Source organism: Serratia sp. CY43202, from assembly GCF_052168755.1.
Taxonomy (GTDB): domain Bacteria; phylum Pseudomonadota; class Gammaproteobacteria; order Enterobacterales; family Enterobacteriaceae; genus Serratia; species Serratia bockelmannii.
Window position 1 is genome coordinate 115,344 of record NZ_JBJNMB010000002.1, and the last position, 54,587, is coordinate 169,930.

At 60.1% G+C, this 54,587-nt stretch carries 57 protein-coding genes and 3 pseudogenes (2 of these 60 cut by a window edge); 25 read left to right on the forward strand and 35 right to left on the reverse strand.

Translation table 11 applies throughout. The features are described 5' to 3' along the window. Positions 1–295, reverse strand: partial view of an NADP-dependent succinate-semialdehyde dehydrogenase gene (gabD, locus tag ACJ8J5_RS02430; protein ID WP_025303379.1) — the 5' portion only. 1,181 nt of this gene lie to the left of the window's left edge; only the first 295 of its 1,476 coding nucleotides appear in the window; it begins with the start codon at positions 293–295; its stop codon lies beyond the left edge, outside the window. A 214-nt stretch (positions 296–509) separates the two neighbouring features. On the opposite strand from gabD, the gene ACJ8J5_RS02435 reads away from it, so the two are divergent. Next, positions 510–725 carry a glycogen synthase gene (locus ACJ8J5_RS02435; protein WP_004935234.1) on the forward strand — a complete coding sequence of 72 codons (216 nt, stop codon included), beginning with the start codon at positions 510–512 and terminating at the stop codon, positions 723–725. 37 nt (positions 726–762) lie between these two features. Here ACJ8J5_RS02435 and ACJ8J5_RS02440 read toward each other — a convergent pair whose 3' ends face one another. Together ACJ8J5_RS02440 and ACJ8J5_RS02445 are read right to left on the reverse strand one after the other, a co-directional pair. Beyond that, positions 763–1,677 (reverse strand): pyridoxamine 5'-phosphate oxidase family protein, encoded by a 915-nt coding sequence (locus ACJ8J5_RS02440; protein ID WP_414104387.1) that lies wholly within the window; start codon positions 1,675–1,677, stop codon positions 763–765. A 4-nt stretch (positions 1,678–1,681) separates the two neighbouring features. Continuing rightward, positions 1,682–2,299, reverse strand: coding sequence for a glutathione S-transferase family protein (locus ACJ8J5_RS02445; RefSeq protein ID WP_406903562.1), 618 nt, complete (start codon positions 2,297–2,299; stop codon positions 1,682–1,684). A 97-nt stretch (positions 2,300–2,396) separates the two neighbouring features. Between ACJ8J5_RS02445 and ACJ8J5_RS02450 the strand changes: the two genes are divergently transcribed. The 5 genes from ACJ8J5_RS02450 (at position 2,397) to ACJ8J5_RS02470 (ending at position 7,290) form a co-directional block, all read left to right on the forward strand. Then, positions 2,397–3,308: a LysR family transcriptional regulator gene (locus ACJ8J5_RS02450; protein WP_414104388.1), complete on the forward strand. Its 912-nt coding sequence runs from the start codon at positions 2,397–2,399 to the stop codon at positions 3,306–3,308. Positions 3,309–3,455: 147 nt separating this feature from the next. Beyond that, positions 3,456–4,253, forward strand: coding sequence for an alpha/beta hydrolase (locus tag ACJ8J5_RS02455; protein ID WP_414104389.1), 798 nt, complete (start codon positions 3,456–3,458; stop codon positions 4,251–4,253). A 1-nt stretch (position 4,254) separates the two neighbouring features. After that, entirely contained in the window at positions 4,255–4,626 is a 372-nt protein-coding gene (locus ACJ8J5_RS02460; RefSeq protein WP_049203975.1) for a RidA family protein, read from the forward strand. Positions 4,627–4,684: 58 nt separating this feature from the next. Then, positions 4,685–5,872: an amino acid aminotransferase gene (locus ACJ8J5_RS02465; protein ID WP_414104390.1), complete on the forward strand. Its 1,188-nt coding sequence runs from the start codon at positions 4,685–4,687 to the stop codon at positions 5,870–5,872. A gap of 20 nt (positions 5,873–5,892) precedes the next feature. Continuing rightward, positions 5,893–7,290 (forward strand): amino acid permease, encoded by a 1,398-nt coding sequence (locus ACJ8J5_RS02470; protein WP_049203973.1) that lies wholly within the window; start codon positions 5,893–5,895, stop codon positions 7,288–7,290. A gap of 37 nt (positions 7,291–7,327) precedes the next feature. Here the strand turns inward: ACJ8J5_RS02470 and paaY are convergent, their stop codons facing one another. From paaY to paaA, 13 genes are all read right to left on the reverse strand, one after another. Then, on the reverse strand, positions 7,328–7,924 hold the full coding sequence (gene paaY / locus ACJ8J5_RS02475; protein WP_021505794.1) for a phenylacetic acid degradation protein PaaY: 597 nt from the start codon (positions 7,922–7,924) through the stop codon (positions 7,328–7,330). A gap of 12 nt (positions 7,925–7,936) precedes the next feature. Beyond that, the gene (gene paaX / locus ACJ8J5_RS02480; RefSeq protein WP_414104391.1) at positions 7,937–8,875 is read right to left on the reverse strand and encodes a phenylacetic acid degradation operon negative regulatory protein PaaX; all 939 of its coding nucleotides are present in this window, start codon (positions 8,873–8,875) and stop codon (positions 7,937–7,939) included. 79 nt (positions 8,876–8,954) lie between these two features. Next, on the reverse strand, positions 8,955–10,262 hold the full coding sequence (gene paaK / locus ACJ8J5_RS02485; RefSeq protein WP_016927188.1) for a phenylacetate--CoA ligase PaaK: 1,308 nt from the start codon (positions 10,260–10,262) through the stop codon (positions 8,955–8,957). 15 nt (positions 10,263–10,277) lie between these two features. After that, positions 10,278–11,483 carry a 3-oxoadipyl-CoA thiolase gene (pcaF, locus tag ACJ8J5_RS02490; protein WP_414104392.1) on the reverse strand — a complete coding sequence of 402 codons (1,206 nt, stop codon included), beginning with the start codon at positions 11,481–11,483 and terminating at the stop codon, positions 10,278–10,280. Continuing rightward, a complete protein-coding gene (gene paaI, locus ACJ8J5_RS02495; RefSeq protein ID WP_016927190.1) occupies positions 11,480–11,920 on the reverse strand; it encodes a hydroxyphenylacetyl-CoA thioesterase PaaI in 441 nt (146 codons plus the stop codon). The genes pcaF and paaI overlap by 4 nt, the downstream gene beginning before the upstream one ends. Beyond that, positions 11,917–13,446, reverse strand: coding sequence for a 3-hydroxyacyl-CoA dehydrogenase (locus ACJ8J5_RS02500; protein WP_414104393.1), 1,530 nt, complete (start codon positions 13,444–13,446; stop codon positions 11,917–11,919). The genes paaI and ACJ8J5_RS02500 overlap by 4 nt, the downstream gene beginning before the upstream one ends. Positions 13,447–13,448: 2 nt before the next feature. Next, positions 13,449–14,240, reverse strand: a complete 792-nt coding sequence (paaG, locus tag ACJ8J5_RS02505; RefSeq protein ID WP_197835039.1) for a 2-(1,2-epoxy-1,2-dihydrophenyl)acetyl-CoA isomerase PaaG — start codon at positions 14,238–14,240, stop codon at positions 13,449–13,451. 3 nt (positions 14,241–14,243) lie between these two features. Continuing rightward, a complete protein-coding gene (paaF, locus tag ACJ8J5_RS02510) occupies positions 14,244–15,017 on the reverse strand; it encodes a 2,3-dehydroadipyl-CoA hydratase PaaF (protein WP_414104394.1) in 774 nt (257 codons plus the stop codon). Positions 15,018–15,025: 8 nt separating this feature from the next. After that, entirely contained in the window at positions 15,026–16,084 is a 1,059-nt protein-coding gene (gene paaE, locus ACJ8J5_RS02515) for a 1,2-phenylacetyl-CoA epoxidase subunit PaaE (protein WP_049295906.1), read from the reverse strand. A 13-nt stretch (positions 16,085–16,097) separates the two neighbouring features. Further along, complete coding sequence (gene paaD / locus ACJ8J5_RS02520) at positions 16,098–16,595, reverse strand: 1,2-phenylacetyl-CoA epoxidase subunit PaaD (RefSeq protein WP_025303365.1); 498 nt, start codon at positions 16,593–16,595, stop codon at positions 16,098–16,100. A 9-nt stretch (positions 16,596–16,604) separates the two neighbouring features. Beyond that, on the reverse strand, positions 16,605–17,363 hold the full coding sequence (gene paaC, locus ACJ8J5_RS02525) for a 1,2-phenylacetyl-CoA epoxidase subunit PaaC (RefSeq protein WP_308370046.1): 759 nt from the start codon (positions 17,361–17,363) through the stop codon (positions 16,605–16,607). Positions 17,364–17,371: 8 nt separating this feature from the next. Then, positions 17,372–17,659, reverse strand: a complete 288-nt coding sequence (paaB, locus tag ACJ8J5_RS02530) for a 1,2-phenylacetyl-CoA epoxidase subunit PaaB (protein WP_004935173.1) — start codon at positions 17,657–17,659, stop codon at positions 17,372–17,374. 21 nt (positions 17,660–17,680) lie between these two features. Then, complete coding sequence (gene paaA / locus ACJ8J5_RS02535; protein ID WP_414104395.1) at positions 17,681–18,619, reverse strand: 1,2-phenylacetyl-CoA epoxidase subunit PaaA; 939 nt, start codon at positions 18,617–18,619, stop codon at positions 17,681–17,683. A 317-nt stretch (positions 18,620–18,936) separates the two neighbouring features. Here paaA and paaZ point away from each other — a divergent pair, with 317 nt between their 5' ends. Next, entirely contained in the window at positions 18,937–21,003 is a 2,067-nt protein-coding gene (gene paaZ, locus ACJ8J5_RS02540; protein ID WP_049295901.1) for a phenylacetic acid degradation bifunctional protein PaaZ, read from the forward strand. Between the two features lie 43 nt (positions 21,004–21,046). Here paaZ and ACJ8J5_RS02545 read toward each other — a convergent pair whose 3' ends face one another. Beyond that, a complete protein-coding gene (locus ACJ8J5_RS02545) occupies positions 21,047–21,940 on the reverse strand; it encodes a Kdo hydroxylase family protein (protein ID WP_025303361.1) in 894 nt (297 codons plus the stop codon). A gap of 479 nt (positions 21,941–22,419) precedes the next feature. Next, on the reverse strand, positions 22,420–23,973 hold the full coding sequence (locus ACJ8J5_RS02550; protein WP_025303360.1) for a sensor domain-containing diguanylate cyclase: 1,554 nt from the start codon (positions 23,971–23,973) through the stop codon (positions 22,420–22,422). 160 nt (positions 23,974–24,133) lie between these two features. Here ACJ8J5_RS02550 and ACJ8J5_RS02555 point away from each other — a divergent pair, with 160 nt between their 5' ends. Then, entirely contained in the window at positions 24,134–24,328 is a 195-nt protein-coding gene (locus tag ACJ8J5_RS02555; RefSeq protein WP_043140533.1) for a hypothetical protein, read from the forward strand. A 15-nt stretch (positions 24,329–24,343) separates the two neighbouring features. Here ACJ8J5_RS02555 and yjdN read toward each other — a convergent pair whose 3' ends face one another. Together yjdN and ACJ8J5_RS02565 are read right to left on the reverse strand one after the other, a co-directional pair. Continuing rightward, positions 24,344–24,763, reverse strand: coding sequence for a VOC family metalloprotein YjdN (gene yjdN, locus ACJ8J5_RS02560; protein ID WP_025303359.1), 420 nt, complete (start codon positions 24,761–24,763; stop codon positions 24,344–24,346). A gap of 176 nt (positions 24,764–24,939) precedes the next feature. Beyond that, positions 24,940–25,860: a Kdo(2)-lipid IV(A) acyltransferase gene (locus tag ACJ8J5_RS02565; protein WP_060447860.1), complete on the reverse strand. Its 921-nt coding sequence runs from the start codon at positions 25,858–25,860 to the stop codon at positions 24,940–24,942. Between the two features lie 628 nt (positions 25,861–26,488). Here ACJ8J5_RS02565 and ACJ8J5_RS02570 point away from each other — a divergent pair. The 3 genes from ACJ8J5_RS02570 (at position 26,489) to ACJ8J5_RS02580 (ending at position 27,434) form a co-directional block, all read left to right on the forward strand. Next, entirely contained in the window at positions 26,489–26,686 is a 198-nt protein-coding gene (locus ACJ8J5_RS02570) for a glycine zipper domain-containing protein (protein WP_025303357.1), read from the forward strand. Positions 26,687–26,700: 14 nt separating this feature from the next. Further along, positions 26,701–26,949 (forward strand): GlsB/YeaQ/YmgE family stress response membrane protein, encoded by a 249-nt coding sequence (locus ACJ8J5_RS02575; protein ID WP_004935146.1) that lies wholly within the window; start codon positions 26,701–26,703, stop codon positions 26,947–26,949. Positions 26,950–27,044: 95 nt separating this feature from the next. Continuing rightward, on the forward strand, positions 27,045–27,434 hold the full coding sequence (locus tag ACJ8J5_RS02580; RefSeq protein WP_025303356.1) for a YidB family protein: 390 nt from the start codon (positions 27,045–27,047) through the stop codon (positions 27,432–27,434). A 3-nt stretch (positions 27,435–27,437) separates the two neighbouring features. On the opposite strand, the gene ACJ8J5_RS02585 is transcribed toward ACJ8J5_RS02580, so the two are convergent. Beyond that, positions 27,438–28,370 (reverse strand): LysR family transcriptional regulator, encoded by a 933-nt coding sequence (locus ACJ8J5_RS02585; RefSeq protein ID WP_173889924.1) that lies wholly within the window; start codon positions 28,368–28,370, stop codon positions 27,438–27,440. Between the two features lie 110 nt (positions 28,371–28,480). Between ACJ8J5_RS02585 and ACJ8J5_RS02590 the strand changes: the two genes are divergently transcribed. Continuing rightward, positions 28,481–29,533 (forward strand): SDR family oxidoreductase, encoded by a 1,053-nt coding sequence (locus ACJ8J5_RS02590; RefSeq protein ID WP_414104396.1) that lies wholly within the window; start codon positions 28,481–28,483, stop codon positions 29,531–29,533. Positions 29,534–29,577: 44 nt separating this feature from the next. Here the strand turns inward: ACJ8J5_RS02590 and ACJ8J5_RS02595 are convergent, their stop codons facing one another. The 3 genes from ACJ8J5_RS02595 to ACJ8J5_RS02605 all read right to left on the reverse strand — a co-directional run bounded on the left by ACJ8J5_RS02595 (position 29,578) and on the right by ACJ8J5_RS02605 (position 31,836). After that, entirely contained in the window at positions 29,578–30,585 is a 1,008-nt protein-coding gene (locus ACJ8J5_RS02595) for an NAD(P)H-quinone oxidoreductase (RefSeq protein WP_043140545.1), read from the reverse strand. A 153-nt stretch (positions 30,586–30,738) separates the two neighbouring features. Continuing rightward, positions 30,739–30,948: a hypothetical protein gene (locus tag ACJ8J5_RS02600; protein WP_004935132.1), complete on the reverse strand. Its 210-nt coding sequence runs from the start codon at positions 30,946–30,948 to the stop codon at positions 30,739–30,741. A gap of 510 nt (positions 30,949–31,458) precedes the next feature. Further along, the gene (locus ACJ8J5_RS02605) at positions 31,459–31,836 is read right to left on the reverse strand and encodes a hypothetical protein (RefSeq protein WP_025303352.1); all 378 of its coding nucleotides are present in this window, start codon (positions 31,834–31,836) and stop codon (positions 31,459–31,461) included. A gap of 375 nt (positions 31,837–32,211) precedes the next feature. On the opposite strand from ACJ8J5_RS02605, the gene cspE reads away from it, so the two are divergent. Next, positions 32,212–32,424 (forward strand): transcription antiterminator/RNA stability regulator CspE, encoded by a 213-nt coding sequence (gene cspE, locus ACJ8J5_RS02610; RefSeq protein ID WP_004935122.1) that lies wholly within the window; start codon positions 32,212–32,214, stop codon positions 32,422–32,424. Positions 32,425–32,740: 316 nt separating this feature from the next. Next, a complete protein-coding gene (dsrB, locus tag ACJ8J5_RS02615) occupies positions 32,741–32,941 on the forward strand; it encodes a protein DsrB (RefSeq protein WP_004935117.1) in 201 nt (66 codons plus the stop codon). Positions 32,942–33,158: 217 nt separating this feature from the next. Here the strand turns inward: dsrB and rcsA are convergent, their stop codons facing one another. After that, positions 33,159–33,788: a transcriptional regulator RcsA gene (rcsA, locus tag ACJ8J5_RS02620; protein ID WP_025303351.1), complete on the reverse strand. Its 630-nt coding sequence runs from the start codon at positions 33,786–33,788 to the stop codon at positions 33,159–33,161. 794 nt (positions 33,789–34,582) lie between these two features. Between rcsA and ACJ8J5_RS02625 the strand changes: the two genes are divergently transcribed. Then, positions 34,583–35,224, forward strand: coding sequence for a GNAT family N-acetyltransferase (locus ACJ8J5_RS02625; protein ID WP_080352506.1), 642 nt, complete (start codon positions 34,583–34,585; stop codon positions 35,222–35,224). Positions 35,225–35,236: 12 nt separating this feature from the next. On the opposite strand, the gene ACJ8J5_RS02630 is transcribed toward ACJ8J5_RS02625, so the two are convergent. Next, a complete protein-coding gene (locus ACJ8J5_RS02630) occupies positions 35,237–36,652 on the reverse strand; it encodes a pyridoxal phosphate-dependent decarboxylase family protein (RefSeq protein WP_049296076.1) in 1,416 nt (471 codons plus the stop codon). A 101-nt stretch (positions 36,653–36,753) separates the two neighbouring features. Between ACJ8J5_RS02630 and ACJ8J5_RS02635 the strand changes: the two genes are divergently transcribed. Beyond that, entirely contained in the window at positions 36,754–37,629 is an 876-nt protein-coding gene (locus tag ACJ8J5_RS02635) for a LysR substrate-binding domain-containing protein (protein ID WP_197835032.1), read from the forward strand. Here the strand turns inward: ACJ8J5_RS02635 and ACJ8J5_RS02640 are convergent. Together ACJ8J5_RS02640 and ACJ8J5_RS02645 are read right to left on the reverse strand one after the other, a co-directional pair. Continuing rightward, positions 37,626–39,011 carry a CoA transferase gene (locus tag ACJ8J5_RS02640; RefSeq protein ID WP_414104397.1) on the reverse strand — a complete coding sequence of 462 codons (1,386 nt, stop codon included), beginning with the start codon at positions 39,009–39,011 and terminating at the stop codon, positions 37,626–37,628. The genes ACJ8J5_RS02635 and ACJ8J5_RS02640 overlap by 4 nt on opposite strands. A gap of 33 nt (positions 39,012–39,044) precedes the next feature. Next, positions 39,045–39,302: a glycoside hydrolase gene (locus ACJ8J5_RS02645; RefSeq protein WP_333538247.1), complete on the reverse strand. Its 258-nt coding sequence runs from the start codon at positions 39,300–39,302 to the stop codon at positions 39,045–39,047. A gap of 433 nt (positions 39,303–39,735) precedes the next feature. On the opposite strand from ACJ8J5_RS02645, the gene ACJ8J5_RS02650 reads away from it, so the two are divergent. Together ACJ8J5_RS02650 and mgtA are read left to right on the forward strand one after the other, a co-directional pair. Next, positions 39,736–40,434, forward strand: a complete 699-nt coding sequence (locus ACJ8J5_RS02650) for an MgtC family protein (protein ID WP_025303346.1) — start codon at positions 39,736–39,738, stop codon at positions 40,432–40,434. Between the two features lie 241 nt (positions 40,435–40,675). Further along, complete coding sequence (gene mgtA / locus ACJ8J5_RS02655; protein WP_197835030.1) at positions 40,676–43,375, forward strand: magnesium-translocating P-type ATPase; 2,700 nt, start codon at positions 40,676–40,678, stop codon at positions 43,373–43,375. A gap of 48 nt (positions 43,376–43,423) precedes the next feature. Here mgtA and ACJ8J5_RS02660 read toward each other — a convergent pair whose 3' ends face one another. From ACJ8J5_RS02660 to fdhD, 7 genes are all read right to left on the reverse strand, one after another. Beyond that, positions 43,424–44,197, reverse strand: a complete 774-nt coding sequence (locus tag ACJ8J5_RS02660) for a DUF3307 domain-containing protein (protein ID WP_025303344.1) — start codon at positions 44,195–44,197, stop codon at positions 43,424–43,426. Between the two features lie 2 nt (positions 44,198–44,199). Beyond that, positions 44,200–44,796 carry a hypothetical protein gene (locus ACJ8J5_RS02665; protein WP_025303343.1) on the reverse strand — a complete coding sequence of 199 codons (597 nt, stop codon included), beginning with the start codon at positions 44,794–44,796 and terminating at the stop codon, positions 44,200–44,202. A 212-nt stretch (positions 44,797–45,008) separates the two neighbouring features. Beyond that, positions 45,009–45,188, reverse strand: a complete 180-nt coding sequence (locus ACJ8J5_RS02670; protein ID WP_019453520.1) for a hypothetical protein — start codon at positions 45,186–45,188, stop codon at positions 45,009–45,011. Between the two features lie 95 nt (positions 45,189–45,283). Beyond that, entirely contained in the window at positions 45,284–46,393 is a 1,110-nt protein-coding gene (locus ACJ8J5_RS02675) for a YbdK family carboxylate-amine ligase (RefSeq protein WP_197769104.1), read from the reverse strand. 72 nt (positions 46,394–46,465) lie between these two features. After that, entirely contained in the window at positions 46,466–47,428 is a 963-nt protein-coding gene (locus tag ACJ8J5_RS02680) for a Dyp-type peroxidase (RefSeq protein WP_025303338.1), read from the reverse strand. 34 nt (positions 47,429–47,462) lie between these two features. Continuing rightward, positions 47,463–48,380, reverse strand: coding sequence for a bestrophin family protein (locus ACJ8J5_RS02685; protein ID WP_025303337.1), 918 nt, complete (start codon positions 48,378–48,380; stop codon positions 47,463–47,465). 58 nt (positions 48,381–48,438) lie between these two features. Then, complete coding sequence (gene fdhD / locus ACJ8J5_RS02690; RefSeq protein WP_025303336.1) at positions 48,439–49,281, reverse strand: formate dehydrogenase accessory sulfurtransferase FdhD; 843 nt, start codon at positions 49,279–49,281, stop codon at positions 48,439–48,441. A gap of 301 nt (positions 49,282–49,582) precedes the next feature. Between fdhD and ACJ8J5_RS02695 the strand changes: the two are divergent. From ACJ8J5_RS02695 to ACJ8J5_RS02725, 7 genes and pseudogenes are all read left to right on the forward strand, one after another. Then, positions 49,583–49,768: pseudogene (locus ACJ8J5_RS02695) on the forward strand (DNA polymerase V); the annotation flags it as partial. A gap of 14 nt (positions 49,769–49,782) precedes the next feature. Next, positions 49,783–50,028, forward strand: coding sequence for a hypothetical protein (locus ACJ8J5_RS02700; protein ID WP_049295892.1), 246 nt, complete (start codon positions 49,783–49,785; stop codon positions 50,026–50,028). An 84-nt stretch (positions 50,029–50,112) separates the two neighbouring features. Then, positions 50,113–50,568, forward strand: a pseudogene (locus ACJ8J5_RS02705) (resolvase); the annotation flags it as partial. Positions 50,569–50,643: 75 nt separating this feature from the next. After that, positions 50,644–51,015 (forward strand): hypothetical protein, encoded by a 372-nt coding sequence (locus ACJ8J5_RS02710; protein WP_404758717.1) that lies wholly within the window; start codon positions 50,644–50,646, stop codon positions 51,013–51,015. 313 nt (positions 51,016–51,328) lie between these two features. After that, a pseudogene (locus ACJ8J5_RS02715) lies at positions 51,329–51,508 on the forward strand (SOS response-associated peptidase family protein); the annotation flags it as partial. 188 nt (positions 51,509–51,696) lie between these two features. Continuing rightward, positions 51,697–52,131, forward strand: coding sequence for a translesion error-prone DNA polymerase V autoproteolytic subunit (umuD, locus tag ACJ8J5_RS02720; RefSeq protein ID WP_414104398.1), 435 nt, complete (start codon positions 51,697–51,699; stop codon positions 52,129–52,131). 95 nt (positions 52,132–52,226) lie between these two features. Beyond that, positions 52,227–54,587 carry the 5' portion of a TonB-dependent receptor gene (locus ACJ8J5_RS02725; protein ID WP_414104399.1) on the forward strand. 177 nt of this gene lie beyond the right edge of the window, so 2,361 of the gene's 2,538 nt are visible here — the first part of the coding sequence; the start codon lies at positions 52,227–52,229; its stop codon lies off the right edge, out of view.

Here is a 54,587-nt window from a genome sequence, read left to right on the forward strand (position 1 = left end):
TGCGCGCCAGATCTTCCTGATTTTCCATCATCAATTCAAACAGCCGCCGCAGCTTGCCGGCGCGCTCTTTGGCGGTCAGCGCGCGCCAGGCGGGCAGCGCTTTTCTGGCGGCGGCGATGGCGCGAGCGGTTTCTTCGGCGCCGAAGGCCGGTACGTGGCCGACCCGTTCTCCGTTGGCGGGGTTATGAATGGCGATCGAACGGCCTTCCTGGGCCGGCAACCATTGCCCGTCGATGTAGTTGGCCTCGCGGAACAGCGTGGGATCCTTGAGGGTAGCGCAGATGCTGGTGCTCATGAGTCTCTTCCTTCTTTCCTGAGTTCAACAGAGTGGTCTATCCCATACGGCTACCCTTTACCCTAGCAAATTTTGCCGCCGCCGTTTGCCCGCACGGCAACAAGATGGTCGTTTTCTTTATGCGCACCTTCTGTACAAAAAATATCCTCCGTCGGGCCGATACTGAAAGAGCAGGCATATGACCCTTTTCGATGTAATTAAAAGGAGTGTGCGAATGATGAAATCAGTGGACAGACATCTCGCGGCCTACGGCAGCGAAATGGATTTTTTGGCGTCGAGCATCGCTCTGATGGAATGGCAAGGGCGGCAGATTGACGCCGGGCAGGTGGCCGGCAATATGTCGGAGCAGCAAAGCCGCCTGTTCTTTGCGCGGTTGAATTATTTTCGTCAGCTTTATCAGGCCGCATCGGCGGCCGAACACAGCCTGTAATTTCCGATCCAGCCCTGCCGCAGCGGGGCTTTTCATTTCAGCGGTGCCACACCCCGGTCGCCAGCGTTGCCGGCGAATACTCCAGATTTCGTCCCCGCCACGGCAGCGCTGCCGCAAAACGCCAGGCGCGGTGAACGTCAAACCGCCAATAACGTTCCGCCCCTTCAACGCCGGGATTCCCTTCCGCCTGCCAGAGGATCTGCGTTTTTCCTAGCAGATGCAGTACGTCACCGCGCTCGAAATCGATGAACAGCAGCGCCGCCCGCGGTTCGGCCAGCAGGTTGCCCAACGTATTCATATAGCGGTTGCCGCGAAAGTCCGGCATCCACAGCGTGTCGCCTTCCAGATGGATAAAGCCGGGGCGGCCGCCGCGATGGGAAATATCCACGCCGCCCTGCGCCAGTGCCAGGTGCGCGCCGCTGGCGACGAAGCAGGTGTCCGCGGCGCGGATCAGCGCCTGCGCCGCCGCATCCAGCGAGGCTAAATGCTCAACCGGCTGCGGCCGGCTGTCCACCGGGTAGAGTTCGCGGCGCTGAATGTACTGCGGGCAGTTGCCGAAGCTTTGCTGAACGAGGATTTCCACCCGGTTTTTGTCGGTGCGGCTGACGGCGCCGTTGGCGCGGTTGCGCCGCCGGTTGCTGAAATCCAGCCCCAGCGCGCCGACCGGCTTGCCGGGCAGCAACAGTGCCTGGGCGGGATCGTCGCTGCGGCGCGGCGCGCTGATGCGTAAATGCGTGTCGTCCGGCGTGCGTAAAAATCCGGGCGGGCCGGTAAACAGGGTGGCGATGGGCCAGCCTTGTTCATCCAGCGTGGCGACGAACAGGTAGGGCAGCGCGGCGAAAAACGCGCGGTGCTGATCCGGCATCGCGGGGTAGATGCCGCCGCCTACGCCGCCAAACCCGGCCAGCGTCTGTGCGCGCAGCTCATCCGGATGGAACAGTTGCGGGATCATGGCGTCAGCTCGCCGCCGGTTCCGGCAGGGCCGGCATGGCAAAGAAGCCGGGCAGTGCAACGATGCGCGCCGCCCAGCGCCGTATCGCAGGGTAAGGCGCCAACGAAATGCCGCCTTCGGCCGCGACCGCTACGTAGCTGTGGCAGGCCAGATCGGCGATGGTGGGCTGTTCGGTGGCCAGGTAGTCCCGCTCGCTCAGATGCTGTTCCATCTGCGGCAGAAAACGATCGCTGACCGCCCGCGCCGCCTGGTAATCCTCCGGCACCGCGAACTGGGCGATCAATCGGCAGGAGGCCGGGCCGTAGCGGACTTCGCCGGCGGCTTTGGAAAGCCAGGCCTGCACCCGCGCCGCCGCCACCGGCTGTTCCGGCAGCCAGTGGCTGTCCGGCGCGTAGCGTTTCACCAGATAGACCAGAATGGCGTTGCTGTCGGCCAGCGTCAGATCGCCGTCCTGCAAGACCGGGATCTGGCCGAACGGGTTGAGCCGGCGAAAGGCCGCGCTCTGCCGCACGTCTGCCGAGGCCTCTACCCATTCATAGGGCAGCGCCAGCATGCGCAGCAGCAAGGCCACGCGGTGAACGTGGCCGGAAAGCGGGGTGCCGTAGAGGGTGATGGTGGACATGGCGTTTCTCCTCAGTGTTTTTTTCAGGATACTCTTGCGGTGAATGAGCGGAATCCGGCAATGTGGAAATTGATAATTTCACTTATCGGAAGAGTCTATGGATCGGTTAGACGAGTTGGCCATCTTCGTGGCGGTGGTGCAGCAGGGCAGCCTGGCTGCCGCCGGGCGCAAACTGCGGCGTTCGGCGCCGGCGATCACCCGGGCGATCGCCGCGCTGGAACAGCGTTTCGGCACCCGGCTGGTGGAACGTACCACCCGGCGGCTGGCGCCTACCGAGGCGGGCGTGCGGCTGCTGGAGCGCGCGCAACAGCTGCTGCAGGATTATCAGGCGGTGGTGCAGGATACCGCCGAAGCGCAGCTGAGCGGCTTGCTGCGCGTCACTTCGCCGGTGCAGTTCGGTCGCCGCTACGTGGCGCCGGTGGTGATGGCGTTTCTCGATGACTACCCGCAGATGCAGATCGAAATGGTGTTGAACGATCGCAATCTCGATCTGATTGACGAAGGATTGGATATCGCGGTGCGCATCGGTCATCTGCAGGACTCTTCGCGCGTGGCGCGGCGGTTGGGGCAGGTCAGCCGGGTGACGGTCGCCAGCCCGGATTATCTGGCGCGTTGGGGGGAACCGCGCTCACCGGCGCAGCTGGCGGAACACGCCACTATCGTCGGCACCCAGCGGCCGTCGCTGCGCGAATGGCGCTTCGGCCCGCAGGAAAACGGCGAGCGGGTGCGATTGGCCCCCCGGCTGTTGCTCAACGACGTGGAAGCGCAACTGCTGGCGGTGCGCGCCGGCAAAGGCATCGCCCGCCTACTCTCGTATCAGGTGGCGGACGATTTGGCCGCCGGTACGCTGGTGCGGCTGCTGGTGGATCATGAGCCGTTGCCGATGCCGGTACAGCTGGTGGCGCAGCAGGCGCAGCGCATGCCGCTGAAGGTGCGCGCCTTCTGGGATTATGCGTTTGAACGGCTCAGCGCATTGCCGCAAATTCAGCCGGATGGACGGGGAAAATAAGCGCAAAAAGTTTCATGGGCTAAACTTTTTCGCCGCCGGCGTTATTTTATTTTACCGGGCGCGCATTGCTGATGCGCCCGTCTTGACAATAATGTCACCGGTGCTAATAGTTAATTCATATCTTAAATAATAAACGAAGTTTAATATATGAAACAACTTGCGGGGAGTTATGATAATGGCGCTGCGGTGGATAATGAAGACGCTATTTTGGCTTCATTCCAAACCCGCAGTGCGGCTATTTATTATCAGGCAAAACATGAAAAGAATATTGCGTATGGCGAAAGTGAACGCGAAACATTGGATTGGCTCTATTCTGCAAAGCAGCACCAGGGGACGTTAATTTTTATTCACGGCGGCTATTGGCAATTTTGCGATAAGGCGGATTTCGCCTTTATCGCCGCCGGGCCGTTGGCGTTGGGTTTTGACGTGGTGCTGGTGGAATATGCGCTGGCACCGGCGGTTAATCTTGACGCTATTTGCCGCCAGGTGGGGGCGGCGCTTGATGCCATTCAGCGCCGTCTGCCGCTGCACTATGCCCATCCGGTGCATCTGTGTGGCCATTCCGCCGGCGGCCATCTGGCGGCATTTTGGCAGCAGCATGCGCTGGTGGATGCGGTCTTTCCCATCAGCGGCCTGTTCGAACTGGCGCCGCTGCAAGAAAGCTATGTCAATCGGGCGCTGCAGCTGACCGCGCGGCAAATTGAAACGCTAAGCCCGGCGCGCCGGCCCCCGGTGCGCGGCAAGCCGCTCACGCTGTATTACGGCGCATTGGAGCTGCCGGAGCTGATCGGCCAGTCGCAACACTATCACGCGGCGCTCCGCCAACGCGGATTGTCTGCAGAACTGGTCGCGGTGCCCGACGCCAATCATTTCACCATTCTGGATGCGTTGTTCGCCGCCGACGGCGCGCTGCTTCGCCAACTTGACCACCACGGAAACCACTGACATGCGCGAGATCGTAGAGACCGGGCTGCCGGAGATCGGCCAGCCTTTTTCCTGGGCCACCCGGGGCGGCGGTATGCTGTTTACCGCCCACGGCCCGGTGCGGGCGGACGGCAGCATCGAGACCGGCGCGCCGGAGCGACAGATTGCGTTAACCTTCGATAACCTGGCGCAGACGTTGAAGGCGGCGGGCAGCCACAGCGATAAGGTGCTGCAGGTGATCGTGTATCTTACCGACGTCAACGACGTTAAATGTCTCGATGAGATTTACCGGAAATACTTTAATTATCCTTATCCCAACCGCTCCACGGTTATTGTCGAAAAATTGGTGGTGCCGGGAATGAAAATAGAAATTACCGTCAGCGCCATCGCCTGATTTAATTTCTTCTTAAGTTCGTCTTTATATTAATTCAATAACGAGTTAAGGATGCGTCATGTTTAAACAGATTGCACCTTCCGCGGCCGATCCTATTATGTCGCTGATGGAAGCTTATTTGCAGGACCCCAATCCGCAGAAAGTGAATTTAGGTATCGGTCTGTATTACGACCGGCAGGGAAATATTCCGCTGATGCAGGCGGTCGAGGCCGCCGAGCAGCGGTTGCTGGCGCTGCGTCGCCCGCACGGTTATCCGCCGATCGAAGGTTCGCCGCAGTTCGCTCGCCAAGTGCAGGCGCTGCTGTTCGGCGAGCAACAGGCGGCCGAGATCGCCACGGTGCAGACCGTCGGCGGCTCCGGCGCGCTGAAGCTGGCGGCGGATTTTTTGCGCCACTTCCTGGCGCGCGGTGACATTTGGGTGTCCGATCCCACCTGGGCCAATCACTGGGCGATTTTCGAAGGCGCCGGGCTGCGGGTGAATACCTATCCCTACTTTGACGAAACGGCGGGCGGCCTGCGTTTCGCCGCCATGCTCGACGCGCTGGACAGCCTGCCGCCCGGCAGCGTGGTCCTGTTGCATCCTTGTTGCCATAACCCGACCGGCACCGACCTGACGCCGGAGCAGTGGCGCGCCACGCTCGCCGTGCTGCAGCGACGCAACCTGCTGCCGCTGTTCGATATCGCCTATCAGGGCTTCGGCGACGGGCTGGAGGAGGACTGCTTTGCGTTGCGTGAAGCGCTGAAAACCGATCTGCCGTTTTTGGTCTGCAACTCGTTTTCCAAAAACGTCGCGCTGTACGGCCAGCGGCTGGGCGCGCTGTCGGTACGCTGCGCCGATGCGCAAAACGCCGCCAACGTCAAAGGCGCGTTAAAAACGCTGATCCGCCGCAGCTACTCCTGCCCGCCGACGCACGGCAGCCAGATCGTGGAAACCCTGCTCGGCGACGCCGAACTGGGTGAACGTTGGCGCAATGAGCTGGCGGAAATGCGCTCGCGCATCAAGCAAATGCGTGAACAGCTGGCCGCCGGGCTGGCGCAGGGTGGCTCTTCGCTGGATCACCGGCGTATTCGCGATCAGCGCGGCATGTTCAGCTATACCGGCCTGAACGAAGCGCAGCTGCAGACCCTGCGGCAGCGCTATGCCATCTATCTGGTCTCGCCCGGCCGCATGTGCCTGCCGGGGCTCAATCCCGGCAACATTGACTATGTGACCGCCGCCATTCTCGACGTCACCCGTACCGCCTAACTCCGCTCGGGAACCCAGCCATGCCACAGATGAATGATTTTGAGCATATCGCCCGCCGTCAGGGCGGGTTGAACAAGCATCTTACCGCCGGGCAGATGTCGATGCTGGCGATCGGCGGCGCCATCGGCACCGGGCTGTTTCTCGGCAGCGCCTACGCCATTCAGATGGCGGGGCCGTCGGTATTGTTGAGCTACCTGATCGGCGGCGTCATTGCGCTGCTGCTGATGGGCAGCCTGGCGGAGATGACCTCCGAACACCCGACGCCCGGCTCGTTCGGCGACTACGCTGAATTCTATCTCGGCCCGCTGTTCGGTTTTCTGGTGCGTTATTCTTACTGGTCCTGTGTGGTGCTGGCGGTGGGTACCGAAGTCACCGCCATCGGCATGTACATGCAGTTCTGGTTCCCGGCGACGCCGACCTGGCCGTGGGTGCTGCTGTTCTCGGCGGCGGTGATCGTCGTCAACGTGATCGGGGTGAAGTCGTTCGGCCAGGTGGAATACGCGCTGTCCACCGTCAAAGTGACGGCGATCGTGGCGTTTATTCTGATCGGCATCGGCATTCTGGCATTCTCGGGCAACCCGGCCTACGGCCTGCGCAACCTGACCGCCGGCGGCTTCATGCCGTTTGGCGTCAAGGGCATGTGGTTCGCGGTGATCGTGTCCATCTTCAGCTACCTGAGCATTGAAATGATTGCGGTGGCCGCCGGCGAGGCGAAAAATCCGGTGATTGCGGTGAAGGCGGCGTTCAAGGGCACCATCGTGCGGCTGTTCATCTTCTACATGCTGTCGATCGCCCTGATGCTGGCCATCGTGCCCTGGCGCCAGTCCGGCACCGGCGAAAGCCCGTTCCTGATGGCGATGAACGTGATCCATTTGCCCGCCGCCGCCGGTATTTTCAACTTTATCGTGCTGGTGGCAGCGCTGTCGGCAATGAACAGCCAGCTGTACATCACCACCCGCATGATGTTCTCGTTGTCGCGTGCCGGGCAGGCGCCGGCGGCATTGGGGCGCGTCAGCCGGCGCGGCATTCCGGTCAATGCGTTGGCGATGTCGTGCATCGGTATCGTGGTGTCCATCGTGCTGAGCCTGGTGGCGCCGGAAACCTCGTTCGCCGCCATGATGTCTATCTCGGTGTATGGCGCCTGCTTTACCTGGCTGATGATTTTCGTCACCCACCTGTTCTTCCGCCGCCGGCATCGGCAGACCCACCTGAAGTTCCGCATGTGGGGCTTTCCCTATACCACCTTGCTCGGCGCCGGGCTGATGGCGGCGCTGATGATCTCGACGGCGTTTACCGAATTCTTCCGCATGACGCTGTGGTTCGGTATTCCGTTCACCTTGCTGCTGGTGGTGGCTTATCACTTCCAGAGCCGCCACGCGGCTACACCGTCGCCGTTCAAGGCGCCGGAGGTGGAGTAATAAGGGGAGGGGCTGAGGCGTGCCTCAGCCCCGGGGATTAAAGCTGGCTTTTCGGGATCAGGTGGTCGCCGAAGCTCAGGCGTTGGCGGCCCGGTTCGATTTCGGTCAGCGGCGCCACTTCGTGCAGCGAGGATTTGCAGCGCTGTACCAGATCCTGATACTCGCGGGTGCCGGCGATCTTCCAGGCCAGCTCCTGTTCGGTCAGATCGCGCAGCACGCGCGCCGGGCTGCCGACCACCAGCTTGTTGGCTTCGATCACCGCCGCGGCTTTGACGAACGCCATCGCGCCGACGATGGTGTTCTCGCCGATCTCCGCGCCGTCCATCACTACCGCGTTCATGCCCACCATCGCATTGCGGCGAATGCGGCAGCCGTGCAGGATGGCGCCGTGGCCGATATGGCCGTCTTCTTCCACCACCGTGTCCTGCTGCGGGAAGCCGTGCATCACGCAGTTGTCCTGAATGTTGGCGCCGTCGCAGATCACCAGGCGGCCAAAATCGCCGCGCAGGCTGGCATTCGGGCCGATGTACACGTGCTTGCCGACGATCACGTCGCCGATCAGCACCGCCGTCGGGTGCACGTAACTGCTGGGGTCGACGACCGGCGTCAGGCCGTCAATCTGATACACAGGCATAGCGTGAGTTCCTTAAAATGTAGGGTCGCGCGGCAGGCCGCCGAAGCGCCGATAATAGCCGGCGGCCGGCGCGGGCAGGGCGCCGATGGTGGTTTCCGCCAGCGCGCTGACGTACTCCGTCGCGGCGCGATCGACCTGCTGATAAAGATTGATGCACAGGTTGCGGGCGATCTGGCCCTCCCACTGCGCGGGCAGCAGCGCGTCCGGCAGCAGCGGATCTTTCAACACCACGCGACGGAAGAAGTGAATCAATAATAGCTTAATCTGGAAACCGCGCAGCGGCGTCAGCGCCGCCGGGTCGACTTCGCGCAGCAGCGCCATCAGCGGCCGGAAGGAGACGATAAACTCGTGATAGCCGGCCGCCACATCGCTGAGCGACCAGCAGTCGGCCACCAGTTTCTGCAGCGTTTGCTCGGAGCGGTTGTAGGGGTAATCGGCGCGAAAGTAGATCACCTGCTCACTGGCGTTCAATTCGCCGAGCAGCGCCGTCACGTCGGTTTGCGCATGGGTGGGGGCGGCCATCAGATTGTTGGCGATCTGCCCGAACCCGAGCCAGCCCAGCTCTTTTTTCAGCCGTGCGCGCGCGTTTTTTTCGGCGCATTCCAGCAGCAACAGCTCCCACTTGCCGTCCCAGGCGGGCTGCTCGCGCAGATAGATTTTCGATTCGGCGTGGCGGAACTGGCGCATTCCCTGCTCGGTCACGCGGTAGAAGCTGCGGCGGCCGATTTTCTCCACCGCCAGCCAACCCTCTTTCTGCAGGCGGAACACCGAGGTGCGCACGAAGCGATCGCCGAAACCGAAGGCCTCCAGCAGCGCGCTCAGGCTGCCGAGCCACACTTCGCCGCCGCGGTGGCTGAGCGCGTCGCCGTACAGCGAAATGATCAGCGAGGTGCCGCTGATCGACTGCGCGTCGACGGCATGGCGAATGAACTCATCCAGTTTATGTTCCATATTTTTCCATGGGTTAGCTTTCGATGAGCCATAACATTACGCCTAATTTGGGGCGGCGTCATCCGTGACGCCGTGCACCTCAGCGCGGCCGCAGATCGACCACGCGCTGCGCCTTGCCTTCCGAGCGCGGAATATCGCCGCAGTTGGCGATGCTGACGTCGGTGCTGACGCCCACGATCGATTTGATGTGGTGGCGCAGCTGGTGGCAGATATCGCAACGCTGCTGGTGGCTGAGGCTGAGCGCCGATTCTTTCAGCTCGACGCGCACCGCCAGCGTGTCCAGATGCCCGCTGCGGCTGACCTGCAGCTGGTAGTGCGGCGACAGCTGCTCGAACTGCATGATCTGCTCTTCCACCTGCGACGGAAAGACGTTGACACCGCGAATGATCAGCATGTCGTCGGAGCGGCCGGTGATCTTGCCCATGCGGCGCATCTGGCGCGCGTCGCCCGGCAGCAGCCGAGTAAGATCGCGGGTGCGGTAGCGGATCACCGGCAGCGCCTCTTTGGTCAGGGTGGTGAACACCAGTTCGCCGTGTTCGCCGTCCGGCAGGGCAATGCCGGTTTCCGGGCAGATGATCTCCGGCAGGAAGTGGTCTTCCCAAATGGTCGGGCCACCGCCGCTCTCCAGACACTCCATCGCTACGCCCGGCCCCATCACTTCCGACAGGCCGTAAATATCCAGCGCCTTGATGCCCATGCGGGTTTCGATCTCGTGGCGCAGGGCTTCGGTCCAGGGTTCGGCGCCGAACACGCCGAGCCGCAGCGAGCAGCCGCGCGCATCGCCGCCCATTTTGCGCTCCAGTTCGTCGATCAGCGTCAGGCAATAGGACGGCGTCACCATGATGATGTCGGGCTTGAAGTCGAGGATCAGCTGCGCCTGGCGCTCCGTCTGGCCGCCGGACATCGGGATCACCGTCGCGCCGAGCCGCTCTGCGCCGTAGTGCGCGCCGAGGCCGCCGGTGAACAGGCCGTAGCCGTAGGCGACGTGCACCTTGTCTTTGGCGGTGGCGCCGCCGGCGCGCAGGCAGCGGGCGACGATATCGGCCCAATTATCGATGTCGCGCTGGGTGTAACCGACCACCGTCGGGCGGCCGGTGGTGCCCGAGGAGGCGTGGATGCGCACCACCTGTTCCATCGGCACCGCGAAGGTGTCGAACGGGTAGTTGTCGCGCAGATCCTGCTTGGTGGTGTAGGGGAAGCGCGCCAGATCGCTCAGCTGTTTGAGATCGTCGGGGTGTACGCCGGCCTGGTCGAATTTGCGTTTGTACATCGGCACATTGTCGTAGGCGTGGTGCAGCGTCCACTTCAGACGCGCCAACTGCAACGCTTCAATCTCATCGCGCGAGGCGAATTCGATCGTTTCGAGGGGCTGTGGATTTATTGTCATGGTTAGCCTCAGGGGTCAGACACGCTCAATGATCATGGCGATGCCTTGGCCTACGCCGATGCACATGGTGCACAGGGCGTAGCGGCCGGCTCGCCGTTCCAGTTCAAACAGGGCGGCTAGCGCCAGGCGCGTGCCGCTCATGCCCAACGGATGCCCCAGAGCGATCGCGCCGCCGTTGGGGTTAACCTGTGGGGCATCGTCCGGCAGGCCAAGCTGGCGCATCACCGCCAACGCCTGGGCGGCGAACGCTTCGTTCAATTCGATGACGTCCATCTGCGCCAGGCTCAGCCCGGCGATCTCCAGCACCTTGCGGGTGGCCGGCAGCGGGCCGATGCCCATCAGCCGCGGCTCTACGCCGCAGGTGGCGGTGGCGACGATGCGCGCCCGCGGCGTCAGCCCCTGGCGCGCCGCCATCGCTTCAGAGGCGACGATCAGCGCCGCCGCGCCGTCGTTCAGGCCCGAGGCGTTGCCGGCGGTGACGCTGCCGGGCTGACGGAACGGGGTTTTCAGCGCCTGCAACTGCTCGAAGGTGGTGTCGGCGCGCGGGTGTTCATCCTGGCTGAACAGGGTGACCGCGCCTTTTTTACCGGTGAGGCTGACCGGCGCTATCTCCTGCGCCAGGTGACCCAGCGCCTGCGCCCGGGCGGCGCGCTGCTGGCTGCGCAGCGCAAAGGCGTCCTGATCGGCGCGGCTGATGTTGAACTGCGCCGCGACGTTTTCGGCGGTCTCCGGCATCGAATCGATGCCGAAATCGGCCTGCATCCGCGGATTGACGAAGCGCCAGCCGAGGGTGGTGTCGTACAGCTGCGTCTGGCGGCTGAAGGCGCTGTCGGCTTTGCCCATCACCAGCGGCGCACGGGTCATCGATTCCGCGCCGCCCGCTAGCATCAGCCCGGCGTCGCCGGCCTTGATGCTGCGCGCCGCCATCGCCAGCGCATCCAGGCCCGAACCGCACAGGCGGTTCACCGTGGTGCCGGACACGCCGACCGGCACTCCGGCCAGCAGCAGCGCCATGCGTGCCAGGTTGCGGTTGTCTTCCCCGGCCTGGTTGGCGCAGCCGAGGATCACGTCGTCCAGCTGCGCCCAATCCACCTGCGGATGGCGTTCCAACAGCACGCGCAGCGGCAGAGCGGCGAGGTCGTCGGCGCGTACCTGGGCCAGCGCGCCGCCATAGCGGCCGATCGGGGTGCGCACGCCGTCGCAGATAAATGCCTGATTCATGCCTGATCTCCTAAAATGCTGTGGCCGAGGCGGTGCGCGCGGCCGCGGAACCAGGCGACGGTTTTGCCCAGTTGGTTAACGATCTCGACGTCGTACAGCCCGGTGGCTTTGCCTTGATGGCGCACCGCCGCGCTGGCGGTGAGGCGATCGCCGGCCAGCGCCGGGCGGACGAAGTCGATGCTGCAGCCGGAGGCCACCGCTGCCAGCCCCTGGCTGTTGCAGGCGTAGGCGAAGGCGGTATCCGCCAGGCTGAACAGCTGGCCGCCGTGGCAGGTCTGGTGGCCATTGAGCATCTGCGGGCCGACGGTCATGCTGACCTGTGCGTACCCGGCATCGACGGCGTCGATGTGCATCCCCATCGCCTGAGCGCAGGTATCTTGCTGGAACATCTGTTCGGCGCAGCGCTGAGCCAGCGCGCGCGGCGTATTGGCGTTCATCGTTCGGCTCCTGGGAAAGAGGCGGGGGAAGCGTAGCGGCGCAGCAGCGGCATCGGGCGATAGCGCGCTTCGCCGTAATAGCGTTGCAGGTTTTCCAGCGTCGTCAGAATGTGGCGCCAGCCGAGTGCGGCGCCCCAGGCCAGTGGGCCGCGCGGATAGTTGACGCCGCGCAGCATCGCCAGATCGGTATCTTCGGCACCGGCGACGCCTTTGTTCACTACGTCGAGCGCTTCGTTGGCCAGCATGGCCAGGGTGCGCATCGTCAACAGGCCGGGGTAATCCGGCAGTTGAATGACCTGCTTGCCGAGGGACTGCAACAGGCGAATCGCTTTGGCATTGTGTTGCGCATCGTTTTGCGCCGCGCAGCTGATGGCGATGGCGGAGGCGTGCGCATAGTCGGCACAGAGATCGAACAGCACCACGGGCGTTCCACGTTCGTCGGCCAGTTGGCCGGCGGTTTTACCATTGGTTAACATCAGTGTAACGTCGTCGATCGTGGCGTGTGGGCTGGTCTGGCCAGGTTGTTTGATCGCCCCCGCATTTTCGCTTAACAGCTGCGCCAAATCGGCCAGCGGGGCCCAGTCGCCGTGCAACGTGACGCGCTGTGGCAGCGCGGCCTGCGCCGGTGGCGCAAAGGCGATCTCGGTGGTGCAGCGCTGCGCGTCGTAGCGGTAGAAGCCGCGGCCGGATTTACGGCCGAGGCGCCCGGCGGCCACCAACTCCTGCTGCACCAGTGAGGGGGTGAAGCGCGGATCCTGATAGAAGGCCTGATACACCGATTCGGTCACGGCGTAATTGACGTCCTGGCCGATCAGGTCGGTCAATTGCAACGGGCCCATGGCGAAACCGCCGGCGTCGCGCAATACCGCGTCCAGCGTGGCGGCGTCGGCCACCCGTTCCTCCAGCGCGCGCAGGGTTTCGGCATAGAACGGCCGCGCCACGCGGTTGACGATAAATCCCGGCGTCGATCGGCACACGACGCTCTGCTTACCCCAGCGTTGCGCCAGGGCCTGCAGCGCGGCAAGGGCCTCGGCGCCGGTCTCCAGGCCGCTGACGATCTCCACCAGCTTCATCAGCGGCGCTGGGTTGAAGAAGTGCAGCCCGGCCATGCGTTCCGGGTGTTGCAGTGCCCCGGCGATGGCGGTGATCGACAGCGAAGAGGTATTGCTGGCGAACAGCGTCGTGGGCGAGCAGAGCGCCTCCAGATCGCGGAACAGGCCCTGTTTGATGGCTAGATTTTCCGCCACTGCTTCAATCACCAGCGCGCAGTCGGCCAGTTGCTCGAGCGAATCGGCGCGTTCGAGGCGCGCCAGCAGCGCTTCGGTGGTTGCGGCGTCGGCCTTGCCGCCGTCGACCCGCTGCCGCAGGCGGCGAGCGAGATCGTCGATCGCGCGCTGGGCGGCGGCGGGCGCGATGTCGAACAGCCGCACCGGATGGCCGGCGGCAGCGGCCACCTGGGCGATGCCGATGCCCATGGTGCCGGCGCCGATCACCGCCACCTGGCCATTAAGAAGGGGCGCGTTCATGGCTATTTCCCGCTGAAGTTTGGCGTGCGTTTGGCGAAAAACGCGCTGACGCCTTCGCGATAGTCGTCGCTGCGGCCCCCCAATCGCTGCAGATCGCGCTCCAGATCGAGCTGCTGATCGAGGCTGTTGGTGGCCGAGCTGTAGAGGGCTTTCTTGATTAGCCCCAAACCGTAGGTCGGCTGGGTGGCCAGATGGCGCGCCAGCGTTTGCGTGCGGTCGGCCAATTCATCCGCCGGCACCACCTGCCAGATCATGCCCCACTCCAGCGCCTGCTGGGCGCTGATTTTGTCACCCAGCAAGGCCATGCCCATCGCGCGGGCGTGGCCGGCCAGCCGCGGCAGGAACCAACTGCCGCCGGAATCAGGCACCAACCCCAGACGGCAGAACGACTGAATAAAGCTGGCGTTGTCGGCGGCGATGACGATATCGCACGCCAGGGCCAGCGCGGCGCCGGCGCCGGCCGCCACGCCGTTGACCGCGCATACCACCGGTTTGGGCAGGGCGGTCAGGCGACGGATCAGGGGGTTGTAGAAACGTTCGACCGACAGGCCGAGATCCGGCGCCTGTTGATCGGCGTTGACGTTGCGATCGTTGAGATCCTGCCCGGCGCAGAAACCGCGCCCGGCACCGGCGATCAGCAGGCAGCGCACGCTGTCGTCGCGCTCGGCTTGCGTCAGCGCTTCGCTCAGCTGGCGATGCATCTCGTCGTTAAAGCTGTTGAGCCGATCCGGCCGGTTGAGGGTCAGCGTCAACACGTCGGCGTCGAGATGGCTGAGAATCAATGCGTTATCCATAAATCAGCGCCCCTGATAGTTTGGCGTACGTTTTTCGAAAAAGGCGGCGATGCCTTCGCGGCGATCGTCGGTGGCGGTCAGGGTGACAAATTGCTGACGCTCCATCGCCAGCCCCTGGCTAAGACCGATTTCCTCGGCCTGTTTCAGCGCCTGTTTGGCGGCGCGCAGCGCCAGCGGCGCCTGACGGCTGATGCGATCGGCAATCTGCTGCGTGCGTTCCAGCGTCAGGGCATCGACGCACACTTCGCTGATCAGGCCAGCCTGCAACGCAGTGCGGGCGTCGATGGCTTCGCCGGTCAGCACCATCTGGCTGGCGCGCGCCTTGCCGACGCAGCGGATCAGGCGCTGGGTGCCCCCGGCGCCCGGCATCAGGCCGAGGGTGATCTCCGGCAGGCCGAAGCGGGCGCTTTCGCCGCCGATAACGATGTCGCAGGCCAGCGCCAGCTCGCAGCCGGCGCCCAGGGCATAGCCGTTCACCGCCGCCAGCAGCGGCTTGCTGAACTGCGCCAGCCGCTGCCACAGCTGCGGACGGCGATCCGCCAGCGCGGCCGGCAGATCCTGCTGTTGCAGTTCGCGCAGATCGGCGCCGGCGGCGAAAAAGCGCGCCGCGCCGGCGAGCACCACGGCGCCCACGCCGCTGTCGGCGTCGGCCTGCTCCAGACGGGCAACCAGCTGTTCCAGGCACGGCGTGCTCAGGGCGTTGCGCGCCTCCGGGCGGTGCAGCGTCAGCGTGACCACGCGGTGTTGCTGCTGATGCAGAATAAAGGGGGTATCCATCGCGGCTCCTAGACGTCGAAGTCCAATACCACGCCGTCGCCTTTCGGCCACGACTGGCAGCTCAATACGTAGCCCGCCGCCAGCTGATCCGGCTCCAGGCTGTAGTTGACGCCCATCTCCACCTGGCCGGCCTTCAGACGGCATTTGCAGGTGGCGCACACGCCGCCTTTGCAGGCGTAGGGCAGATCGGCGCCTTGGCGCAGCGCGGCATCGAGAATGCTGTCGTCCTGTTCGCCGATCTCGATATCCAACCGGCGCCCGTCGAGCAGGATCGCCACCCGGGTAGCGTTGCGATCGCCGCTGTGGCGCGGGCGGGTGACCAGGCCGCTGGTGTTGAAGCGTTCGCTGTGGATGTGATTGGCCGGTACGCCGGCCTGCTCCAGCACGGTTTGCGCGTCGTCCATCATCGATTCTGGCCCGCAGATGAAGGCGTGGTCATAGTCGCGGAAATCCAGCAGCGCGCCGCCGATCGCCGCCAGGCGTTCACGGTCGATGCGGCCGCTGAGCAGCGGGCTGTCGAGGCTCTCCTGGCTGAACAGGTACAGCGGCTGAAAACGCTGCGGGTAGCGGTTTTTCAGATCCGACAGCGCCTCTTTGAACATCATTGAACGGCTGTTGCGGTTGCCGTAGATCAGGGTGAAGCTGCTGCCCGGTTCGAGCAGCAGCGTCGCCTTGATGATCGACAGCATTGGCGTGATGCCGGAGCCGGCGGCGATCGCCAGGTAGTTGCCGTGGCGCTCTGCCTGCGGCTGGTAGCCGAAGCGCCCCTGCGGCACCATCACCTCCAGTGCGTCGCCGACTTTCAGCATGCGGTTGACGAAGCCGGAGAAACGGCCCTGATCAATCGCTTTTACGCCGATCTGCAGCAGGCCTTCCTGCGGCGAACTGCAGATGGAGTAGCAACGCCGCAGTTCTTCGCCGTTGACTAGCGCCTTGAGCGTCAGGTGCTGGCCGGGGGTATAGCGGTATTGGTTTTGCAGCTCTTCAGGCACCCGCAGGGTGATGGCTACGGCGTCAGGCGTTTCGCGCTCGATGGCGGCGACGCTCAGGCGATGAAAGACCGTCATGGTGTCAGCGCTCCTATATGCATTTGAAATAGTCGAACGGTTCCCGGCAGTCGCAGCAGCGGTACAGCGCTTTACAGGCGGTGGATCCGAACTCGCTGATCTTCTCGCTGTGGGTGCTGCCGCAGCGCGGGCAGGCGACCGGGCCGTGGGCATGCGGCCGATCGCAGGTGTGGCCCTGCGGGGGCGCTACGCCGTATTGCCGCAGCCGCTCGCGGGCGTCGGCGTTCATCCAGTCGGTGGTCCAGGCCGGGCTGAGGCGAATGTCCACCTGCACCGGGCTGAAACCGGCGGCCGCCAGCCGCTGCTCGATAGCGTTGAGCAAAAATTCGGTGGCCGGGCAGCCGGAATAGGTTGGGGTGAAGGTCACGCGCCAGCCGCTGCCGTCGCGTACCACGTCGCGCACCATGCCCAAATCGGTGATCGACAGCACCGGCAGCTCGGGATCGCTGATCTGCTGCAGGCAGTGCCAAATCTGCGGGATTTCGGCGGGTTGCAAACGAGTGACGTTCATCGCGGCCTCCTACCACTGACTGTTTGGGTAGGCGCGCTGCAGGAACTGCATCTCCGCCAGCAACGGGCCGAGGTGTTCGCTGTGCTGACCTTGCTTGCCGCCGTGACGGAACGCCTGCTCGGCGGGCAGCGCCAGCGTCGCCTGCCGCAGCGTCTCTTCCACCTGCGTTAGCCAGGGGGCCTGCAGCGTGCGCGGATCGACGGCGATGCCTTGTTCCGCCAACGCCAGTTCCAACGCGTCGGCGTGGAACAGCTCGGCGGTAAAGCGCCACAGGTTATCCAGCGACTGTTGGATCTTGCTGTGGCTGATGTCGTTGCCGTCACCCAGGCGGATCATCCAGCCGTGGCTGAAGCGCAGGTGATAATCGGCCTCCTTCAACGATTTGGCGGCGATGGCGGCGATCTGCGCATCGCGGCTGCGGCTCAGCGCCTGGTGCAGCTGCACGTGGTAGGCGTCGAGCAGGAACTGACGCACCAGCGTGTCGTTGAAACCGCCGTTCGGCTGTTCCGCCAGCAACAGGTTATGAAACTGGCGTTCGTCGCGGCCGAAGGCCAGGCTGTCTTCGCTGCAGGGCGGCCCGGCCAGTTCGGCGGCGTAGCCCAGGAAGTGGCGCGCCTGGCCGAGCAGATCGAGACCGATGTTGGCCAACGCCAGATCGATTTCCAGTTCGGGTGCGTGGCCGCACCAGGCGCACAGACGCTGGGCGAGGATCAGAGGCGTGTCGCCCTGGCGGAGCAAATAGCTGATGCGCGGATCGTTAACCGTCATGGTCGCCTCTACATGTTCTTGATGCCGTCGGGGATGGTGTAAAACGTCGGATGACGGTAGATCTTGTCTTCGGACGGATCGAAGAACGCGCCGCGATCTTCCGGCTGCGAGGCGATCAGATGGCGCGATTGCACCACCCAGATCGAACAGCCTTCGTTGCGGCGCGTGTAGGCGTCGCGGGCGTTTTCTAGCGCCATTTGGTCGTCGGCGGCGTGCAGGCTGCCGACGTGGCGATGCGCCAACCCTTGTTTGCTGCGGATAAACACTTCATACAGCGGCCATTCAACGTGGCTCATGATCTCGGTTCCTTATGTTGGCTATGCGGCGGAAGCGGCGTTTTTCGCGGCGTGGGCCATGGCGCCGTCGCGCACCCAGGCGCCGTCTTCCCAGGCGCGGCGTTTGGCCTGCAGACGTTCGTGGTTGCATTGGCCGCGTCCTTTGATCACTTCATGCAGTTCGCTCCAGTCGATCTCGCCGAAGCGATAGTGGCCGGCGGCCTCGTCCCAGGTAAGACTCGGGTCTGGCGCCGTCATGCCCAGCGCCTCAAGCTGCGGCACGGTGTTGTCGACGAATTTCTGCCGCAGCTCATCGTTGCTGTGGCGTTTGATTTTCCACGCCATGCTCTGGGCGCTGTGAGGGGAGTCGGCGTCGCTCGGGCCGAACATCATCAGCACCGGCCACCAGAAGCGATCGATGGCGTCTTGCAACATCGCGCGCTGCGCATCGCTGCCGTGGGCCATCGCCATCACCGCCTCGTAGCCCTGGCGCTGGTGGAAGCTTTCTTCTTTGCAGATTTTCACCATCGCCCGCGCATAGGGGCCGTAGGAGGCGCGGCACAGCGCTACCTGGTTGACGATGGCGGCGCCGTCGACCAGCCAGCCGATCACGCCGATATCCGCCCAGTTGAGCGTGGGGTAATTGAAGATGGAGGAATACTTCATCTTGCCGTCGAGCATCTTTTGGTAGATGTCCTGGCGCGAACAGCCGAGGGTCTCGGCGGCGCTGTAGAGGTACAGACCGTGGCCGGCCTCATCTTGCACTTTGGCCAGCAGCACCGCCTTGCGGCGCAGCGTGGGGGCGCGCGTCAGCCAGTTGGCTTCCGGCAGCATGCCGATGACTTCCGAGTGGGCGTGTTGGCCGATCTGCCGAATCAGGTTCTGACGGTAGGCGTCCGGCATCCAGTCTTTGGCCTCAATGGCGATATCCGCCACGATCTTGTCGTCGAAATGCTGCTGATATTGTGCGTCAGTTGTCATGCTCGCCTCTTGGTGATTCGTGTTTTTCACATTAGATATAAAAATGTGAATCACTTTAACTAACCATAAGGCTACAAACTGATAACAAAAAGATCAAACGAGATTCATGTGGTTTTGCGAGTTCACTCACAAGGTTTTTTGTTATTTTGTTGATTTAATTTGATAAATAAAACCATCAATTCCGTATTAATGACAGGGTAAGCGGCTTGAAAACGGGTTTTGTTCTGTTTTTGTTAAAATTTGATTTGGCGTTGACTGGCATTTATGTGATACGTAATTAAGCTGTAGGGTGAAAATTTATGAATTTTGGAGGGCACATGCAGCAGTTACACAGTTATCTATCTGGCGCCTGGGTGTATGGGCAGGGAGAGGGCCGCGAGATCCGTCACGCCGTGACCGGCGAAGCGCTGTACCAGGTCTGCTCCGACGGCCTGCCGTTAGCGGCGAGCCTGAGCTATGCCCGCAGCCACGGCGGCCCGGCGCTGGCGAACATGACATTCCAGCAGCGCGCCCAGATGCTGAAAGCGGTGGCGAAACACCTGCTGGCGCATAAAGAGGCGCTGTATCAGATTTCCTACCAAACCGGTGCGACGCGCAGCGACGGGTGGGTCGATATCGAAGGCGGCATCGCCACGCTGTTCGCCTATGCCGGCATGGCCGGCCGCGATCTGCCGGATGATACGCTGTGGCCGGAAGACGAGTTGATCCCGCTGTCGAAACAGGCGCAGTTCGCCGCCCGCCACGTGCTCACTTCGCGCCCTGGCGTGGCGCTGCACATCAACGCCTTCAACTTCCCGTGCTGGGGCATGCTGGAAAAACTGGCGCCGACCTGGCTGGCGGGCATGCCGGCCATCATCAAGCCGGCCACCGCTACTGCGCAGCTGACGCAGGCGATGGTCAGGCTGATCGTCGACAGTGGGCTGGTGCCGGAAGGGGCGCTGCAGTTGGTTTGCGGCGGCGTCGGCGACATGTTTGCGCACCTGGATTATCAGGATGCGGTGACTTTCACCGGCTCGGCGCAGACCGGGCAGCGGCTGCGTGCGCATCCGCGCCTGCTGGAAAAATCGATCGCCTTCACCATGGAGGCGGATTCGCTCAACTGCTGCGTGCTGGCGGAGGACGTGACGCCGGAGATGCCGGAGTTTGCGCTGTTCATCAAAGAAGTGTGCCGTGAAATGACCGCCAAGGCGGGGCAGAAATGTACTGCGATCCGCCGCATCATCGTGCCGGCGGCGCAGGTGACGGCGGTGCGTCAGGCCTTGTTGCAGCGCCTGGCGGGGGTGACGGTGGGCGATCCGCAGCTGGAGCCGGTGCGCATGGGGGCGTTGGTCAGCCACGAGCAGCGTGAGGATGTGCAAAGCAAGGTAGAGTTCCTGCTGCGCAACGGCTGCGAACCGCTCTGTGGCGCGGCGCTGGATAAGCTGGAGATCCTGGGCGACGGCGCGCGCGGTGGGGCGTTTTATCCACCGACCCTGCTGTATTGCGCCGATCCGTTCACCCATCAGGCGGTGCACGGCACCGAGGCCTTTGGGCCGGTGGCAACGCTGATGCCGTATGCGGATACCGAGCAGGCGATCGCATTGGCGTTGCTGGGGCAGGGCAGCCTGGCGGGATCGCTGGTGACCGCCGATCCGGCGTTGGCCAAGCGCTTCATTCGCGCGGCGGCCTGCGCCCACGGCCGCATGCTGATTTTGGATGAACAGGCGGCGGCGGAGTCCACCGGCCACGGTTCGCCGTTGCCGATGTTGGTGCACGGCGGCCCGGGGCGCGCCGGCGGTGGCGAAGAGTTGGGCGGACTGCGTGCGGTGAAGCACTATATGCAGCGCACGGCGATCCAGGGCAGCCCGGCGATGCTGGCGGCCATCGGCGGTGAATGGGTGCGCGGCGCGCCGGTCGCCGAGCATCCGGTACATCCGTTCCGTAAATACTTCGAGCAGCTGCAGCTGGGCGACAGCCTGTTGACCGCGCGCCGCACCGTGACCGAAGCGGATATCGTCAACTTCGCCTGCCTGAGCGGCGATCATTTCTACGCGCACATGGACAAGATCGGCGCCGCCGATTCCCTGTTCGGCGAGCGAGTGGCGCACGGTTACTTTGTGGTGTCCGCCGCGGCCGGGCTGTTTGTCGATGCCGCCGTCGGGCCGGTGATCGCCAACTACGGCATGGAGAATCTGCGCTTTATCGAACCGGTGAAGATCGGCGACACCATTCAGGTGCGGCTGACCTGCAAGAAGAAAATCCGCAAGCCGCAAAAAACCGCCGAGGATCGGCCGCACGGCGTGGTGGTGTGGGATGTGCAGGTGTTGAATCAGGAACAGCAGCCGGTGGCGCTGTACAGCATCCTGACGCTGGTGGCGCGCCAGCAGGGGGACTTCGAGGCGTAATACGCGTTTGCCGCCGCCGGCAGGCCCGGCGGCGGCAATCTATTCAGATCAGCGGCTGACCGCGCAGCTGTTCCAGCACTTTCAGCGGCGAGCGCTGCGGATCCTGCATCTTGTTCACCGGCAACAGGAAGGTCTGTTCCAGCATAAACTGGCCGCCCATCGCGGCGTGCGGCGTTTGATCCGAGAAACAAATCCAGCTGCTGCCCGGCGGAAACGCCAGCGCCAGCTGCGGCCCCTGCTGCTGATAATCGCCGTCGGCCTTCATGGCGTCGTGCAACTGCAGCATCAGGTGGTCATAATGGCTGCGGCGGGTCTTGGTGATGCGCACCTGATGCTGCAGCCAGCTGCTGAGGGCGGAGTAGCGTGCGAGGCGCGGCATAAAGCGTGCCGCCAGCTCAGGGAACGGTTCACCGACACGCCATTGGCGGTGCTCGCCGTGCGGGTTGATGTTGGTAAAAATGCGCAGAATGCGTTCGCCGTAGTTCGGGCGCGACGGGAAAGCGTCAACGTGCAGGCGGCTGTCGTCTTTGCGCCAGGAACTGGTCGCCCGCCAGGCGGAAACCGGGTGCAAACGCAGGCTGCCGGTCGGATGGTGCAGCGCCTCCTGATACTCGGGCAACAGCCCGGCGATCAGCTGGCGGCACGACTGGTAATAGCGCTCCAGCAGTTGCTGAACCTGCTGCCGGCGTTCCGCGACGGCGACGCCGGTCAGCTTGCCGGACAGCGGCTGATAGCTGATGTTTTTGCGCTTCGGATCGACCAACGTCGGATCCAGCAGTGGCATTTCCTGTTCAGACAGAGTGAAGGCCAGCTCGGGCAGAAACAGTACCTTGCCCTGTTCCAGTTCGCTGACCGCGCTGGATGCTTCCGCTGCCGCCCATTGTCGCAACGGCAGCGTCAGGACGGCCTGTTCACGCATAATATCGCCAGTAGGCATGAGATCTCCTCGCAAATCTATATCGCTTTATTCCCGTCTTTCAGGTTGCCGCGTGATTGGCTGCACTGGCTTGCGCAGTGGCTGGCTGGAGCGGCGTCAGCAGGCCGCTCAATTGCAACGTGAAATTTGTGGGTTCTATTATGGATGTATCAGCAGGGCGCAGTGCGCCGAAGCGTGCGATGGCTTCCTGATAGAGAGAATATTCCCGATAAGGATATCACCGGCAATACCAATGAAAAGTAAACGAGGGCTAAACGGGGCTGCGCGTAGGCACGAATAATCAAAAATGGCACGAATTGTCTGCGGAATGGTGTATTTTTTATCTTATTGAATTGTAATGGAAATAAATATGCTGCTTATTTATTGGCGTTATTTCATTCAAATAGCAGGGCAAACCGGGGAAATAATGTTGCGGAGTGGAATTATTTCATCTTATCGGGAATAAATCGGGCCGCCAAATTTGGAGACCCGATTATTGATTAAGCACCGTAAATGCAGTTTTTGCCTTTTTTCTTGGCCTGATACAGCGCGCTGTCCGCCTCATTGATAAAGCTGATCGGCGTATCGTTATACATATGTGGCACTTTGGCGCAGATGCCGATGCTGATGGTGACGATGCCGTGCGGGTTGCCCTGATGCGGGATCTTCAGATCGCGTACCGCCTGGATGACGCGTTCGGCGAAAATCAGTGCGCCCTGAATGTCGGTATCCGGCAGGATAATCCCCATCTCTTCGCCGCCGTAGCGCGCTAAAACGTCGTTGCTGCGGCACGCCAACCCTTTGAGCGTTTGGCCGATCTGCTGCAGGCACTGGTCCCCGGCGACGTGGCCATAGCTGTCGTTGTACTGTTTGAAATAGTCGATATCCAGCATCAGCAGCGCCACGCTGCGGTAGTTGCGCGAAGCCCGCGCCAGCTCGTTCTTCAGCGCGATATCAAACTGGCGGCGGTTGGCCAGCCCGGTCAGGCCGTCCAGCAGCGCCAGTTCTTCGAGCATCTGGTTGATGCTGGTCAGCTGATCGCGGGTGCGCATCAGCTCGGCTTCGGTTTGCATGCTGTGCTTGATTTGCCGCAGCAGCACCATGCCCATCGCCAACAGGATCATCAGGAGCGAGAGGCCACCGGCGGCGAACAGCCCGGCGTCGGTGCGCCAGTCCGCCAGCGCGTCGCGTTTCGACAGCCCGGCGGCGATCACCAGCGGAAAGCGGTTGACCCGCGAATAGCCGTAGATGCGCTCCACTTTGTCGTACAGCGAGGTGATGGTGGCGTTGCCGAATTCCGAATGCGGCAAAATTTCGCTGAACAGCACGCCCTTGGCGATGTTTTTACCGATCGACGCCGCCGAGTAGGGGCGGCGGTAAAGGATGGTGCCGTCCGCCAGCAGCAGGTTCAGCGAGGCGTCAGTGTTGAGGGCGAAGCTGTCGTAAAACTGGCGGAAATAATCGACGTACAGCGTCGCCAGCACCACGCCGCCAAAGCTGCCATCCGGGTGGTTGAAGCGCCGCGAAACGGGAATGATCAGATCGCCGGTGGTGCGGCTGCGGATCACCTTGCCGATGTACAGGCCGCCGCCGTCGCGGTTTTGATGGTATTTGAAGTAATCGCGATCGGCGTTGTTGGCGTTCTTGATGAATTTGCCCGAGGAGGTCGCCAGCCAGCGGCCGCGCGCATCGTAGAGAAACAGCCCATGCAGCTGCGGCAGGTTGCCGACCTGCGTCTGCATGACGCGCTGCAGCCGCGTCAGCTGCGATGGACCCAGCCCGTCGTTCTGGAGACGTTCGGTCAGATCGAGCAGATTGCCGTCCACCTGCATGAAAGTATCGTCGGCATGCTGCGCCAGCGAACGGGCGAGGTTGGCGGATTCATGCTCGGCGCTGCGCAGATCGCGCTGGTGCGCGTTCCAGATTTGCCAGCTGTTAAAGAGGATCAGCGTGGCGGCAACGATGATGACAAACACGCCGGCCTGAAATAATAATGGGGAGCTTTTAACGCTGCGCGGCGGCACGGCATCCTGTATGGGTTGCTGCTGAGTCATGTCACCCTTGTTGTTTGATTACTATTTAGTTCGAGTTAAGAGCAATCTTATATTTTATGCATAAACGCGCCAGACCTCTAGCCCTTAACGAGGCGATAAGGCGAAAGGGCGATCGCAACCCGCATTTGCGGCGGCGTGAACGCGAAGGAGTAAAAGGGCCATGTCGGATTACATCATTATCGCTTTACTGACGCTGGCGGTGTATTACCCCCTCACGCTGGGGGGGCTGGCGGTGATGATGTTCTTCGCCTGGCGGCGGCGCCGGTCGCCCTATTGGCGGTTGGGATTGGCGCTGTTGGCGCTGCTGTTCGTGCTGTTCGCCAAGGTGGCGTATGACTGGCACCGCTACAGCTAGCGGCGCCATGACGGGTTATTCGACGTTGATCATCCAGTTGACGCCGAATTTGTCGGTCAGCATACCAAAGCCTTTGGCCCAGAAGGTGGCTTGGTAAGGCATCGTCACCTGGCCGCCCTGCGCCAGATTGTCGAACAGTTTGCGTCCTTGCTCCGCATCGCTGGGGTTCAGCGACAGCGAGAAGCCTTTGTGAGAAGCGCCGCCGCTGTCATCTTGTGGGCAGCCATCGGAGGCCATCAGTACACCGTCGCCGATCAGCAGACGCGCATGCATGATCGCTTCAGGATTGGCGTCCTGCGGCCCGCCTTGGCGGGCTTCTTCGGGCATGTCTTTGAAGCGCATGACCATTTCAATTTTGGCATTCAACTGCTGTACATAGAAGTTAATCGCTTGCTCACAGTTACCGCTGAAAAACAAATAGGGTTGTACCAGCATGACATTGACCTCGGTTGTGGCCCGACAGGCAACGACCGGCCCTCGGGCAGGAAGAAATGGTTGCTGGCGGCAATAATTGCCGTCGGTGACTTATTAGTGTAGTTCCCCTGACGCAGAATGCTCGTGCGAGGTGAGCGCCTTCGCCGCCGGCAGGGCGGGCGAAGGCGCGAAGGCGGTTAATACAGCGAAGGTTCGCCGGGTGGGCGGGTTTTAAAGCGGCGGTGCAACCACATGTATTGATCGGGTGCCAGCAGCACCTGTTCTTCCACCACGCGGTTCATCATGGCCGCCGCGCGCGTTTCATCGTCCAGCGGGAAGTCGGTCAGCGGTGGCTGTACGATCAGCTCATAACCCTGCGCATGCGGCAGGCGGCGCGGCACGAATGGCACGATCGACGGCCGCCCCATGCGCGCCAGGATATAGGTGCCGGTCGTCGTGGCGGCGTTTTCCACGGCGAAGAACGGTACAAACACGCTGCTTTGCGGGCCATAATCGTGGTCCGGCGCATACCACAGGATTTCACCCTGTTTCAGGTTGCGGATCATGCCTTTGATATCTTTACGATCGATCATGAATTTATTCGAGCGCAGCCGGCCGCGGGTCTGCACCCATTCCATCAGTTTGTTATTGTGCGGGCGATGCACGCCGATGCCGGGGTTTTGCATGCCGAAGATGCGCGCACCCAGCTCCAGAGTGAGGAAATGCAGGCCGATCAGCAGCACGCCTTTCCCGTCCTGACGCGCCAACTGCATGTTTTCCATGCCGCTCACCTTAAACCAACGGGCGATGCGCCAGTCAGGCCAGAACCAGGCCATGCCGACTTCGAACAGGCCCATGCCGACGGACTCAAAATTTTTGACAATCAGCGCCTCGCGCTCGGCGGCGAGCATCTCAGGGAAGCAGAGTTCTACATTGCGGCGTGCTATTTTTACCCGGCGTTTCATCAGGCGCATGGCTATTCTGCCAAGGCCGTGTCCGAGTCGATAAATGAGCGGGTAGGGCAGTAACACCAAGAGATAGAGTATTCCCAGCCCTATCCACAGCAACCAATAACGAGGGCGCAAGAATTTGCGCTCAAAGCGTTGGTTAGAAAGCATTTTTTCTATGATTCCTTTTCTTTCCCAATGGGACCTTAACCCAAATTTTTATAAGGCGAATAGTAGAACATTTCGTGCTAAATAGGATTTTCCATTAATGCTTTTTTTTCACTTTATTTAAGCGCAGGCGAAAAATGGAGTGAGATAGGATTTTTACCGAGGGACGGGAAGATATTTTCCGCTATTTCAACCGGCTGGTGCAATTGAAAAATAAAGACACAATTAAGCGCATCGCAAAAGTGACAACTGCTATGTAACCTTAATGAAACAGTAACGCGACGGAACCGTCCCAAACGGCGGCCAGTGCGTACAGTAGCGCGAGAATCAGGACAAAGGGGGCATTGAACATGGATGTTTCCTCCATGAGGATTTGTTTAAAGTTTAGCCTCTCGAGATGACGGTAGGATGAAGTTAGATCGTTTTTTGTACGGTGAAATTCAGACGGACGGAAATGGGTAAACCGCTGATTTTTTACTATAGTCATAGTGTGAAGTTGTGCGTTTGTCGGCGTACGCCTCTGCATTGAGCGGCAGCGGGCAGGTTGCCCAGAGCAAGATCGCGGAGCGGACGGCGCCTGGCGCGAAACATGTGACGAGATTCTCAGAGGATTGGTCTGTAAGGATTTGACATGTCATATGAAAATGACGAACTAAACGGTGTTGAGCAACCGAGCGACTACGTGAAAGCCACCGCCTGCGAAGTGCGCAGCGGTGTAAAAGCGGCGCTCGAGCAATCATGTGCCTGCCTTAAGGATAACCCTTGGGCGGGGATAGGCGCCGGCGCCGTCGTGGGCCTGGTAATAGGATTTCTGTTAGGCAAAAGGTAATAGGGAGAGTAAAGATGGGCATCATTTCCTGGATCATTTTTGGTTTAATCGCCGGTATCCTGGCCAAGTGGATTATGCCGGGCAAAGACGGCGGCGGCTTTATTGTGACCGTTATATTGGGGATCGTGGGCGCCGTCGTCGGCGGCTATATCAGCACCTTCTTCGGTATGGGCCGCGTTGACGGTTTTAACCTGGGCAGCTTTGTGGTGGCGGTAATCGGTGCCCTGGTGGTGCTTTTTGTCTACAGGAAGATCAAAGGCTAAGCAGCCGTTGCTCAACAGGGTCGCCGCGGCGGCCCTTTTTCGTGAAATCAATCCGGCGGTGCGGCGCGGGCCGTACCGGCTGAAAGGGGAATATCATGGGTCTGTTCGATAGCGTATTGGGTAACATTCTGGGTGGCGGCGCCAACGGTAAAGGCATCGACTACATCGCCATTATGCAGTGGGTTGAGCAACAAGGCGGCCTACAGGCCATTTTGGACAAATTCCGTCAGGGGCAGTTCGGCGATATCGTCGGTTCCTGGCTCGGCAATGGCGAAAATCAGCAGATTACCGGCGATCATGTGCAGCAGGCGTTGGGTAGCGATGCGATCAACCAACTGGCTGAAAAGCTGGGCATCGATCCTGCACAAGCCTCCAGCACCATTGCACAGTTCTTGCCAACGGTCGCGGATGCCGCCTCGCCAAATGGTGAAGTGCAGCAAGACAGCAACGAACTGGGCGACATGGTCGGCAAACTGTTCAAATAATGATTAGGCTCCCGGCATCTGGCCGGGAGCATTCACTCCGCTAATTCCCTCGATCGCCGTCAACGCTTGCTGCAGATGCGCCACCCAGGCGCGCACTTTCTCCGGAATAAATCGTAAGGCGGGATAGACCGCGTGCAGCGCCATGGGCGGGTAGCGGTATTCCGGCAAAACGGGCACCAGCGCCCCCGTCGCCAGCTGCTCGGCGATTAAAGGCCGTTGGGCGCCGCCGATACCCACTCCAGCCTCGATGGCGGCCAGCAGCGATAGCGTATTGTTGGCGCGGAACGTGGGCCGCAGAGCAACCATCTCGGGGCCGTGCGGCCCGAACAGAGTGAGCGTATCGCCGTCGTTCAAACCGCTATAACGAATGTGCGCATGTTTCGCCAACTCCGCCGGCGAACGGGGCGTGCCATGCTTGTCCAGATAGGCCGGCGATGCCACCAGCAGGCGTTGCAGCTCGCCCAAACGTTTCGCCACCATGCCGGGCGCATGGAGTTCACCGAAGCGCAGCGCCACGTCGATGCCTTCGCCGATCACGTCGGCGCGACGATCGTCCAGCAGCAGCTCGATGGCGAGGTTCGGATGACGTTGCTGGAAAGCGATGGCCAGCGGTGTGACGTGCAACTGCCCGAACCCGGTCGGGGCGTGGATGCGCAGATTACCCTGCAACTGGTGGTGCTGGCCGTGCAGTGAGTCTTCCGCTTCGTCGACCGCCGCCAGAATCGGTTTGAGGCGCTGATAATAACCGCTGCCGGCATCGGTCAGCGTGACCGCCCGGGTGCTGCGAAACAGCAGCTGGGCCCCCAGTCGCTGCTCCAGGCCGGCGATTTGCTGACTGACCGCCGGCTGCGTCAAACGCAGATCGCGAGCGGCGGCCGACAGGCTGCCCAGTTCCGCCACCCGCATAAAGGTTTTCATTGCGTTCAGCTTATCCATGTCGATCTTGCCTATAGATTTTTCTTATAAGTGTTAGTGGAAATCCTCTTCTACCGCAAGTATCACTAATCAATGACACTCAGGGTATCGATAACCTGAGGAGTGGCAAGATGAATACAAAGCGACAGGCATTGGTGATCGGCGCCAATGGCGTGATTGGACGCCGATTGATTGAGGAGCTGATTGATCAAGGTTGGCAAGTGGTGGGCGTCTCGCGCCGGGGGGGCGAACCGGCGTCTGGAGTGCGTCACCTGCGGGTTGACCTGCTGGATGCGGCGGCGACGCGGGACGCGCTGCGGCCGCTGAGCGCGATTAGCCACGTTTTCTATGCCGCCTATCAGGATGCGCCGGACTGGGCGGGGCTGGTGGCGCCCAATCTGCAGATGTTGCAACACGTCGTCGAGGGGCTGGAGCCGGTCGCGCCGGCGTTGGAGCATATCAGCCTAATGCAAGGTTACAAAGTGTACGGCGCGCATTTGGGGCCGTTTAAAACGCCGGCGCGCGAAAGCGACGCCGGGCATATGCCGCCGGAGTTTAACGTGGCGCAGCAGCAGTATCTGGCGCAGCGGCAGGCCGGCAAGCGCTGGCGTTGGAGCGCCATTCGTCCGAGCGTGGTGGGGGGCTTCTCTCTTGGCAATCCGATGAACCTGGCGTTGAGCATCGCGGTTTATGCCTCAATCAGTAAAGCGCTCGGGCTGCCGCTGCGCTTTCCCGGTAAGCCAGGCGCTTACCACAGTCTGCTGGAAATGACCGACGCCGGGCTGTTGGCGCGCGCCACGCTTTGGGCGGCGACCGAGCCGGCGGCGGCCAATCAGGCGTTTAATATCAACAACGGCGATCTGTTTCGCTGGAGCGAGATGTGGCCGAAAATCGCCGCTTACTTCGGGCTGGAATGCGCGCCGCCGCTGCCGATGCCGCTGGAGAGCATGATGGCGGACAAAGCGCCGCTGTGGCGAGAGCTGGTGCAACGGCACCAACTGGCCGAACCGGACTATCGCGCGGTGGCCGGCTGGCGTTTCGCCGACTTTGTCTTTTCCTGGGACTATGACATGTTCGCGGATGGCAGCAAGGCGCGGCGTTTCGGTTTCCATCAGTTTGTCGAAACCGAAGCCATGTTTTTCTCGCTGTTCGATGAGTTCCGCCGCCGCCGCATCATTCCCTGAGCGTGGCATCGGTTTCCCCGCAGCACAGGCTGCGGGGAATGGCCTCAGAACGTCAGCATGATCTTGCCGATGTGCTCGCTGGACTCCATCAGCGTATGCGCGGCGGCGGCCTGCTCAAGCGGGAAGGTTTTAAAAATTTGCGGTTTCAGCACGCCGCGCTCCAGCAGCGGCCAAACCTTCTCGCGCAGCTCGGCGGCAATCAGTGCTTTGTCCGCCACGCTGCGCGAGCGCAGCGTCGACCCGGTATGGGTCAGGCGTTTCAACAGCAGCGGCATCAGATTGAGCTCTTTTACCACGCCGTTTTGCGTGCCGATTTGCACGATGCGGCCTTCCATCGCCGCAGCCTGATAGTTTTTGGCGACATAATCGCCGGCGATCAGGTCGACGATGACGTCGGCGCCTTTGCCGTTGGTGGCGTCTTTGGTGCGTGCGACAAAGTCTTCGCTGCGGTAATTAATCGCCACGTCGGCGCCCAGCGCCAGGCTGGCCTGACGTTTCTCTTCGGATCCGACGGTGGTGATCACCTGGGCGCAGAAGGCTTTTGCCAGCATGGTGGCGACCGTGCCGATACCGGAGGTGCCACCATGGATCAACACGGTTTCGCCGGCTTTGAGATGACCGCGCTGGAACACGTTGACCCAGACGGTAAAGAAGGTTTCCGGCAGTGCGGCGGCCTCGGTCAGGCTCAGACCCGCCGGTACCGGTAGCGCATTGCTTTCATGCACGGTGCAGTATTCCGCATAGCCCCCCCCGGCGATAAGGGCGCAAACCCGATCGCCGAGCGCGAAGTGGGTCACGCCTTCACCGATGGCCACCACTTCGCCGGCAATTTCCAGGCCGGGGATATCCGAGGCGCCGGGCGGTGGCGCATAGTTCCCCTGGCGCTGCAGCACGTCGGGGCGGTTAACGCCAGCGGCGGCGATTTTCACCAGCAGTTCGCCCGCCTGTGGCTCGGGTACCGGGCGTTCGGTGACAACCAGAACCTCGGGGGCGCCCGGTTGGCTAATCTCAATCGCTTTCATCGTGCCGGGCTGCGCTGCATTTGTTGACATGGTCACTCTCCTCATCGTGGCGGACGTGGTTATCAGGCTGAACGCCCGCAATAAAGTCTGCTGTTAGCTTAGCGAAATCGAAGGAGGTGCGCGTGGTCGAATAGAGCGGTTTTGCGAGGAGGAGAGGACGCCGCCGCGATGGGCGGCTGGATATCAATCGTTAGGGGGGATGCGGAAGCCTTTCAACGAGACGATAAAATGTTCTTTCCCTTTGGAGATCTTGGCGCCTTTATCGCACCACAGGCTGGCAAGCTGGAAGAAGTCATCGCTGCCGATATCGTAGGCCAGTTCGATTTTCTTGGCTGTGCCGGCGCGGATGAGCTTTTCTGCTTCCTGATGGTTTGCAGCTTTAATTATGGTCATGGGCGAAATCCTTGGTGTTAAGCCAGAGCGGATAATCGCGAATCATCATATGGCCATAGTGTGACAATTTTGTGATGAAAACATGACGGTCCACGAAGGTGCGGCGTGCGGCGTGCCGCGCCTTCGCGGTGAAAATGCGTTATCGATTACCGATCGTGCGGGCGAACGAATGTGCTTTTTTTCTGAGATTTGAAATGCTTATAGAGCGAATAGCCCGCAATGCTGGCTAAGACAGCCAAGAGGGCAAGGGATCCTGTGGCCATGAACATCACCTCCGAATAAGAATGGCAAGGAGGCGTATTTGTGACATTCATCACTTTACGGGGCAATGAGAGCAATCTGTAATCGGGAAACTGGCATGAGGGAGGAGCAAAAAAAAAGCGCCTATAGGGAGGCGCATAAAGATTTGCAACACAGCTTGTTGTGTTCAACACCAGGAGGAGTGGTGAACTGGCGCTATTCTATGCAGCGGCGAGGGCGGCTGATATAGGTATTACTCCGAAAGCGGCGCTACCACTCATAGCCCAACTGGATGTTGTAATCGGGATCCTGGTTGGTGGAGTAAGGATCGGATTGGCGGCGGCGATCGGTTTTCTTCACCGGGCCTTCATACGCGGGATAAGGTTTGGTGCGCGGTTTGCTGCAGCCCGGATGATCGCATTCGATATCGACGCGAAAGCCGTTCTTGTCGCGTGCCTCTGCCCAAGTAATCGGCGGTTTCGCCGCCTTAGGGGCTGGCCCTGACGGTGCTGTCGGCTTGGGAGCGGGAGTCACACTGGGTTCTGGAGCTTGATAATTCAGCTCCAGTGCACTCTGCGGAGCGCTGTAAGCGGCAAAGGCCAGCAGGGCGGCGGCACTGGCAGTTGGTAAGGTAAGCCATCTCGGCATGATGAATCTCCCTGAATGATTTCTGTAGGCAACTATAAAACAGCAGAACGAGAATTACTATCATTTACCTTGGCTGTTACGGGGGGCCAGGCGGTGATTCTATCGACCGACAGGGTCAAATCCTGTGCGTTTAGCCGAGATTCACGCCCCATCACGGCGAAAAAGGTTGCTATTGCCGCTCGCTCATGAGTTAATGATGTCGGCCTGTGGTACAGACCTATTTATGCACGACATTTTGAGTAAAGTAGTTCAAATTTAAAGCGTTATCCCGGATAGCCCTTCTCTGACGAATTTCCTTTCCAGTGCCTCCATAAGTAACTGATGACCGGCTATCTCGCCCATGGCGGCTAACATTATTATTGAAGGAAATTAGACATGTCCAACATGATCAAAGGTCAAGTGAAGTGGTTCAACGAAGCTAAAGGTTTTGGTTTCATCACCCCAGCAGACGGCAGCAAAGACGTATTCGTACACTTCTCTGCTATCCAGGATCAAGGCTTCAAGACCCTGGCTGAAGGCCAGAACGTACAGTTCTCTATCGAGAACGGTGCGAAAGGTCCATCTGCGGCTAACGTTACCGCTATCTAATTGGCGTCTACCGCTGATTGAAAAGAACCCGCTGCGGCGGGTTTTTTTATGCCTGCAATTTGGCAGCGCGTAAAAAAAGCCCGCAAGTCTGCGGGCAAAAGTTCCTTGTTACTTCATTTGCGAGCGCTTCTCTGGGGGGGAAACGCCTGAAGACAGGCTACGCGAGACCGGCTTAAGATTCTGCGGCCAAACCGTTAAGAAAGTGAAAATCCAGGCGGCTGCTACGCTGATAGCAGAGGCCGGCAGGGCTGGAGTGGTGTCCATCGCCCTCGCTTTTGTAATACACTGACGGCAATCGCAAATAATGGGGAAGGGTATGCAGGTTAACGATCGAGTGACGGTAAAAACAGACGGAGGCCCGCGGCGTGAAGGCGTGATTTTGGCCGTAGAGGTGTTCAACGAAGGCACCATGTATCTGGTTTCTCTTGACGACTACCCGGCGGGCGTATGGTTTTTTAATGAAATCGACAGCCGTGACGGCACGTTTGTGGAGCCCTGCCGCGAGCACGGGCAGTAACTTAGGTTAATCTCATTAATTTGCTAATGAAATTGTCCATTTTGAGATTATTTCATTGCGGTAAGATTTTTTTTATCGGCGGCAAAAAAATACCCGTTGCGCTAGCGGGGGATAACGCAGCAGGTATTTTTTTGTGGTTCCAGCGGCTGCTATCCAGATGACATTATCACCGGGTATTTAACGGCTGGTAAAACAGAGCGGGGGCGTTCTCTGTGGTTCAGCGGCTATTGACGAATATTCCACTGGTCAATGTATCGGTCAAACGAACAACGTGATAAATGATCTGCTTGTTGTGCGTTTTTATTTTCCGCTTGATGTTTCCCTTGTGGGAAGAGACCGTTTTGGCCTTTATTTGCATCTGGTCTGATATCTGGATGGTACCTTGACCGGACATCCACATGCGTAGCATGTTCGATTCAGTCTGGCTCAGCGTTACCGGCGTTTGATCCAGAGAGGATTTCTCCGTACGGAGGGACGTTCTCTCGAGATAGTGACTAAGTAGCTGATTCATAGTCTCTGGTTTGATGGATTTTGACGATATGATGACGTTCTTGCGAACATATAAATAATCGTCGAAATGTACGTTGGTAATGGCCATGAAGATGAAGAATAACGTATCCGGGTGCAGTGAAATCACCCGTTTTATTCGCTCGGTGGCGTTTGCTTCGTGGATGAAGCAGTCCTCGTTAATAAACACCAGGCTCGGATTTAACTTGCTGCATTTTTCATGCAGGCTGTCAATGTCCTCGATGGCATTAATATGGCGCCTCTTCACGCCATGCGAAGTCAGATAGTCGGTTAACCCCAATCTGGTATAGCTACATGAATCCATGATAATCGTTGGCATATCGCACCCCCACTTAAATCCGTTTTACTGCGGTAATATGAGAAAAAGCCTAAAAAGCCGAAAGGCAAAATGGAACAATAATTCAGTGTAGCGAGTGTTCTATCAATAAACACGACGGCACTCAATGATATTTTCATACTAAACTTATTAATTGCATGAATCTATAAGTTTGGCTTAAGTCAGGGCGATCTGCTGCTCGTCCAGCTTAGGCATGTTGAGCCTGATTTGCGCTTGGCGCCCGTGCCTGTCTGCATTGCTTGCCGCTAATCTGTTCATCATGTCACGAAACAAAATTTTAGTTTGCTAGGAAAAGTCTTAAAAAAAATTCATGTGTCGTTTTTTTGATGTCTTTCAGCGCGTTTTTTGAGTGGTCAAAAAGCGCTCCCCTGGTGTTTTTGACTTTTTACATATAAAAATCATTATCTTATAGATGTTTTTGCTCTCCATGCTAATGATAAGCACTTCTTTTTTTATCATAACAACAAACAAAAGTTAACATTATGACCGGAATGTGTAGCTTAATTGTTGCTATAAATCACCGTTTTACAATGAGTTATATAGATATTTATTTCGCATGAAATAGTTTTCGTGAATGTTTAACGGTGATTGAGTGATTTCTCTAAACTATCATCCTGCAGTCCGATCCACGGGGAGGAATGGCAGGTCGGAGTTGTCTCTGGCCCGCGTTGGTTTTAACTTTCCTCTCAACCTTTCAAAAACAGGATGTCGCGGTGAGACAGAATCAGTATGGGCAGCCGATAGGTGAGGCCCTTCCTCATTGGCAGCCGGCAGGCATACCCGGGCACACGCCGCTGCAAGGGCGGTTTTGCCGCCTCGAACCGCTTAACCTCGCGCGCTGGGGGGATGCGCTTTATCAGGCTTACCAAACCGCTGAGGACGATCGTGACTGGACCTATCTGTTTTGGGAACGGCCGCAGTCGCACGCAGATTTCCAGCGTTATCTTCAGGCGCAGGTGTCCAGCGCAGACAGAAACACGATGGTGGTGATCGATCAGACGAACGGGCACGCCGTGGGAACCTGCGCTTTTTTACGCATCGATCCTGGCAACGGCGTGGCCGAACTGGGCACCATCAACTGGTCGCCGCTGATGAAGCGCAGTGCGCTGGGCAGCGAGGCGATTTTCTTGATGCTGCGGCATCTTTTCGACGATCTTGGCTACCGGCGCTGCGAATGGAAATGCGATAGCCTCAATCTGCCTTCACGCCAGGCCGCCGAGCGCTTGGGTTTCCGCTATGAAGGCACGTTCCGCCAGGCCGTCGTTGTTAAAGGACGCTCGCGCGACACCGACTGGCTGTCGATCGTTGATGGAGAATGGCCGGCACGATACGCGGCGTTTGCCGCCTGGCTGTCGCCGGATAACATCAGCGAAGACGGGCGGCAAGAACGTCGTTTGCAGGCCTTCCAACGCGGGTAATCGCCGCGCGTGTTAGGCCGTTTCCGCCAGGCAATGGCGCAGCGAGTCCAACGTCAAGCGGATGTCCTGTTCCTCTGTCATCCAGTTGACCAGCGCGGCGCGGATCCCCGGCTGGCCGTTGTAACGCGTAGGGGTGCAACGCACCACGCCATGCCGGCTAAGGCGTTCGAGAAAGCGATCGCGCGCCGCTTCGCTCTCACCCTGTGGATGACTGAGGGCGAAGCACACCACGTTCAAATTCACCGGCGCCAGCAGATGGAAACCGTCATCGGCCGCTAACGCCGCCCCCAGCGCCTGCGCCAGTTCGACGTTGCGCTCGACGATATCTCGTATACCGCTGCGGCCATAGGCTTTCAGCGTCAGCCAAAGCGGCAAGGCGCGGAAGCGGCGCGAATTTTCTGGCGTCAGATGCAGATAGTTGTCTGGCCGCAGCGTCGGTGCTTCCAGGTAAGCCGAATGGTTCTGAAATACCTGCATTTGCAGATCCAAATGGCGGGTAAATTGGATCGCGCTGTCATAAGGCACATTCAGCCATTTATGCGCATCGACGGTGATGGAATCGGCATGCTGCCAGCCCTCGAGCTTTGAGGCGTATAGCGGTGAGCAGGCCGCCACGCCGCCGAATGCCGCATCGACATGCAGCCAAAATGGATAACGCTCCCGCAGCGCCAGCAGCTGCGGCAGATCGTCGAAAGCGACAGTGTTGACCGTACCGGCGCTGGCCAGTACCAACGTTGGCTGGCCAGCGCCGGCGGCGAGCTGCCGCGCCAGCGCTTCCATATCCATGGCTTCGGACTCCGGCAGGCTGGCGACGATCGTCAACGCCTCGCGGCCGATGCCGAGCATGCTGAGCGCCTTCACGCTGCTGGAATGCGGATTGGCCGCCAATACCCGGATGGGGCCCAGCGCCGCCAGGCCTTGTTGGGCGATATCCACGCCTTGCTGTTGTCCCAACCACTGCCGGCCAATGGCCAACCCGGTGAAATTGGCCATGGTCGCGCCGCTGACCAGGCTGCCGCTGAACGTTTCCGGCAGGCCCAGCAGGGATTTCAACTGCGTCACGGCCGCCAGCTCGATCGTGGCTGCAATGGTATCATGGCTGAGCAGGCTATTTTGGTCTGTCACGCTAACCAGCCAGTCCGCTGCGACCGCCGCCGGGGTGCCGCCGCCGGTGACGAAGCCGAAATAACGCGGGCCGGCGCTGGCGGAAATGCCGGCCTGATAACGTTGCCAAAAGCGCTCCAGCGCTGCCAGGGCGCCTTCGCCGTTTTCCTCCAACCGATCGTCGCCCGGTTGCAGCTGCTGATGCTCGAGCGGTGGGCAGACCGAGCGTTGCTGCAGCCCGGCCAGGAAATCCTCCGCCAACTGGCGGGTGTGGTCGAGGATCTGCGGAAACTGCGCGAGGTCCTGTTGTAAACGTGGGTGCATGGTGGCTCCGAAAGCGTCAGGGATGATGGGGTAAACATAGAACATTTGCCTGCCGCTCAAAATCGATGAAAAATAACCTTTTTGGATAGCCTGGTTAACCAATGATGAATGAACGCATTCCCTTGCATGTCTTGCCGACCTTTGCGATCGCCGCCAGGTTGGAAAATTTGCGCGCTGCGGCGCAACAGGTGCATTTGACGCACGGCGCGGTCAGCCAGCAAATTCAGTTGCTGGAGCAGGCGGTCGGCTATCCGCTGTTTGAACGGCGCGGGCGCGGTGTACGCCTGAATGCCGCCGGGCGAGAGTTGTTGGCGGCGGTAGAGCCGGCGCTGCAGGCACTGCTGCAGGGCGTCGCCCGCGCCCGGCGTGCGGCGACAAGCCAGACGCTGCGTATCAGCGTGTTGCCGTCTTATGCCCATTATTGGCTGTTGCCGCGTCTGCCTGCTTTTCATGAGGCCTGCGCCGATATTGCGCTGGATATTGATGCGTCGCTGGCGCTGCAGGATCTGTCGCAGCGAGGGTTCGATGCGGCGATCCGTATCGGCAGCGGTCAATGGACGGGGCTGCAGGCGCAGCGCATCGCGTCGGGTGACGTGCTGCCGGTCGCTTCGCCGGATATGGCGCGAGAATGGAGGGCGGCGTTCGAGAGCGGTGGCGATATTCCGTTGCTCGAGCACGACGTCAGTCCTTGGCGCGACTGGTTCAACGCGCAGGGGCGGCCGTTATGCGGGCGACAACAGGCGTTATTCAACGATGCCGGATTGTTGATTCGCGCGGCGGAGCAAGGGTTTGGCATCGCGTTGGCGAAAAAGCTGCTGGTGCAGGATGCGCTTGACGCGGGGAGACTGGTGGCGTTGGCCGCGCCCCGTCGTCTGAGCGATGACGACGTTTACCTGGTGTGGCCGCAGACCGCCGGGTTGACGCCGGCGGTTACCCGCTTGCTGCAGTGGCTTCAGCGACAGTTGGCGGCGATTTAGCGGCGTAGCCATTCCGGTTGCGAGGTGCCGAGCGTAGTCGCCGGCAGCGCCCATTGCAGCGCCGTACCCTGCAGGCTTAACGGGGCGCGCAGGCGTTGCGCGGCCCCCCAGTAAGTCAGTTCTGTTTCCGGGTTCTCGTCGGCGGGGCCGGCCGGTGCCAGCGGTTCCGGTCGATAATCTGCCGAACAGGGGTGCGCCAGCAGCAGTTGCGCCGTGCGCGCCAGCGACAGCCGCGCGTGGTAGCCGGTGCCGCGGCTCAGGCGCTGTGTCATACCGGTCAGCACTGCTGCCGCCATCAAATAGCCGGTGGCGTGATCCAGAGCCTGTACCGGCAGCGGCACCGGCAAACTGGCGCTGCGCCAAACCATACCCGCCTCCGCCAACCCGCAGCTCATCTGTACCAGGCTGTCGAAACCGCGCCGGGTCCGCCACGGCCCGCTCCAGCCGTAGGCATTCAGGCAGACGTCGATCAGGCCCGGCGCCAGCGCGCGTCTTTCCTCCGCGCCATAGCCCAATTTCTCCAACGCACCGGCGCGGTAGCCGTGCACGAGCACGTCGGTGTTTTTCAGCAGATGTTCAAACGTATGGCGATCGCGCGCATTGGTCAGATTGAGGCGTGCGCTGCGCTTGCCCAGCATCACCTCGTGCTCGACGCCGGGTTCATCCCAGCCGTAGGGATCGATGCGCAGCACGTCGGCGCCCAAACCGGCAAGAAAACGGGTGGCGATCGGCCCGGCGAGAATGCGCGTCAGATCCAGCACCCGCACGCCGTGCAGCGGCCGGGCGACGGAAAGCGCCCAGCCCGGCGGTGGCGCTTCCGGCTGCAGCGAGGCGTGGATAAGCGGTTCGAGCGCTACGCTTTTGCCTTGAATATGTTGTCGCCACGCGGCCGCCGAGCGCATTTGGGCCGCGCAGCCGCCGGCCTCGATCACGGCTTCCTCCAGCTCGCTTTTTTTCCAGTCCAGCACACGTTCCGCCAGCGTGCCTTTATCCGATGCCGAACCCAGCACCTGTTCCACCGCTCGCCGATGGTGCGGCGCATTGGTATGCAGACGTATCCAGCCATCCGCCGTCGCGTAGTCGCCGGCCAGTGCGTCCCAGGCCGCAGGCAGCGTCCATCCCAGCGGCCGCAGCGTCCAGCCAAACCAGAGCGAGGCCAGGCGTTGATCTATCCAGACCTGCGGCGCGTCGGCGGCCTCGCAGCGAAGCAACTCGGCGCAGGCCAAACCGGCGGCGCTCCAGGCGGCGGTCGCCAATTCTGTGACGGGAAAAGCCGAAGGCAATGCGCCGACGCTGCTAACGGTTAACCGGTCGGTAGGGGCGGGGCGCTGCCCCAGGCTTTGCCAAATCTCGTCGAGCAGAGTGTGGATCAGAGGCGTCATCGGCCACTCCTTACGGGTTGTCGGAAATATAGCCTAGCGTAGCCCACCGCCGGCGACCTTGCTAAGGCGTAACGACGAATGTGCGGCCGTCGGCCAGTTTGGCGCGCAGGCTGTGGGCCGCGATGACAGTGAAAGGCTGCGCGTAAAGTTGGCGGCCAGCGTCGAACCGTCGCTAAAGGTCGTCTGCTGCACCCAGCCGTCCCGATCGAGCCAGCGGAAGTCCAACAACGCTTTGTCCCACAGAGCCTGATGCAGCGGCCGGAAGGCGGCGTCGGTGCCCAATGTTGGCACCTTCTATTTGTGACATCGAAATATGATCGCGGTATTCCAGTTTATTTTTCGTTTAATAATTTAGCCTTTACTTCATTACCCGACGTCACTATACTCAGCCAAAATTTCGGTGGAGAAACCCAATTGGACAGTTGTAGTTGTAATAAAACAAATAAGGCAAGCTGACCAATTCTCTTCTGATTTGTTGCTTGCCGTAATCGGCGGGCAGCACCCCTCTCAAGTTATTCCTGAGCTGTGCATACCCGAATAAAAAGCGTTTCCTGATGCCTGAGGGTTTCAGGTGAATCGAGTTGGACGTTATTATGGTATTTTGCAGCCACAGCCTTTTCCCTCCAGGCACGACACGCTGATTCGCTGATTTATTTTCAGCGCGCTTTCGCGTGTGCTAAACAGCACATGATTTTATCTCCTGCGGTTAATTAAGGGGACAGTCATGGCTATGACTCCTTTCGTTTTAAATTTATTGCTGGCGATGTGCCTGGGTGCGGTCATTGGCGCCGAGCGCCAGTGGCGCCAACGCATGGCCGGCCTGCGCACCAATGCGCTGGTGGCGACCGGTGCGGCGGTCTTTATTCTCAGCTCCATGTCCACCGATCCGGCCAGCGCCGGCCGGGTGGCTGCGCAGATCGTATCCGGTATCGGTTTCCTCGGCGCCGGCGTTATCATGCGTGAAGGGCTGAACATTCGCGGCCTTAACACCGCCGCTACGCTGTGGTGTTCGGCGGGGATCGGCGTCCTGTGCGGCCTGGGCCAGCATTGGGATGCGGTGGTTGCTACGCTGGTGATCCTGTGCGCCAATATCCTGCTGCGCGAAGCCGCGCAGCGTATCAATCTGCAGCCGCACCAGCAGGCAACCGATCTGGAACTGTGCTATCGCATTCAGGTGACCTGCGGCGAGCAGGACGAAATTCTGGTGCGCACCCTGATTCTGCAGGCGCTGAACGGCGTGGCCTTGCGGCTGCAATCCTTGCGCAGCGCCGATATCTCCAGCCCGGGGCAATTGGAAGTGTGCGCGGAAATTACCGCCACGCCGGCCGCGCAAAAAGAAATTGAGGGTATTGTCTGCCGCGTCAGCCTGGAGAAAAGCGTGAGTGCCGTTCGCTGGCGAGTCGCGTCCGAATTACCGGTCTGATTAATTATATAAATATTTATTAACTTGATTATATGCTCAGGTTATTCGGGCTCGCCTGAATAACGCGGAGCATTAAGGAGGCGTTATGGACGATGACCCCGGAAGGAAAATGATTCCAGCGTGGCTGACAGGATAATTCCGCTATTTAGTCACGCTAATAAAAAATTCCAAGCTGCGCAGAGTCACCTGTTTATCGGGCGGGGCTTCGCTGTGCGCAGAACGAAAATAAGAGAATAGCGTTATGACTCAGATTAATGAAAGAACGCGTCGCCGTGATAAAGACGCGGTGACCTATGCCATTGCGCAAGAGGCGACCAACAGCATCGCTCAAACGCTGGCGAACCTGAAGTGCAACCGCAACGGCTTGACCCAGGACGACGCCGATGAGCGGCTGGAACAGTTCGGCGCCAATCAGGTCGCCCATGACAAGGCGCCGCATGCCCTGATCCAGCTGATCAAGGCCTTCAACAACCCGTTTATCTTCGTGCTGATGGTGCTGGCTGCGATCAGTTTCTTTACCGATTATTGGCTGCCGCGCCAGAGCGGTGAAGAAACTGAACTCACCGGCGTCATTATCATCCTGACCATGGTCACGCTGAGCGGGCTGCTGCGTTTCTGGCAGGAATACCGCACCAACAAAGCGGCGGAAGCGTTGAAGTCGATGGTGCGCACTACCGCTACGGTGCTGCGCCGCAGCAGCTACAGCGCGCATCCGCTGACGCTGGAAGTGCCGATCCGCGAACTGGTGCCGGGGGATATCATCCAGCTCTCCGCCGGTGACATGGTGCCGGCCGACGTGCGTCTTATCGTCTCGCGCGATCTGTTCATCAGCCAGGCGATTTTGACCGGCGAAGCGATCCCTATCGAGAAATACGATGCCATGGGCAACGTGGCGCAGAAGTCGAGCGAAGGGGAAGTGTCCAGCGAGAACGCGCTGCTTGAGCTCTCCAACATCTGCCTGATGGGCACCAACGTCGCCAGCGGCACCGCTACGGCGGTGGTGGTGGCGACCGGCGGGCGCACCTACTTCGGCTCGTTGGCCAAGTCAATCGTTGGTTCGCGGGCGCAAACCGCGTTCGATCGCGGGGTGAACAGCGTCAGCTGGCTGTTGATTCGCTTCATGCTGGTGATGGTGCCGGTGGTGTTGCTGATCAACGGTTTCACCAAAGGTGACTGGAGCGAGGCGGCGCTGTTCGCGCTGGCGGTGGCGGTCGGCCTGACGCCGGAAATGCTGCCGATGATCGTCAGCTCCAATCTGGCGAAAGGGGCGATCGCCATGTCGCGTCGCAAGGTGGTGGTGAAGCGTCTGAACGCCATTCAGAACTTCGGTGCTATGGACGTGCTCTGCACCGACAAGACCGGCACCCTGACCCAGGACCGTATCATTCTCGAGCACCACATCGACGTCACGGGCGCCAGGGATAACGAGGTGTTGCACCTGGCCTGGCTGAACAGCTTCCATCAGAGCGGCATGAAGAACCTGATGGACCAGGCGGTGATCCGTTTCGGTCGCGGCAAACCGGGGATCGAAGCCCTGGGCCGTTTCAGCAAGGTGGATGAGCTGCCGTTCGACTTCGTGCGCCGCCGTCTGTCGATCGTGGTGGCGGACGAAAATGGCAAGCAGCAGCTGATCTGTAAGGGCGCGGTAGAGGAGATGCTGGAGATCGCCACTCACGTGCGTGAAGGCGACAAGACGCTGGAACTGGACGACGCGCGCCGTGCGGCGCTGCAGGCGCTGGCCCGCGAGTATAACGAAGACGGCTTCCGCGTGCTGGTGCTGGCGACGCGCGAGCTGGATGCGCAACGCCCGGCCGATCCGCTGAGCGTGGCCGACGAGCGCGACATGGTGGTGCAAGGGCTGCTGACCTTCCTCGATCCGCCGAAGGAGAGCGCGCAGCAGGCGATCGCCGCGTTGCAGGAAAACGGCGTGACGGTGAAGGTGCTGACCGGCGACAACCCGGTGATCACCTGCAAGATTTGCCGTGACGTTGGGCTGGAGCCGGGTGAACCGCTCTCTGGGCTGCAGATTGAACAGATGGATGACGAAGAGCTGGCGCGCGAAGTGGAACAGCGCACGGTCTTCACCAAGCTGACGCCGCTGCAAAAATCGCGGGTGCTGAAAATGCTGCAGAGCAACGGCCATACCGTCGGTTTCCTCGGCGACGGCATCAACGATGCGCCGGCGCTGCGCGACGCTGACGTCGGCATCTCGGTCGACACCGGCACCGACATCGCCAAGGAATCGGCGGACATCATCCTGTTGGAAAAGAACCTGATGGTGCTGGAAGAGGGGGTGATCAAAGGGCGCGAGACCTTCGGCAATATCATCAAGTACCTGAACATGACCGCCAGCTCCAACTTCGGCAACGTGTTCTCGGTGCTGGTGGCCAGCGCCTTCATCCCGTTCCTGCCGATGCTGGCGATCCACCTGCTGATTCAAAACCTGATGTACGACATTTCCCAGCTGTCGCTGCCGTGGGACAAGATGGACAAAGAGTTCCTGCGCAAGCCGCGCAAGTGGGACTCCAAAAACATCGGGCGCTTTATGCTGTGGATTGGGCCGACCTCGTCGATCTTCGATATTACGACGTATGCGCTGATGTGGTACGTGTTCGCCGCCAACAGCGTGGAACACCAGGCGCTGTTCCAGTCCGGCTGGTTCATTGAGGGGCTGCTGTCGCAAACGTTGGTGGTGCATATGCTGCGCACCCAGAAGATCCCGTTCATTCAGAGCACCGCGGCGCTGCCGGTGTTGCTGACCACCGGGTTGGTGATGGCGCTCGGCATCTACATTCCGTTCTCGCCGCTCGGCGCCCTGGTTGGCCTGCAGCCGCTGCCGTGGGAATACTTCCCGTGGTTGGCCGCTACGCTGGTCAGCTACTGCGTGGTCGCGCAGTTGATGAAGCGTTTCTACATCCGCCGCTTCGGCGAGTGGCTGTAAGCCGCCTCGGCGTTCACTTCGGGGGCGAAATTCTTCGCCCCTGCACTACTACAGCAGTTTGTTGACCAGCAGGCCGAGCATGATGGTCAGCGTGAAGGAAAACAGCGTGCCGAGCAGCACATACTCGGTGCGCATCTTATCGTCGCTCTGGCGCAGATCGCCGAAACGGAAGATAGATTTGGCCGCCAGCAAAAAACCGATCGCCGGAATTTGCCCCAGCAGCACGAAGGTCAGGATCAGCGTTCTCTCCAGATAGCCAATCTGTTTGCCCGCGCGCAGCAGCGAATCGTTGTCGGCCTTGGCCGAAGGCGGCATTTGCGGCGTCCAGTGCGCCAGTAGTTGCCCGATCAGCAGGCTCATCGGCAGATAAATCAGGCTGTAGGCCACCAGCACCAGGCCAATTTGCCAACGCCCCAACTGCTGCCCCAGCGCGGCGAGCAGTTCACCGGCATTCGGCGTCAGCCCCAGCCACAGCAAGGTGATCACCGCCAGATGCAACCCCTGATCGAGCAGGAAACTGCGGGCCGGGCTCAGGCGGGTCATGACGGTGACTTTCAGCAAATCGATCAGGTAGTGGCTGACGGCGATGACCAGCAGGCTGACCAGCACCTGAAGTGAAGAAAGCCCGCCGTGCAGCAGGCCGAACCCGGCCACCACCCAGGCGGCCAGCACCCCGTGCAGCAACGCGTGCAATACCAGAAAACGCGAACGCGCGCGATGTTGGATTTTGTCTTCCACCCAACTCAGCGGCTGCAGCGGAAAATCCGCCAGCAGATGGACGAGCAACAGCCAGGCCAGCAAAGGCGCATAGGTCAGATCCATAGTCAGACGATCCTGTTAATGGCGTGAATAAACCGCATGATTTCCTCGTAGGCCGCGCGTTTCAGTGCGGCGGAGACCGTGGAGGCGGCTTTTTGCAGCTGGTCCGCCACGGCGGCGCCGCTGTCGGCGAACATTCTCATCTGGACGATGCGCGCTTCGGTCTGCGACAGGCGGCCAATCACATGATCTAACATCGGCAGCAGATCGCTGACAATGGCGTTTGTCCGATCGTTGTCGGTTTTCAGAGCCAGGCGGCAATTTTTCGCCATGGCGTCCAGCGCGCTGCCGGAGTTGATAAAGGCACTGCCGTAACCCGCGGCGTCGGGCCGTTGGCTGCCCAGCCCGACGGCGACGCGCGCATCCCAGTGCGCGGCGCCCATCGCCCGCAGCGCGAGGCGAATATATACCGCCAGCAGCAGCCCGTCCTCCGGGGCGGCCTGCGCCTGGAAGGCGTCGCCGCGAAAGATTTCCACCTGATGAAGCTGCCCGTCGCGCTGCAGCCGATCGAGCAGGCTGTGCAGCTCGTTGAGGTAGTTGACGGTATCTGATCGGCGAGAATCGACCAGATCGCCGCTGATTACGCTGATTGGTGTCGACATAGCGTGTTCCGTTGCTTACCGAGGGATGACTATAAATTCGCACCTGGATACGAATATGTCAATAATTCGTCTTTGGATACGAATTTGTAGGGAATTCGCCTGTGAGAACGAAATGCGGTGGCGTGAGGAAAGGGGACGAACGGCCGGGAATGCGCGGGCCTGTCAGGCTCGCCACCGGCGGTGTAGAGGGAAAATGGCCGGCAACCGGCCGTTCAGAAACTTTTAACCAGCACTTCACGCGGCATTTCGCTGCCGTGCTTCAGCAGGTGCTCAAACGATCGTTCGCTGCTTTTCAGCTGTTGCAAAAACTCCTGCGGCGACAGATCGTGTTTTTTGCCGCTCATGTAAGCCAGCGCCAGTTCTTTTGCCTGATAGCGGGAGAAGTTGTACATGGTGTCCTCGATACGGTGAATGTCAGTGCTCACGATTGTAGCGAAAGAGCACATAATGAACAGTGGCTTTGGCGTATGGAATCGATAGCCGAAACTTAACTTGCCGGTTGCAACAGCTCATCGCACAGGCGTTTGATCACCTGAGCCTGCGGCAGGCCGTTGTGCAACATCTGACGGATATGCTCCGAATCGCTGATGCCCTGGCGGACATGGCGCTCGACGGCCTGTAACACGGCCCGATCCTCCCGCCGCTCGGCGAAATCGCTCAGCGCCTCGAGGGTGTGCAGGATGTGGGCGGTCAGGCTGCGGCGGCGCAGCGTCGTGGGATCGACGTATTCGGCGGCGAAACCGCTGCGATAGGCGTTGATCTTGTTGTAGTGGGTGAAGGCATCGTATTCCGGCGCGATCGGCGTCCGGCGTTGCAACAGAAAATCGGCCAGCAGACGGCAGTAACCGACCAGCAGCACGGCGTGCGCGAGGCGCAGCGGCGTATCGCAGATGCGGATCTCCACCGTGCCCAGCTCCGGTTTCGGCCGTGCATCCCAGTAAATATCCTTGACGCTTTCAATCACGCCGGCGGCGTTCAACCGTTCGTAGTAAGCGTTGAATTCGCGCCAGCTGTAGATGTGTTCCAGGCACCCGTAGTTGGGGAAAGAATTCTGGGCGCTGAAGCGGGAGCTGGCAAAGCGCGTGTCGACCCCCTGATACAGCGGCGACGAGGCGCTGAGCGCGATCAGCTGCGGAAAATAGGGCGTCAGCGCATGGCACAGGTACATCGCCTCGTCCCCGTCGTTGACGCCGAGGTGAATGTGTTGGCCGAATACGCAGGCCAGCTTGGAGAGATAGCCAAAACGGCTGGCCAGCTGCCTGTAGCGCGCGCTGTCGCTGATGACCTGCTTGCGCCAGTCGTTGCTCAGGTGCCGGCCGCCGCCGCAGACGTCGCAGCCCAGGCGCTGCGCGCTGCGCCGGACGGTATGGGTCAGGGCGTGCAGCTCGGCGTGCAGCTCATCGAGATCGCGGTGCACCGAGCTGTTCAGCTCCACCATCGATTGGGTGAGCTCATGCTTGACGCGCCGGCGGTCGCCGACCGCGCTGACCACCCGGTCGGCCCGATCCGCCAGATCGTAGTGCTCGGCATCGACCAGCTGTAACTCTATTTCGGTGCCGATGGAGAGCCTTTCCGAACGTTTGAATGTGAGCGACATGGTGCCTCCCCCTCAATACGCAACGTTAATTCAGTATACGTCGCGGGGGGAGGCTTTGCCGCCGAAGGGACGTTAGTGCAGTTCGGCGCCGCTGCGGTCGGCCAGCGCTTCCAGCAGCGGGGCGGAAGGCACGAAGAACAGGGTGCCGGTCACCGCGTGGCTGAAATCGAGCAGCCGATCGTAGTTGCCGGCCGGGCGGCCGATGAACATGTTTTCCAGCATCTGCTCGATCGGCTGCGGGGAGCGTGCATAGCCGATAAAGTAGGTGCCGAATTCGCGCAGGCCGGGGCGGCCGAACGGCATGTTGTCACGCAGAATTTTCACCTCGTTGCCTTGCTCGTCGGTGATGGTGGTCAGCGAACTGTGCGACGACGACGGTTTGACCGCTTCATCCAGCTCGATGTTGGACTGCTTATGGCGGCCGATGATCTTCTCCTGCGTTTCCACGCTGAGCGAGTTCCAGCCCTGCATGTCGTGCAGGTATTTTTGCACCAGCACATAGCTGCCGCCGCTGAACGCCGCGTCTTCGTCGCCGATCACCGTGTAGTCGAAGGCTTCGTGCCCCTCCGGGTTCTCCGTGCCGTCGACGAAGCCGATCATGGCGCGCTGATCGAAATAACGGAAGCCGTGCACCTCTTCTATCACCGTCACGGCGTCGCCGAGCTTGGCGGTCAACTGAGAGGCCAGTTCAAAACACAGATCCATTTCATCGGCGCGGATGTGCAGCAGGATGTCGCCGGGCGTGGCGACGGCGACGCGCTCCCCGCTGCCGATCGGGCTGAACGGATGCAGCTGGCGAGGGCGCGGCGCGCCGAACAGCGTATCCCAGGCTTCGGAGCCGAAGCCGCAGACGCAGGTGAGATTGCCTGCCGGCGCGCGTTTGCCGACCGAACGCACCACGGCGGCAATGTCGCCGCACCAGGCGCGCACCGCCGCCAGATGGGCGGGAACGGGCGACAGGGTAGCGACGATGAAGATGGCATGGCGCGTCACCGGTGTGAATACGGCTTGCGGCAGAGGGTTATTTGCATTCATTGCATTCGGCTCCAGTGTGTTCGGGTGAAATAGATCAGATCAAATTAAAGTGCTCGTCGGGTTTCATCGGCGGTGGCAGCGGGCTTTGGTCGTTCATTTCCAGCAGGTTGCGCTCGATGGTGTTGCAGATGGCGTTTAGCGGCAGATGGTTAGCCGACACGCCAAACGGATCCTCCAGCTCTTCGGCCAGTGAGTCCCAGGATAAGAAGGTATAGGAAATGAACACTGAAACAAACGGTGTCATGTAATGCAGGTCGGTCACCAGGGCAAAAGGCAACAGGCTGCAGAACAGGTAAACGGTGCGCTGCAGGATCAGGGTATAGGCGAACGGCACCGGCGTGCTGGCGAGCCGTTCGCAGCCGCCGAGGGCGTGGGACAGTTCGCTCAGCTTGTTGTCGAGCAGCTCGAAAGTGATGTCGCTCAGCAGCCCCTGTCGGCGCAGCTTGCCGATCTCCTGGCCCAGCATCAGCAGGATGCGGTTGGTCGGCATCGGGCTGGCGATCACCTCGGCCAGCTCTTGGCTGCTGAGATTGTGGTACAGATCGGCGGTCGGGTCGGTGCCGCGCAGCTGATGCTTCAGGCTCCAGCTGAAGGCGATCAGCAGCTTGGCAACCTTTTGCTGCACCGCCGATTCGTCCGGCAGCAGGCTTTTGATCTGGCGCAGCAGGGAGCGCTCGGTAATCAGCAGCGAGCCCCACAGGTTGCGCGCTTCGACAAAGCGGCTGTAGCCGGCGTTATTGCGAAAGCCGAGAAAAATGGCGATGGCGATGCCCAGCAGGCTGAACGGTGCGATGGTTAAATGCACGCCGAGCTGTTCGTACCATTGGTAGCTGATCACCGCCACTATCGACATCAGCACGTTCAGCGATAGGCGAAAGGTGATCTTTGATAGCACGGAACCGTGCCAGGCGAACAGGCGAAAAAACCAGTTCTGATTCGGGCGAATTATCATGACGTGGGTGCTTCCTGGTGTCCTGCTATTGAGAATAGTCGATTCTTATCCGGCGGCGTTAGGCCGCCGTTGTCGATTGCCAGAGCCGCTGCGGATGCGTATAGACGGTGGCGCGCCCCGGTTTGCTGAAGCCCACCAGCGTCAGGTTGCTGCGTTCGGCCACTTCCACCGCCAGGCGGGTGGCGGCGGAAACGGCGAACAGGATCTCGACGCCGCACATGGCGGATTTTTGCACCATTTCATAGCTGGCGCGGCTCGACACCAGCGCCGCACCCTGCAGCCACGCCTGTTGGCTGCGGTAGCCCAGCAGCTTGTCGAGCGCCACGTGGCGGCCGACGTCTTCACACCCGCCGCTGAGCGCGCCGTCCGGCTGGATCCAGGCCGCCGCGTGGGTGCAGCCGGTCAGTTTTCCTACCGTTTGCACCTCCTGCAGCTGCGCTAACGCCCGGTCGAGCAGCGCCAAATCGAAACGTTGCGTGAAAGGCAGCGGCGCGATGGGCTGAGCAACCTCCTGCAGCTGTTCCACCCCGCAGACGCCGCAGCCGGTGCGGCCGGCCAGGCTGCGGCGCTTCTCTTTCAGCTGCATAAAGCGGCGGCTCGAGAGTTCCACATGCACTTCAATGCCGTTGCAGGCCGGTTGCTGGCGGATGTCGTAGATGTCGTCGGGGGAGGCGATAATGCCTTCGGACAGCGAAAAACCGATGGCGAAGGCCGCCAGATCTTTCGGCGTCGCCATCATCACCACGTGGGAAATGCCGTTGTACACCAGGGCGACCGGTACTTCTTCCGCCAGCCAATCCTGTTGCGCCTGAGCCAGATCGTTGCGCTGCCAGACCGCGTGGCGCGACAGGCATTCCTGTTTGATATCGTCGGTTTCTGCGAGGAGTAGGTGCTTGTTCATAACGTTCTCGTGACTGTCGGTGACGAGGCGCCGACGGGGATGAATTCTTATTAGCAGGTGTGGGGATTATACAGGATTCTGATCCCGCTCGCGTAGGGAATCACGCCCTGCAGGTTATCCACAGTTTTGGTGGATAACGTGTGTGCAAGGGGCAGTAAAACACTTAGCAGGCGTAAAAAAAAATCGCTCAGAAAATTATTATATTACGCGGCAAAGCGCGATCCGCAGGGGGATAGGGGGGTTGCACGCGTTCGCGTTTTGTTTATGCCTTGCTGTATAAATATACAGCTTGGTTGTGATTATGCTGAGTATTTTAAGGTTGTATGCTTTTTCACCAGGTGAGCCCCTGACGTTACCGCTGTTTGCCGATCGCGTGGCCTGCGGTTTTCCTTCCCCGGCGCAGGACTATGTCGAAGGTCGGCTGGACATCGGCAAGCTGCTGGTACGGCACCCCAACGCCATCTATTTCGTGCGCGCCAGCGGTGAGATGGAGCGAGCAGGATGGATCAGGCACTGAATTTTTCACTCAGCTATGCGCAGCTGACCCGGGAAGCAGAAGATGCGATTAAAAAATGCAATCTGAACCAGGGCGGGATGGGTTACACCCTAGAGTTGGGTAAGGCTTCTGTCATTCTGAGTTTCTGGTACGGTCTGGCGCTGCAGGGCTATCCGGGCACAATAATGGATGAACGTGTTGATGCCGACCGGCTGCGCCTGCATGTCCTCATCTATAAGAGAGAGGAGTGACATCGTGGCAACGGTTAACGTTCGCCGGCCGTCGCCGCTGCAGCGACGGATGCTGATTGTGCTGGCCGCCCCCAAACGGTAACTGATATTTTGCTGGTTGAGCAGATAGACCGCCTGACCCGTCTCAGCAACAGTGACTGGATGACGTTGAAAAAGCAGATTGAGCAGCATGAGTTACGGATTGTCAGCCTGGATGTCCCTACCTCATGGCAGGCGCTGTCAGAGAAAGATCCTTCACAGGCGGGCCCGATCACCCGTGCAGTAATAACCGCCATCAATAACATGCTAATCGACCTGATGGCCGCGATGTCACATAAGGACTGGTTGAGTCGCCGCTAACGGCAAAAGCAGGGAATTGAACGGGCGCATACGTTGGGTAGATACCGGGGAAAGCAGGCAGATCAGGAACGACATCAGAAAGTCCTGTACTACCGACAGATTAAGAAACTGAGCATCCGAGAAACAGCAGACGCGACAGGCTACAGTACTTCCCAAGTTTGTCGCATTCAGGCCTTCTATAAAGAAGTTGAGACTGATTAAAAAGCAGCCTTAATGTACAATAATTTTCGATATCCAAACTGACCCCATGAACAATCAATGAGTTAGAGGTGAAAGATGGTTTCATACAAAAAAATCATACCTGCTCTTGTCATATTCGCTTTATCTAATGCTGTGGCATATGCGAATGATTTCGACAAATCAAATGAAGCGATGGCAATTTCAGCAATAGGTTTTTCTGGCTCAAATGCTCGTGTTGCACATGATGTTTGTGGGGCAACCAATGAGAAAATTGATAAATATAAAAAACAAATAAAAGACTCATTAACTAGAACATTAAAGTATGAACAGTCAGGATTCGATACGCATTGGGATAATGGTTGGAAAAATGCTGATTTTTTGGTTAAGTCATTAAGTAATGATGAAGCCTATAAAAAAGAATATTGCCGAGAGGTTTTAGATGGAATTAATAATCCTGAAATGAATTAAGGATTATTCCTTATTCGGGGTTCTACGCCGGAACCCCAGATTTTTCCGTCCGCTAAAATTATCCCCGGTTGAGCAGCTTTATACCGTCAGCTCGCAGTGGATCATCAGGGGAAATGTGGCGGTACAGCGTTTGTCGGGTTATCCCAAGCTCCTGGCATAACGTACTGACTTTCGTCTCTGGCCGTCCCATTGATGCCATTGCCAGTCGCAATTTTATTGGCGTCATTTTGTAAGGCCGTCCGCCGTTCCTCCCGTGGGCTCTTGCTGAGGCAAGGCCTGCCGCTGTTCTTTGCGGCGCTGTACGCAGCAGAGACCGACGGCCGCGCGCGACTGGCTCGACACCCGCTTAGTCCCGCCCTCTGGTCAAATGCAGGCTGACGTGTACAGCCTGCAGGCAGAGGATTTCGTCTGGCAACCGGTATCGCCCGCCGTCGGCGCCGTTCGCAATGACAATCCCTCACTCATCCTGCCCATCGATACGCCAACGGTCTGAGTGCCGCATTATCCACAGTTTTGGTGGATAACGTGTGTGCAAGGGGCAGTAAAACACTTAGCAGGCGTAAAAAAAAATCGCTCAGAAAATTATTATATTACGCGGCAAAGCGCGATCCGCAGGGGGATAGGGGGTTGCACGCGTTCGCGTTTTGTTTATGCTTAACTGTATAAATATACAGTTTGGTTATGATTATGCTGAGCAATTCAAGGTTGTATGCTTTTTCACCAGGTGAACCCCTAACGTTACCGCTGTTTGCCGATCGCGTGGCCTGCGGTTTTCCTTCCCCGGCGCAAGACTATGTCGAAGGTCGGCTGGACATCGGCAAGCTGCTGGTGCGGCACCCCAACGCCACCTATTTCGTGCGCGCCAGCGGCGAATCGATGATCGACGGCAATATCCGGGAAGGCGATCTGCTGATTGTCGACAGCGCCCTGACGCCGGAGCACGGCAATATCGTGATCGCCGCGGTGGACGGCGAATTCACCGTCAAAAAACTGCAGCGTCACCCCGATGTGCGGCTGTTGCCGATGAACCCCGCCTACGCGCCGATCGTGTTCGACGACGAAGCGCAACTGGAGATCTTCGGCGTGGTGACCTTTATCGTCTACGCGGCCCGGTGACTTCGGCATTTTTTTTCACTTTTTTCTGCCCGATCTTTTCGTTGGCGTGACCTCTCTACTGAGTTTCCAGTTCATTACACTCAGGGGAATCCTTCATGGCCATAAAAAACAAGAACGGCGCAGGGCGTACGTTCACATCAGCCAAACGTACCGCCGGGAAGCGGGTCGCTATCGGGGTAGGGTGCGCATTATCGGGCATGCTCACCTCCGCGATGGCGGCGCCCGGTGCGTCGGTGCCACCGGCGGCGGTCGAGCAGTCCGCTATCCTGCCTTTCGCCATTCCCGCCGGTGACCTGGCGCCCGCCTTGCAGACGGCGGCCGCTAAGGCCGGCGTGATAGTGATTTTCACGCCCGAACAGACGCGTGGAAAAAACACCGCGGGCCTGCAGGGGCATTATCGCCTCACCGACGCGTTCGATACGCTGTTGGCGGGCAGCGGATTGCGCGCTCAGCAAACCGCACAGGGATATCGGTTGGTCGACGCCGGGCCGGTTCAGCCGTTGACGATACCGGAACTGTCGGTGGTCGGCGGTTTGTCCGACAGCGTCGCCGCCGGCCGTTCGGTGTTGGATAAAGAAGACATCGAACGCGTGCAGGCAGACAATATCGCCAGTTTGCTTGATCGCTTGCCTGGCGTAGGGATGGCGGGCTCGCCGCGCCCGGGCGGCCAAAGCCTGAATATCTGGGGCATGGGGGACATGGAAGATGTGAAGGTCGTGCTGGACGGGGCGCCGAAGGGATTTGAGAAATATCGGCAGGGCTCGGTATTCATCGAACCCGAACTGCTGAAAAAGGTTGAGGTCGATAAGGGGCCGCACAATCTGTTGAACGGCAATGGCGGCTTTGGCGGGACCATTACGCTGGAGACCAAAGATGCTGGGGACATGCTGCTGCCGGGCGAAGATTTTGGCGGCTTGCTGAAGTACAGCTACCACACCAACGATCGTCAGGGCATTTACAGCGGTGCCTTGTACGGTCGTACGCCGGAAGGATCCGCCGACGGTTTGCTCTACATGAGCAAGCGTGACGGCGGCAACCTGAAGCGGCCGGACGGCACGCGTTTTGCCTATTCTGCCAACGATCAGGCTTCCTACCTGTTAAAAACCAATATTTATCTGAGCGAGGCGCAAACGTTGACGCTGTCGGCGATGCGATCCGATTCCGATGGCTGGCAGCCTTTCGCCGCCAAGCGGGACGATATCGCCGCGCCCAGCCAGGCGGATATCGATAAATATGGCCGGGAAGAAGCGTGGCGCCGCATTCTGGTGTATCGCGACCAGACAGACACCAATTACTCGGTGAAATGGAATCTGGCGCCGGAAGCGCAGCCGTTGCTGAATCTGACGCTGTCTTACGCCTATTCGAAGACCGAGCAGCATGACAAGCGGCCGGATTCCGCTTCAAAGTTCAGCTATCTCGGTACGCTGGGCAATGAAAGTTGGGTGAACTATACCGATCGGCAGTTTGACGTCAGCAATGAAAGCCGTTTCGCCAGCGGTCCGCTGGAGCACAAGCTGTTGCTCGGTGCGCGTTGGCATAAACATCAGCGCGATACCCTGATGTATTACCCTTCGCAGGTGAAAAATGCCAGTTACAACTACGGCTATTTCCAGCCGTACTACATGCCGGCGGGCGAACAGGAAACCCGCAGCGTTTATCTGCAGGATGCGGTTAGCTTCGGCAGCCTGACCGTGACGCCAGGCGTGCGTTACGATCATGTGACCAATACCGGGCAACCGAACCGGGCGCCGCGCTATAACGACAGCGATCCGCTCGTGGGCCATGATTACAGTAGCGTGACCTATACCGGCTGGTCGCCGCACTTGGGCGTGATGTGGAAAGCGACGTCGAATCTGTCCCTGTTTGCCGACGTCAGCCGCACCTGGCGCGCCCCGGTGATCGACGAACAGTACGAAGTGCAATCCGCCGCTTCCAGCGTGCCCGGTACCAGCCGCGGCCTGCAGGTGGAACGCATGACGGGCGTTCGTCTCGGCGCGGTGCTGGACTTCAACGATGTGTTGATGGCGCGGGACAGCCTGCAGATCCGCACTACGCTGTTCCGCAATCGCGGCAAGGACGAGATTTTCTATCGTCGCGGCGTAGTGTGTGACGCCGCACGGCACGGGGGCCAATGTGGGCAACCGTTGTCGAACTATCGCAACTTGCCGGGCTATACCATTGAGGGCGTGGAGCTCGAATCGTTTTATGACAGCGAAAGCCTGTTCGGCAGCCTGTCGTTCTCCTCGATCCGCGGCAAACGCGACGCTTCACCGCGCGATCCGTGGGGCAACGAAACCTGGATTGCCGAAATTCCACCCGTTACGGCACACGCGATGCTGGGCATGAAAGTGCCGCAGTGGGACATGGCCTTCGGCTGGACCGGCGATTTCGTACGTAAACAGGATCGTTCACCGGCCGACGGCGATCCGATGGCCGTTGTCTGGGCCCTGCCGAAA

Bases quoted from the DNA above. Each gene is read 5' to 3' on its own strand.
- ACJ8J5_RS02435 (WP_004935234.1), top strand. From the start codon at position 510: ATGATGAAATCAGTGGACAGACATCTCGCGGCCTACGGCAGCGAAATG.
- ACJ8J5_RS02440 (WP_414104387.1), bottom strand. From the start codon at position 1,677: ATGATCCCGCAACTGTTCCATCCGGATGAGCTGCGCGCACAGACGCTG.
- ACJ8J5_RS02445 (WP_406903562.1), bottom strand. From the start codon at position 2,299: ATGTCCACCATCACCCTCTACGGCACCCCGCTTTCCGGCCACGTTCAC.
- ACJ8J5_RS02450 (WP_414104388.1), top strand. From the start codon at position 2,397: ATGGATCGGTTAGACGAGTTGGCCATCTTCGTGGCGGTGGTGCAGCAG.
- ACJ8J5_RS02455 (WP_414104389.1), top strand. From the start codon at position 3,456: ATGAAACAACTTGCGGGGAGTTATGATAATGGCGCTGCGGTGGATAAT.
- ACJ8J5_RS02460 (WP_049203975.1), top strand. From the start codon at position 4,255: ATGCGCGAGATCGTAGAGACCGGGCTGCCGGAGATCGGCCAGCCTTTT.
- ACJ8J5_RS02465 (WP_414104390.1), top strand. From the start codon at position 4,685: ATGTTTAAACAGATTGCACCTTCCGCGGCCGATCCTATTATGTCGCTG.
- ACJ8J5_RS02470 (WP_049203973.1), top strand. From the start codon at position 5,893: ATGCCACAGATGAATGATTTTGAGCATATCGCCCGCCGTCAGGGCGGG.
- paaY (WP_021505794.1), bottom strand. From the start codon at position 7,924: ATGCCTGTGTATCAGATTGACGGCCTGACGCCGGTCGTCGACCCCAGC.
- paaX (WP_414104391.1), bottom strand. From the start codon at position 8,875: ATGGAACATAAACTGGATGAGTTCATTCGCCATGCCGTCGACGCGCAG.
- paaK (WP_016927188.1), bottom strand. From the start codon at position 10,262: ATGACAATAAATCCACAGCCCCTCGAAACGATCGAATTCGCCTCGCGC.
- pcaF (WP_414104392.1), bottom strand. From the start codon at position 11,483: ATGAATCAGGCATTTATCTGCGACGGCGTGCGCACCCCGATCGGCCGC.
- paaI (WP_016927190.1), bottom strand. From the start codon at position 11,920: ATGAACGCCAATACGCCGCGCGCGCTGGCTCAGCGCTGCGCCGAACAG.
- ACJ8J5_RS02500 (WP_414104393.1), bottom strand. From the start codon at position 13,446: ATGAACGCGCCCCTTCTTAATGGCCAGGTGGCGGTGATCGGCGCCGGC.
- paaG (WP_197835039.1), bottom strand. From the start codon at position 14,240: ATGGATAACGCATTGATTCTCAGCCATCTCGACGCCGACGTGTTGACG.
- paaF (WP_414104394.1), bottom strand. From the start codon at position 15,017: ATGGATACCCCCTTTATTCTGCATCAGCAGCAACACCGCGTGGTCACG.
- paaE (WP_049295906.1), bottom strand. From the start codon at position 16,084: ATGACGGTCTTTCATCGCCTGAGCGTCGCCGCCATCGAGCGCGAAACG.
- paaD (WP_025303365.1), bottom strand. From the start codon at position 16,595: ATGAACGTCACTCGTTTGCAACCCGCCGAAATCCCGCAGATTTGGCAC.
- paaC (WP_308370046.1), bottom strand. From the start codon at position 17,363: ATGACGGTTAACGATCCGCGCATCAGCTATTTGCTCCGCCAGGGCGAC.
- paaB (WP_004935173.1), bottom strand. From the start codon at position 17,659: ATGAGCCACGTTGAATGGCCGCTGTATGAAGTGTTTATCCGCAGCAAA.
- paaA (WP_414104395.1), bottom strand. From the start codon at position 18,619: ATGACAACTGACGCACAATATCAGCAGCATTTCGACGACAAGATCGTG.
- paaZ (WP_049295901.1), top strand. From the start codon at position 18,937: ATGCAGCAGTTACACAGTTATCTATCTGGCGCCTGGGTGTATGGGCAG.
- ACJ8J5_RS02545 (WP_025303361.1), bottom strand. From the start codon at position 21,940: ATGCCTACTGGCGATATTATGCGTGAACAGGCCGTCCTGACGCTGCCG.
- ACJ8J5_RS02550 (WP_025303360.1), bottom strand. From the start codon at position 23,973: ATGACTCAGCAGCAACCCATACAGGATGCCGTGCCGCCGCGCAGCGTT.
- ACJ8J5_RS02555 (WP_043140533.1), top strand. From the start codon at position 24,134: ATGTCGGATTACATCATTATCGCTTTACTGACGCTGGCGGTGTATTAC.
- yjdN (WP_025303359.1), bottom strand. From the start codon at position 24,763: ATGCTGGTACAACCCTATTTGTTTTTCAGCGGTAACTGTGAGCAAGCG.
- ACJ8J5_RS02565 (WP_060447860.1), bottom strand. From the start codon at position 25,860: ATGCTTTCTAACCAACGCTTTGAGCGCAAATTCTTGCGCCCTCGTTAT.
- ACJ8J5_RS02570 (WP_025303357.1), top strand. From the start codon at position 26,489: ATGTCATATGAAAATGACGAACTAAACGGTGTTGAGCAACCGAGCGAC.
- ACJ8J5_RS02575 (WP_004935146.1), top strand. From the start codon at position 26,701: ATGGGCATCATTTCCTGGATCATTTTTGGTTTAATCGCCGGTATCCTG.
- ACJ8J5_RS02580 (WP_025303356.1), top strand. From the start codon at position 27,045: ATGGGTCTGTTCGATAGCGTATTGGGTAACATTCTGGGTGGCGGCGCC.
- ACJ8J5_RS02585 (WP_173889924.1), bottom strand. From the start codon at position 28,370: ATGGATAAGCTGAACGCAATGAAAACCTTTATGCGGGTGGCGGAACTG.
- ACJ8J5_RS02590 (WP_414104396.1), top strand. From the start codon at position 28,481: ATGAATACAAAGCGACAGGCATTGGTGATCGGCGCCAATGGCGTGATT.
- ACJ8J5_RS02595 (WP_043140545.1), bottom strand. From the start codon at position 30,585: ATGTCAACAAATGCAGCGCAGCCCGGCACGATGAAAGCGATTGAGATT.
- ACJ8J5_RS02600 (WP_004935132.1), bottom strand. From the start codon at position 30,948: ATGACCATAATTAAAGCTGCAAACCATCAGGAAGCAGAAAAGCTCATC.
- ACJ8J5_RS02605 (WP_025303352.1), bottom strand. From the start codon at position 31,836: ATGCCGAGATGGCTTACCTTACCAACTGCCAGTGCCGCCGCCCTGCTG.
- cspE (WP_004935122.1), top strand. From the start codon at position 32,212: ATGTCCAACATGATCAAAGGTCAAGTGAAGTGGTTCAACGAAGCTAAA.
- dsrB (WP_004935117.1), top strand. From the start codon at position 32,741: ATGCAGGTTAACGATCGAGTGACGGTAAAAACAGACGGAGGCCCGCGG.
- rcsA (WP_025303351.1), bottom strand. From the start codon at position 33,788: ATGCCAACGATTATCATGGATTCATGTAGCTATACCAGATTGGGGTTA.
- ACJ8J5_RS02630 (WP_049296076.1), bottom strand. From the start codon at position 36,652: ATGCACCCACGTTTACAACAGGACCTCGCGCAGTTTCCGCAGATCCTC.
- ACJ8J5_RS02635 (WP_197835032.1), top strand. From the start codon at position 36,754: ATGATGAATGAACGCATTCCCTTGCATGTCTTGCCGACCTTTGCGATC.
- ACJ8J5_RS02640 (WP_414104397.1), bottom strand. From the start codon at position 39,011: ATGACGCCTCTGATCCACACTCTGCTCGACGAGATTTGGCAAAGCCTG.
- ACJ8J5_RS02650 (WP_025303346.1), top strand. From the start codon at position 39,736: ATGGCTATGACTCCTTTCGTTTTAAATTTATTGCTGGCGATGTGCCTG.
- mgtA (WP_197835030.1), top strand. From the start codon at position 40,676: ATGACTCAGATTAATGAAAGAACGCGTCGCCGTGATAAAGACGCGGTG.
- ACJ8J5_RS02660 (WP_025303344.1), bottom strand. From the start codon at position 44,197: ATGGATCTGACCTATGCGCCTTTGCTGGCCTGGCTGTTGCTCGTCCAT.
- ACJ8J5_RS02665 (WP_025303343.1), bottom strand. From the start codon at position 44,796: ATGTCGACACCAATCAGCGTAATCAGCGGCGATCTGGTCGATTCTCGC.
- ACJ8J5_RS02670 (WP_019453520.1), bottom strand. From the start codon at position 45,188: ATGTACAACTTCTCCCGCTATCAGGCAAAAGAACTGGCGCTGGCTTAC.
- ACJ8J5_RS02675 (WP_197769104.1), bottom strand. From the start codon at position 46,393: ATGTCGCTCACATTCAAACGTTCGGAAAGGCTCTCCATCGGCACCGAA.
- ACJ8J5_RS02680 (WP_025303338.1), bottom strand. From the start codon at position 47,428: ATGAATGCAAATAACCCTCTGCCGCAAGCCGTATTCACACCGGTGACG.
- ACJ8J5_RS02685 (WP_025303337.1), bottom strand. From the start codon at position 48,380: ATGATAATTCGCCCGAATCAGAACTGGTTTTTTCGCCTGTTCGCCTGG.
- fdhD (WP_025303336.1), bottom strand. From the start codon at position 49,281: ATGAACAAGCACCTACTCCTCGCAGAAACCGACGATATCAAACAGGAA.
- ACJ8J5_RS02700 (WP_049295892.1), top strand. From the start codon at position 49,783: ATGGATCAGGCACTGAATTTTTCACTCAGCTATGCGCAGCTGACCCGG.
- ACJ8J5_RS02710 (WP_404758717.1), top strand. From the start codon at position 50,644: ATGGTTTCATACAAAAAAATCATACCTGCTCTTGTCATATTCGCTTTA.
- umuD (WP_414104398.1), top strand. From the start codon at position 51,697: ATGATTATGCTGAGCAATTCAAGGTTGTATGCTTTTTCACCAGGTGAA.